Annotated in this window: 42 protein-coding genes and 2 pseudogenes; 21 read left to right on the plus strand and 23 right to left on the minus strand. The window is 67.8% G+C overall.

Annotated features, from left to right (window positions below; genetic code table 11):
* Window positions 1-204: 204 nt before the first annotated feature.
* Window positions 205-786 carry a DinB family protein gene (locus tag CG723_RS44310; RefSeq protein ID WP_100599233.1) on the plus strand — a complete coding sequence of 194 codons (582 nt, stop codon included), beginning with the start codon at window positions 205-207 and terminating at the stop codon, window positions 784-786.
* A 19-nt stretch (window positions 787-805) separates the two neighbouring features.
* Here CG723_RS44310 and CG723_RS44315 read toward each other — a convergent pair whose 3' ends face one another.
* From CG723_RS44315 to CG723_RS48495, 5 genes and pseudogenes are all read right to left on the minus strand, one after another.
* Window positions 806-1204, minus strand: coding sequence for a hypothetical protein (locus CG723_RS44315; protein ID WP_100599234.1), 399 nt, complete (start codon window positions 1202-1204; stop codon window positions 806-808).
* Window positions 1201-1485: a hypothetical protein gene (locus tag CG723_RS44320; protein ID WP_100599235.1), complete on the minus strand. Its 285-nt coding sequence runs from the start codon at window positions 1483-1485 to the stop codon at window positions 1201-1203. Before CG723_RS44320 ends, CG723_RS44315 begins: the two co-directional genes overlap by 4 nt.
* 222 nt (window positions 1486-1707) lie before the next feature.
* Window positions 1708-1839, minus strand: a pseudogene (locus CG723_RS48490) (RNA-guided endonuclease TnpB family protein); the annotation flags it as partial.
* Between the two features lie 172 nt (window positions 1840-2011).
* Entirely contained in the window at window positions 2012-3664 is a 1653-nt protein-coding gene (locus CG723_RS44330) for an MFS transporter (RefSeq protein WP_100599236.1), read from the minus strand.
* A 210-nt stretch (window positions 3665-3874) separates the two neighbouring features.
* Window positions 3875-3986 (minus strand): annotated as a pseudogene (locus tag CG723_RS48495) (NYN domain-containing protein); the annotation flags it as partial.
* 237 nt (window positions 3987-4223) lie between these two features.
* Here CG723_RS48495 and CG723_RS44340 point away from each other — a divergent pair.
* The 3 genes from CG723_RS44340 (at window position 4224) to CG723_RS44355 (ending at window position 6458) form a co-directional block, all read left to right on the plus strand.
* Entirely contained in the window at window positions 4224-4820 is a 597-nt protein-coding gene (locus CG723_RS44340; RefSeq protein WP_159032705.1) for a hypothetical protein, read from the plus strand.
* 482 nt (window positions 4821-5302) lie between these two features.
* The gene (locus CG723_RS44350) at window positions 5303-5752 is read left to right on the plus strand and encodes a helicase associated domain-containing protein (protein ID WP_267893777.1); all 450 of its coding nucleotides are present in this window, start codon (window positions 5303-5305) and stop codon (window positions 5750-5752) included.
* A 43-nt stretch (window positions 5753-5795) separates the two neighbouring features.
* Window positions 5796-6458, plus strand: a complete 663-nt coding sequence (locus tag CG723_RS44355) for an SMI1/KNR4 family protein (protein ID WP_100599239.1) — start codon at window positions 5796-5798, stop codon at window positions 6456-6458.
* A gap of 55 nt (window positions 6459-6513) precedes the next feature.
* Here CG723_RS44355 and CG723_RS44360 read toward each other — a convergent pair whose 3' ends face one another.
* The 5 genes from CG723_RS44360 to CG723_RS44390 form a co-directional block, all read right to left on the minus strand.
* Complete coding sequence (locus CG723_RS44360; protein WP_100599240.1) at window positions 6514-8316, minus strand: fibronectin type III domain-containing protein; 1803 nt, start codon at window positions 8314-8316, stop codon at window positions 6514-6516.
* A 457-nt stretch (window positions 8317-8773) separates the two neighbouring features.
* On the minus strand, window positions 8774-9031 hold the full coding sequence (locus CG723_RS44365; protein WP_100599241.1) for a hypothetical protein: 258 nt from the start codon (window positions 9029-9031) through the stop codon (window positions 8774-8776).
* Window positions 9032-9801: 770 nt separating this feature from the next.
* Window positions 9802-10842 carry a hypothetical protein gene (locus CG723_RS44380; protein WP_100599269.1) on the minus strand — a complete coding sequence of 347 codons (1041 nt, stop codon included), beginning with the start codon at window positions 10840-10842 and terminating at the stop codon, window positions 9802-9804.
* Window positions 10843-10958: 116 nt separating this feature from the next.
* Window positions 10959-11189, minus strand: coding sequence for a hypothetical protein (locus CG723_RS48500; RefSeq protein WP_234374860.1), 231 nt, complete (start codon window positions 11187-11189; stop codon window positions 10959-10961).
* A gap of 268 nt (window positions 11190-11457) precedes the next feature.
* Window positions 11458-11904: a DUF402 domain-containing protein gene (locus CG723_RS44390; protein WP_100599242.1), complete on the minus strand. Its 447-nt coding sequence runs from the start codon at window positions 11902-11904 to the stop codon at window positions 11458-11460.
* 477 nt (window positions 11905-12381) lie between these two features.
* Between CG723_RS44390 and CG723_RS44395 the strand changes: the two genes are divergently transcribed.
* Window positions 12382-12636 (plus strand): DUF6332 family protein, encoded by a 255-nt coding sequence (locus CG723_RS44395; protein ID WP_199842124.1) that lies wholly within the window; start codon window positions 12382-12384, stop codon window positions 12634-12636.
* A gap of 42 nt (window positions 12637-12678) precedes the next feature.
* A protein-coding gene (locus CG723_RS44400) for an IS5 family transposase (RefSeq protein ID WP_234374866.1) occupies window positions 12679-13478 on the plus strand; the annotation gives its coding sequence in 2 pieces (ribosomal slippage) (window positions 12679-13014 and window positions 13017-13478; 798 coding nt in all).
* A gap of 233 nt (window positions 13479-13711) precedes the next feature.
* Here CG723_RS44400 and CG723_RS44405 read toward each other — a convergent pair.
* A complete protein-coding gene (locus tag CG723_RS44405; RefSeq protein ID WP_159032706.1) occupies window positions 13712-14653 on the minus strand; it encodes a DPP IV N-terminal domain-containing protein in 942 nt (313 codons plus the stop codon).
* Between the two features lie 490 nt (window positions 14654-15143).
* On the opposite strand from CG723_RS44405, the gene CG723_RS44410 reads away from it, so the two are divergent.
* Complete coding sequence (locus tag CG723_RS44410; RefSeq protein ID WP_234374861.1) at window positions 15144-15599, plus strand: hypothetical protein; 456 nt, start codon at window positions 15144-15146, stop codon at window positions 15597-15599.
* Window positions 15600-15937: 338 nt separating this feature from the next.
* Here CG723_RS44410 and CG723_RS44415 read toward each other — a convergent pair whose 3' ends face one another.
* Window positions 15938-16126 (minus strand): hypothetical protein, encoded by a 189-nt coding sequence (locus CG723_RS44415; RefSeq protein WP_234374862.1) that lies wholly within the window; start codon window positions 16124-16126, stop codon window positions 15938-15940.
* 177 nt (window positions 16127-16303) lie between these two features.
* On the opposite strand from CG723_RS44415, the gene CG723_RS44420 reads away from it, so the two are divergent.
* A protein-coding gene (locus CG723_RS44420) for an IS5 family transposase (RefSeq protein WP_100599247.1) occupies window positions 16304-17121 on the plus strand; the annotation gives its coding sequence in 2 pieces (ribosomal slippage) (window positions 16304-16652 and window positions 16652-17121; 819 coding nt in all).
* Between the two features lie 387 nt (window positions 17122-17508).
* Here CG723_RS44420 and CG723_RS44430 read toward each other — a convergent pair.
* Window positions 17509-18735: a PP2C family protein-serine/threonine phosphatase gene (locus CG723_RS44430; protein ID WP_100599248.1), complete on the minus strand. Its 1227-nt coding sequence runs from the start codon at window positions 18733-18735 to the stop codon at window positions 17509-17511.
* 1166 nt (window positions 18736-19901) lie between these two features.
* On the opposite strand from CG723_RS44430, the gene CG723_RS44445 reads away from it, so the two are divergent.
* From CG723_RS44445 to CG723_RS44455, 4 genes are all read left to right on the plus strand, one after another.
* The gene (locus tag CG723_RS44445) at window positions 19902-20666 is read left to right on the plus strand and encodes a hypothetical protein (protein WP_159032707.1); all 765 of its coding nucleotides are present in this window, start codon (window positions 19902-19904) and stop codon (window positions 20664-20666) included.
* Between the two features lie 893 nt (window positions 20667-21559).
* Window positions 21560-22066 carry a hypothetical protein gene (locus tag CG723_RS44450; RefSeq protein ID WP_159032708.1) on the plus strand — a complete coding sequence of 169 codons (507 nt, stop codon included), beginning with the start codon at window positions 21560-21562 and terminating at the stop codon, window positions 22064-22066.
* Window positions 22066-22530, plus strand: a complete 465-nt coding sequence (locus tag CG723_RS46705; protein WP_159032709.1) for a hypothetical protein — start codon at window positions 22066-22068, stop codon at window positions 22528-22530. The genes CG723_RS44450 and CG723_RS46705 overlap by 1 nt, the downstream gene beginning before the upstream one ends.
* A 625-nt stretch (window positions 22531-23155) precedes the next feature.
* A complete protein-coding gene (locus CG723_RS44455) occupies window positions 23156-23467 on the plus strand; it encodes an ArsR/SmtB family transcription factor (RefSeq protein WP_100599252.1) in 312 nt (103 codons plus the stop codon).
* 408 nt (window positions 23468-23875) lie between these two features.
* On the opposite strand, the gene CG723_RS44460 is transcribed toward CG723_RS44455, so the two are convergent.
* Genes CG723_RS44460 through CG723_RS44470 form a run of 3 tightly spaced genes read right to left on the minus strand, consistent with a single transcriptional unit; the run spans window position 23876 to window position 25523 of the window.
* Complete coding sequence (locus CG723_RS44460; protein ID WP_100599253.1) at window positions 23876-24742, minus strand: helix-turn-helix domain-containing protein; 867 nt, start codon at window positions 24740-24742, stop codon at window positions 23876-23878.
* A gap of 24 nt (window positions 24743-24766) precedes the next feature.
* Entirely contained in the window at window positions 24767-25291 is a 525-nt protein-coding gene (locus CG723_RS44465; RefSeq protein WP_100599254.1) for a DUF6879 family protein, read from the minus strand.
* Window positions 25263-25523 carry a hypothetical protein gene (locus tag CG723_RS44470; protein ID WP_100599271.1) on the minus strand — a complete coding sequence of 87 codons (261 nt, stop codon included), beginning with the start codon at window positions 25521-25523 and terminating at the stop codon, window positions 25263-25265. The genes CG723_RS44465 and CG723_RS44470 overlap by 29 nt, the downstream gene beginning before the upstream one ends.
* Before the next feature lie 215 nt (window positions 25524-25738).
* On the opposite strand from CG723_RS44470, the gene CG723_RS44475 reads away from it, so the two are divergent.
* On the plus strand, window positions 25739-26086 hold the full coding sequence (locus tag CG723_RS44475) for a DUF6415 family natural product biosynthesis protein (protein ID WP_159032710.1): 348 nt from the start codon (window positions 25739-25741) through the stop codon (window positions 26084-26086).
* Window positions 26083-26286, plus strand: a complete 204-nt coding sequence (locus tag CG723_RS44480) for a hypothetical protein (protein WP_100599256.1) — start codon at window positions 26083-26085, stop codon at window positions 26284-26286. Before CG723_RS44475 ends, CG723_RS44480 begins: the two co-directional genes overlap by 4 nt.
* Before the next feature lie 656 nt (window positions 26287-26942).
* Here CG723_RS44480 and CG723_RS44485 read toward each other — a convergent pair.
* Entirely contained in the window at window positions 26943-27518 is a 576-nt protein-coding gene (locus CG723_RS44485) for a GNAT family N-acetyltransferase (RefSeq protein WP_100599257.1), read from the minus strand.
* Window positions 27519-28308: 790 nt separating this feature from the next.
* Between CG723_RS44485 and CG723_RS44490 the strand changes: the two genes are divergently transcribed.
* The 3 genes from CG723_RS44490 to CG723_RS46710 all read left to right on the plus strand — a co-directional run bounded on the left by CG723_RS44490 (window position 28309) and on the right by CG723_RS46710 (window position 29788).
* Window positions 28309-28674 (plus strand): hypothetical protein, encoded by a 366-nt coding sequence (locus CG723_RS44490; protein ID WP_100599258.1) that lies wholly within the window; start codon window positions 28309-28311, stop codon window positions 28672-28674.
* Between the two features lie 168 nt (window positions 28675-28842).
* Window positions 28843-29433, plus strand: a complete 591-nt coding sequence (locus CG723_RS44495; protein WP_100599259.1) for a hypothetical protein — start codon at window positions 28843-28845, stop codon at window positions 29431-29433.
* 178 nt (window positions 29434-29611) lie between these two features.
* Entirely contained in the window at window positions 29612-29788 is a 177-nt protein-coding gene (locus tag CG723_RS46710; protein WP_159032711.1) for a hypothetical protein, read from the plus strand.
* On the opposite strand, the gene CG723_RS44500 is transcribed toward CG723_RS46710, so the two are convergent.
* Window positions 29789-30079, minus strand: coding sequence for a transposase (locus CG723_RS44500; protein ID WP_159032712.1), 291 nt, complete (start codon window positions 30077-30079; stop codon window positions 29789-29791).
* 149 nt (window positions 30080-30228) lie between these two features.
* Between CG723_RS44500 and CG723_RS44505 the strand changes: the two genes are divergently transcribed.
* Window positions 30229-33204, plus strand: a complete 2976-nt coding sequence (locus CG723_RS44505) for a helix-turn-helix transcriptional regulator (protein ID WP_100599261.1) — start codon at window positions 30229-30231, stop codon at window positions 33202-33204.
* Between the two features lie 437 nt (window positions 33205-33641).
* Here the strand turns inward: CG723_RS44505 and CG723_RS44510 are convergent, their stop codons facing one another.
* The 3 genes from CG723_RS44510 to CG723_RS44525 form a co-directional block, all read right to left on the minus strand.
* Window positions 33642-34622: a hypothetical protein gene (locus CG723_RS44510; protein WP_234374863.1), complete on the minus strand. Its 981-nt coding sequence runs from the start codon at window positions 34620-34622 to the stop codon at window positions 33642-33644.
* A gap of 341 nt (window positions 34623-34963) precedes the next feature.
* The gene (locus CG723_RS44520) at window positions 34964-36151 is read right to left on the minus strand and encodes a serine hydrolase domain-containing protein (RefSeq protein ID WP_100599262.1); all 1188 of its coding nucleotides are present in this window, start codon (window positions 36149-36151) and stop codon (window positions 34964-34966) included.
* Window positions 36152-36263: 112 nt separating this feature from the next.
* Window positions 36264-36890 (minus strand): TetR/AcrR family transcriptional regulator, encoded by a 627-nt coding sequence (locus CG723_RS44525; protein WP_234374864.1) that lies wholly within the window; start codon window positions 36888-36890, stop codon window positions 36264-36266.
* Between the two features lie 112 nt (window positions 36891-37002).
* On the opposite strand from CG723_RS44525, the gene CG723_RS44530 reads away from it, so the two are divergent.
* The 3 genes from CG723_RS44530 (at window position 37003) to CG723_RS44540 (ending at window position 41298) form a co-directional block, all read left to right on the plus strand.
* The gene (locus CG723_RS44530; protein WP_100599264.1) at window positions 37003-38559 is read left to right on the plus strand and encodes an acyl-CoA synthetase; all 1557 of its coding nucleotides are present in this window, start codon (window positions 37003-37005) and stop codon (window positions 38557-38559) included.
* A 41-nt stretch (window positions 38560-38600) separates the two neighbouring features.
* Complete coding sequence (locus CG723_RS44535) at window positions 38601-39770, plus strand: acyl-CoA dehydrogenase family protein (RefSeq protein WP_100599265.1); 1170 nt, start codon at window positions 38601-38603, stop codon at window positions 39768-39770.
* A 181-nt stretch (window positions 39771-39951) separates the two neighbouring features.
* Window positions 39952-41298 (plus strand): MFS transporter, encoded by a 1347-nt coding sequence (locus CG723_RS44540; RefSeq protein ID WP_100599266.1) that lies wholly within the window; start codon window positions 39952-39954, stop codon window positions 41296-41298.
* 96 nt (window positions 41299-41394) lie between these two features.
* Here CG723_RS44540 and CG723_RS44545 read toward each other — a convergent pair whose 3' ends face one another.
* Together CG723_RS44545 and CG723_RS44550 are read right to left on the minus strand one after the other, a co-directional pair.
* Window positions 41395-41580 carry a PepSY domain-containing protein gene (locus CG723_RS44545; protein WP_100599267.1) on the minus strand — a complete coding sequence of 62 codons (186 nt, stop codon included), beginning with the start codon at window positions 41578-41580 and terminating at the stop codon, window positions 41395-41397.
* A 246-nt stretch (window positions 41581-41826) separates the two neighbouring features.
* Entirely contained in the window at window positions 41827-42432 is a 606-nt protein-coding gene (locus CG723_RS44550; RefSeq protein ID WP_100599268.1) for a dihydrofolate reductase family protein, read from the minus strand.
* Between the last annotated feature and the right edge of the window lie 141 nt (window positions 42433-42573).

Genomic DNA, 42573 nt, shown 5'->3' on the forward strand with positions numbered 1-42573 from the left:
GTCCCATTGCCCACTACCCATAGAGGGCGCCTACCCCAACTCGCCATGTAGGACACGGTCTTAGAGGTTGTCTCACGTGGCAAGGTTCGCGAGCTTCTCATAGCAGGACAGGGCGGCCATGGCCAGGCCTCGGCTCTGCCAGTCGTTTGCGGACCAGGTACGGGATCTTGAGACCACGAGCAGCCCATGGCAGGCTCATGCCGCATGATCGATGAATTCGCGAAAGACAACCTGCACGGGAGACTGCGGCGGGACCGCAAGGCGCTGCTCTGGAAACTCGACGGCTTGTCCGAATACGACGCCCGCCGACCTTTGACAGCGACCGGGACCAACCTCCTCGGCCTGGTCAAACATGTGGCCACCGTCGAGGCCAGGTACTTCGGCGAAGTTTTCGACCGCCCTTCCCCGGAACCGCTGCCCCGGTGGCAGGACTCCGACGGCAGCGATCTGTGGGCGACCGAGGACGAGACCCGCGATCAGATCATCGGGTTCTACCGACGCACGTGGGAACACTCGGACGCGACGATCAACGAGCTTCCCCTCGACGCCCCCGGCCACGTGCCGTGGTGGCCGGAGCCTTATCCCAACACGAACCTGTTCGCCATCATGGTCCATGTCCTCGGCGAGTCCATCCGGCATGCCGGGCACGCCGACATCCTGCGCGAGGGCCTCGACGGCCGGACCGGGTTGCGCGTCGAATACGAGAAGCAGATCGACGAGGAAGCCCGTGCAGCCTACTGCGCGAAGATCGAGCAGGCCGCCAGGTCGGGAATCGCCCTCCTCTAGGTGGGCGAGGATTTCAAGGTCAGTGGAAGCCGAGCATGCCGGGCGAGTTGATGTCGACAGTGACGACGCCGGGCGGATATCGGTTCTCGTCCTCGGTGAGCAGGATCGACATGCCGGTGAACTCCGCGCGGGGCAGTGCGCAGTACAGGGCGTGGCAGGTGTCAGGGCCGCCGTAGCCGTCGCGGATCATCGTTCCGACGGTGGCGGCGGCCATGGTGTCGAGCGGGTCGACGACGACGGAGGAGAACGCCAGTACGCGGCGGTGCAGGTGTTCCTCGTCGGCTTCGGCCTGCATCAGGCTCAGGGCGGGGATGCGGAGCTGGTCGCCTGCGGTGGTGGCCATGTTGCCGGCGAGCAGGTTCAGCGCCTTGTGCCCGGTTGCGAGGGCCTTGACTGCGCCGGTGTCGAGGATGATCACGCGGCGGTGTCGCGGGTGGTGCGGGCCTTCTCGGCGGCAATCTTGTAGATGTTGCCGAGGACATCGGGGGCCTGGTCGAACTCCTCGTCACTCAGGTCGATCCCGATCTGGCGCCGTACGACCTCGCGGTCCGCGGCCAGCCTCTCGGCGCGCTGCGCCGCGGTCGGCCGCTCAGCTGCGAGCGCCGCTACCAGCTGCCCCAGGCTCAGGCCCCGCTCCTGGGCGAGCTCGGCCAGATGATCACGGACTTCGCGCGGCACCTGAATCGTCGTCGTCGCCATAGGGTAACTATAGACCAGCTACGGCCGGAGCACCTCGGGGCTGGACGCCTCACAACCGGTGCCGCTTCGAGTGAGTGCTTCAAGTCAGTCGTGGAGGTCGCGCTCAGCGGGCAGGACCCGGGCCCTCCTTCAGCAGGAGGGGGAGGATGCCAACGGGCGCCGACAAGCGCGAGGCGATGCAGGGGGCCGCCCCGGGCATCCTCAAGAACGGGGGGCGGCGGCGTGCACCACCGGCACCCCCGCCTTGCGGCCGTTGTACGCGATGAACTCTCCGAGCTGGGCCAAAGCCCAGGAGGAGTGGGTGGCCCGTTGAGGCTTGCGAAGCCGTACCCGCGCGCGGATGCCTGTGAGGTCTTACGGCTGCGCGCCCGCCGGCCGGAAGGCGATCGGTTTCCCGACCGTCCGCTGGTAACGCTGCGAGCCCGGCTTACCGAGATTCCCGGCCTTCAGGTTCACCCTCAACGTAGCGATGTGGGCTCTTACCTTCCTCGGCCCACCGGAGCGTGAGAGACGGGGCGCCGGTCGCTCAGCCCGCAGTGTCGCCCACGGGGGCTGGGCCACCTCCGCTGTCGGGTCGTTGTGTTCCTCTCTTCTCCGTCTGGGAAAGGGGCCTCGCGATGTCTTCCAAGGACCGCTGCTCGGCGTTGACCGCGAGAAACGCCGCGACGAGGCCTGCTGCGCACATCAGGGCCGCCCCGATAGCGAAGGCGAGGGCCGTATCGCCGGGGACGCCCGATGCGGTGAGGTCGGCGAAGATGAGCGGGCCGCTGATCCCGCCGACCGCTGTACCGATCGCGTAGAAGAACGCGATGGCCATGGCCCTCGTCTCCATCGGGAAGACCTCGGAGACCGTCAGATAGGCGCTGCTCGCCCCGGCCGAGGCGAAGAACAGCACGACGCACCAGCACGCGGTGAGGGTGTTGGCCGTGAGCGAGCCCCGGTCGAAGAGCCAGGCCGTGATGAACAGCAGAATGCCGGGCACGATGTACGTGCCGGCGATCATGATGCGCCGCCCGACCGTGTCGAACAGCTTGCCGAGTACAAGCGGGCCGATGAAGTTGCCGGCCGCGATCACCGCGAAGTAGTAGCCGGTGTGGCCACTCTCGACGTCGAAGAACGTGGTGAGAATCGCGCCGAAGCCGAAGGTGATCGCGTTGTAGAGAAAGGCCTGCCCGATGAAGAGAGACAGCCCGAGTACCGCACGCTTCGGATAGCTGCGGAAGACGGTCTTCGCGATGAGCCCGAAACCGATGCTCTTGCGCTCGTGGATCGTGATCTCGCTCGTCGGGGGCGGCAGTTCCTCGTGCTTCTCATCCTCGATCTCCCGCTCCACGGAGTCGACGAGCTTGTCGGCGTCCTCGCGGTGCCCATGGATGAGCTGCCACCGAGGGCTCTCCGCCACGTGCCGCCGTACGAGGAGGATCACCAGGCCCAGGACGACGCCGAGAGCGAAGGTGAGTCGCCAGCCGAGGTCCTTGGGGAAGTAGTCCGTGTTCAGCATGACGATCGACAGCAGCGCCCCGCCGACCGCGCCCAGCCAGTAGCTGCCGTTGATGACGAGGTCGACCCGGCCCCGGTACTTCGAGGGGATCAGCTCGTCGATCGCCGAGTTGATGGCCGCGTACTCGCCGCCGATGCCGAAACCGGTCAGAAAGCGGAAGAGGAAGAACCACCACGCGCTGAAGGACAGACCGGTCATCGCGGTCGCGGCGAGGTAGACCGCGAGCGTCACCATGAACAGTTTCTTGCGGCCGAACCGGTCGGTGAGCCAGCCGAAGAACAGTGCACCCGAGCAGGCACCTGCCACGTACAGAGCCGCGGCAAGACCCGTGACCTGAGCGGACGTGATAGCCAGCCCCGACCCCTCCTCCGACAGCCGGCTCGCGATGTTGCCGACCGTCGTCACTTCGAGGCCGTCCAAAACCCACACGGTGCCCAGGCCGATGACGATCATCCAGTGCCAGCGCGACCACGGCAGTCGGTCCAGCCGGGCCGGTACAGCCGTGGTGATGACGCCGAGCCCGGAGCTCCCCGGCGCGGCGGCCTCGTCGAGCGGATCAGGACGCCGGCCGCGTTCCTTGCCCGGACCCCGGCTGCCATCCGGCGCGATTCCACCGCCTCCACCACACGAGCCCTGCTCCCTGCCCTCGGGATCCTTCGATGCGGCGGGGGTCATCACGGCGGCTACCTCCTCGTCCGGGCGGCCGCACCCCGCGGGCCCCAGAGAATCCAATATCCGCCAGGTGCCCAGACGCCGCCGTCGCACACATGGTGCCGCTCGCCCACACGAGGCGCACACGAGAGCCACGAGCTTGGCGGCGCCCTGGTGGTCGGCGCCTGGCGTCGGCGACGTACAGATATTGATGCCGGGTGCGCCAGCTGGGCAATGGCTGGGTGAGCCAGGCTTCGTCCAGGACGTACCGCTCGTCGGCCTCGGCGATGAGGGCTTCCGACTGGTTGAATGCTCCGTCGGCGGCCTGGACGGCCCACAGGTGGATTGAACGACAGCCCGTCCCGCTGTGATGGCGGTTGAGCGGCCCGGCCGTTGCCCTGTTCAAGTCGGGTACCCGACCTCCCCCTCGCTCCCGCCACCCGGTCTACCGGATCCCGGACCCAGGTCGCAGGAAGAGTCAGCGATCCCGGTGACGGAGGAGCAGAGCCGGGTGAAGGCGGCCATACGTACGTGCCAGCGCAGTGGGTGCAGTTGGCTCTTCGAGCCGGTCTTCTACAGTGGCGGGGTGTCAACGCGCGAGGACCATCTCTGGAACGCGGCTGCTCTGCGCCTGCTCGGCGATGTCTACGTCTTCGTCGCGACGGGTCCGCGAAGCGACGGGGACTGGGCCTCGGACGCCCTTGCGGTGATGCACCGTACGGTCCGTGACCCCCGCGGCTGGACCGCGCTGGACTGGGACCGCGACAACGAGGTCCGGCACATGCAGCCCGCCTACCCGTTCGATCCCCCGGCCGTCTCCGAGTTCGCCCGTCAACTCCATCCCCTCACGCCCGAGAGTGCGGTGGGACTGCTCGCCGTCATGACCGAGGAGTGGCAGTCGGAACATGCCCCCGTACGGTCCCGCCCTGACCGCGAGGCAGTGCTGACCGACGCCCGCACCCTGCTCGCCCGCTACGGACCTCACACCCGCTTCTGGACCAATGCCGAGGCGGCGGCCGCCGACCCGGCGGCGGAATTCGTCACTGCGGGCCTGGCGCATACCCGCAGCCACGGCTTTGCCACCTCGGAGTACTACCGCGGACTCGACATCCTGGACGACGTCGGCCTCGTCGCCGTATCGGACGACGAGGTCGGCCTGTTCTGGTCGTTCGGCGCGTACTAGCCGAGCTCTCGGCGGCGGCCGGAGTCGGGGTGGGCGCCCGAGGGGCCCTCGGCGACTCCCGCCCCGGCCTCGGAGCGCGTAAGCCTTGCCGATCAGGGTGTTCATTCAGGTGATCGCTGCGCCGTGCTTGTCGTGGGGCTGGCGGCGTTGGTGGGGGGCCGGATGCTGGGTGCGGGGCCTTGTGGTGTCGGCGAGGGTTTGGGCCGGCGCTGCGGTGCCGTAGGTGGCACCCCGTCATGCCATGCTGAATGCGGGACCGCGACCCCCGCCCGTCGCTCCTGGCGGAGCGAGCGGCGGGGAGGGGTCGCAGCTCAAGCTCGCAGAGCGCCTGCGTGCCTTGAACCCGGAACTGGATCGCGTGTCCGCCCGCTACGCCGGCCGACGCTCCGCCGCGCGTTGGCGCTTGCGGGGACCCCGGCCGAGCTCTCGGCAGCCACGCCCAGGCCGCCTCCGCGTAGGACACGCTGGGTACGGTCGGGAATGTGCACGACTTGGCGTTCGGCCCAGGCCTCGCCGCAGCCGAGGCCTGGGCCGAAGTGCACGGGCATCTCCTCGCGCCGGTCACCGCCGTGAGCGAGGGCGGCTTCCCGGTCGGGATCTGGTTGAAAAACCAGCGGGCCGCAGCCCGCCAGGCAGCGGCAGCTGCGCTCGCGCACGAACAGGGCGAGCCGGTCCCTCGCGGAGGAGGTCACCCCGCCCCGAAGAGTTACCGACGGCCCGCGCCGCCTCAGTTGGGCCGGCGGCACGGAGTCTTGAGCCCGCACGCCTGCGACGGGCGGACCGCCCTTCCCGGCCTGGGCCCAGCCTCATTTACGCAGCCGGCGCTCGCTCATCGCGTGCAGCAATTCGGGGTGCCGGTAAGAGCCCTGTCACCAGCCGCAAACGGCGCTGATCGATCTCCACAAACCCGGCCCGAAAAGAGGGCAGCTTAATGTGAGGGCACCGCGTGATGCGGGCGAGGCGAAGGAGAACCCGATGAGCACGAGCGAACAGGCCCAAGCCGAAGCTGCATGGGGACGGATCGAAGTGTGGCTTGAGGACAATGCCCCCGCATCGGCTGCACTGCTGCGCCCACCCGCGAGTGACGCGAACATCGCTGCCGTAGAGGAGACGATCGGGGTAACGTTTCCCCCCGAGTTGCGGGCGTGGTACAGGCTGCACGACGGCACAGATGACCCTGAAAGCGGGAAGAGCTGGTGGCCCGCCGGGTTTTTGCCGGGGAATCAGGGCTGGTATCCGCTGAAGACCCTGCAAGACGTCTATACCGTGCAGACCCGCGACCAGGAGCGTGAACCGGGTCGTATTCCGGTCTCCTGTGTTGTGGGCGACATGTGGCACGGCCTCTACATCGATGCCCGCCAGGATGAACCGTCTTACGGCAATCTCGGCCGGTGGGTGGCAGACCGTGAACCAGAACTCATCCCGGAGTCCACTGTTGGATGGCCGCTCCATGCGTGGCTGGCCGGGATCGCCGATGCCCTTGAGCAGGGCCGCTGCCTCATCGAGCCGGGAGGGCGGCATGATGAGGACACCTGGCCGGCGCTGACCGTCTGCGGGGGGCTGATATGGGTAGCCCCTGACGAGGAGCCCCATTCCCCGCAAGGGCGGGTCCTTCTCGGAGGTGGGCCCCTCCCGTAGGACGCACGAAGCGGCCCGGCAAGAGCGGTTCTCTTGCCGGGCCGCTTCGTGCGTCCTACGGCTTGGGGACGGTACAGGTCACTGTTGCCTTGCTGGCGTCGCAGTGCCCGAACTCGGGGAAGTCCACCCAGTAGGGATCTTTGTCCAGAAGCCGGTACTTGCCGGAAAACCCTGAGCTGAACGCGCCGCCCATCGCGGTGGAGTTGATCCACCCGGACATGGCCGAACGGCCGCAGACCTCACTCCAGGTGGGGCCCGCCAGACGCTCGTCGTCGTACAGGTGCCACTCCCCCTGGGTGGCGCGGGTGGCGTAGGTCTGCACGCACTTGTCACCCGAGGTGACCGGGTTCATGCCGCCGACGATTCCGCCGGGCATACCGCCAGAGTTGTAGCTGGAGGCGTAGGCGAACTCGTCGCACGACATCTTGTCGCTGGAGCTGATCTCCGGAACGGTCGTGGTACGCGGGTTTCCGTACTTGCCTGCCCAGCTCGTTCCATCGCTGTTCTTCGGGCAGATGACGTCCCGGTTCTTGTTCGGATCACGGCCGGGCGCGTTCTTGTCCGCCGCCGGCAAGAAGAACATGGGCTTGTTGGCGGCCTTGCTTCCGGGATGGTTGGGCAGCTTGGACTGGGTCAACCACGCGTGCGCTACAGCCGGGGGCGTCTTCTTGAAGTTCATCACCCAGGTGGGGATGTACTTGTAGAACGCGCATCCCGGCGTGGTGGAGGAGATGGTGTCGCAGCGGATCTGCGCGCCGTCGGCCTGCCAGCGGGTCGCGGCCGGGTTCGCGACCGGCGAGTAGGCGGTGATCTTCGTGGACAGGTCGAGGAGGTCGGTGTTGTCCGTCGGGGTCCAGGTGTGGTCGATCTTTCCGATCGCGGTGTGGGAGAACGGGTCTGCGCCGGTCCACTCCAGGGCGCCATCCCAGGACTGCGGGCCGTTGGAGCAGTCGTCGGCCATGAGGCAGTCGAACTCGACGTCCAGCGTCACGGAGACGAACTTCGGGTCGACTTCCACCGGCACGAGGATGAGCTGCTGCGTGAATGTCCCGGACGTTCCGGAAAGTTTCACTTCCTGGCCGACGGCCCATGAGGCGTTCAGGACCTCCCCGGTAGGCTTGCCGTCCTTCACGACGATGCCTTGGTATTCGTACGTGAAACCGGAGATGCACGCCTCATACCGCTTGATGTGCGAGTCGGCGTAGGTTTCACACCAGTCGACCAGATGAGGCAAGCCTGAACTCGCCTGCTTGATCAGGGACTGGCGTGCGTTCTTGCTGACGCCGGGCACGATCCGTGAGCACGGCTGGATATCGGTCTTCGAGTTGACCTTGCCGCAGTTCCAGCCGGACGCGGCGCGCAGACCAGTGGGCGGCACAGTCGGGGGTACCACAGCCATGGCCGGCTGGGCGATCTTCTGCGGCTCCTGGAAATCGTCCTCGTTCAGCACCAGGGCGTTCTTGTCAGGCTCGGGCAACTTGATGTCGACTGCACGGCCACGGGTCTTGAACTTCGCCCACGGGGACCACTCCGTCTCGTACAGGCTGCCGTCGTAGGCCGAGGTACGGAAGGCGTAGGTGGTACCCGGCTTCAGGTTCCCGTCCGGGACGGTGACCTTGGCCGTGCCGCCGGAGTTGACATAGCCCGAGACGAGGACACCGTACGGCTCGTCCTTGATCATGACTTGCTTGTCGGGGTTGCCGAAGGCATCCGTCGTATAGACCGCGAAGGTCAGGTCGGCTTTGTCGCCGTCCGGGTCAGTGACGGTGTTACTCAGGACAGCCATGGTGCGGTCGACCTGCCACACCCCGCCCGCCTGCGTGAACGTCGGCCCTGCCGACGGGGACTTACCCGACACCGGCCGCCCCCCTGCCGCGGCCAGACTCTTCACCTCCGGGCCATGCACCTGCGGCGGCGCGCCTAACGGGTCAGGCTCCTTCGGCGATCCGGCCGCGGAAGCCGTTCCTGCTCCGGCCAGAACAGCAAGGACGGCGCCGGCTGCCATGCAGCGCAGCGCCGTCCCTATGCGTGTGCGTCTCAACGATCCCCCTCAAAGGGTACGGGTGTTCGAATGCAATCGCATCATGTTCAACTCCCGTACAACAGAGGCAAGATGGCCATCCTGCACACGCCGCACTCGTGCGATCGCACAATGAGTACGGGCCGGGCCGACCTGGGGATGTCAACTCGGATCACCGCCGTTTGCGGCTGGTGGCAGGGTTCTTCCCGCACCCCGATTTCAGCAGGGCGTGGCAGTGCGCGCGCTGCTGAGCGCTTCGAGCACGATCCGTACCCGCTCAAGGAAACGCGACCATTCATGCGGCAGCGAACGGGTAAGAGCCCGTAGCCACACGGGCTTGTGGAGCGCCGCCCGGGAAGCAATCGAGGAAGGCGTCCGAGGCCCGCACGAAGGTCGCCGCGTAGCGGCGTGCTCTGGCGAGGCGCGTGTCCCTGCCGTGAGTGATGGCCGCCAGGGTGTTCACGCAGTCGAGGAGCGCGTCGGGGCCCGTCTGCGCCGCCGTCACGATGGCCTCGGGGGCTCGCAGTTGAAGGGCGGCGAAGGCGAGACGCACCGGCTCCAGGTTCGTAGACAGGCCGATTTCAGTCGCGTCGCTCCATCGCTCCTCGTCGACCGCGGTACGAGCGGCGCAGCCTTCGGCCGGCTTCGCCGGGCCCCAAGTCGTGCACGACAAACGCCTGCGGGACGCGGGGTCTATCGAGGGTTTCGTTGGGCTTCTGACCTGCACTCAGAAGGCGCTGGCGTCGCACCTGGCCAGGGATGGGTGCAGGAACGTTGGCCGTTGCGTCCCTCCGCCTCCTGACTGAGCGGCGAGCTTCGCCGACTGCCCCGCTGCTGGGGCTGCGCTGTCAGTCAGCTGCCGGCCAGCCCAAAAACCGCTGGGTCAGATGCAGTTGGGTACGTGTACGGTCTCGATGAGTCCGAACGTCGCCCGACTGGTCCCTCTGCTGGGGCGCCGTACGCGTTCCATGCAGACATCCTGCGAGATCAAGCGGCCCAAGGTGTCCCGCCCTGGGCAAGGCTGTGGGCTGAAGGCCACGGTGACACCTGGCGAACCGACGCCGAATACATCGAGCAACGCGAAGACCAGTGGGTGCACGCCCTGCTCGCCGACTGAGCTTGTTCTTCACGGTCTGACCTGGTCACGCTCGGCGATGGTGCCGGGGCGTCTGGTCGCCTTGCCCACGTCGTTTGCCCTGCCACCGCAGACTCCCCCAATGAAATGACTTCGAAGCACCGGTGCCAGCTGATGTCGCGGTCCGGTCCCTCGATGTAACCGTCGGGGGAAACCGACATACCCAGAATGATGTCTCGCATCTCAACTCACTCATTTCTCGCAGTGATCAGCGCTGTACGGGTTCGGGGTCCGTGGTGCACACTCTCGCGGCCGCGCACCACGGCCGCCGCCCCCACCAGAAGAACGATCGCGCCCATGCCGAGGACGACATTGCCGAGCAGAGACGTCGCGTACGGGACGCCCATGTCGCGCGCGTGCCCGAACCCCACCCACACGTAGGTGAGCAGCGAGCCGCCTGCAAGGGCGAGGCGGTGCCGCGCGCCCCAGCCCCGGCCGCGCGACCAGTACGCGCACAGTGCCACGACCGCGGCGACGAGGACGCACCAGGCGCCGACCGTGCCCCAGGCCGGCACCCCGTCCGGCAGGAACTCGCGGCCCCAGTAGAGGCTGGACGCGGCGAACGCCGTGGCGCCCACCACCCACGACGTCGGAGCGGTGCGCCCGGTCGCAGAGGCCGAGTGGGGGCGCAATGCGAACGCCGCCGCCACCAGCGCGCCGATGACGACCGCCGCGCCGCCGAACTGGGCCGGTGACGCCATGAAGCGCTCGGACTCGGCCTGGGCGAAGGCCAGAAACAGCGACCCGGCGGCGAACACGACGCCCGTGACCCCGAGTCCGGCCGGGCCGAGCCAGGGACGCGTACGGTCGCGGCTGAACGTCTCGACGATCGCGATCGGCACGCAGATGCTCCAGACCGTGTGCATCGACAGCACGTCCTGGACCATTTCCACGCTGACGCCGAGCACCGGGACATGGGTTCCGGCGTAGGCGAGCCCCATGTCGAAGCCGCCGTAGTGCGGGTTCCACAGCATCTGGTCGATCGGGCCCTCCTCGAGCAAGGCGTACGCCGCGCCGAACAGGATCATCGTCGGCCAGCCGCGCCCCGCGCGTCGGGTCGCCTCGCGGATCAGCAGGGCCCCGCCGCCGTACATCGGGGCCAGGAGGACGAGTGAGGGAAGCGCGGTAACCGGCTGGTTGCCGAGGAGGAACTCGCCCACCAGTGGGGCGAGCAGGAACAGGGCGGCCGCGAGAAGGAGGCGATGGCGTGGTCCGAGTTCGTGGGGCATGACGTCGACGCTAGAGACGCCGGGCGGCGCGGGCATCGGCCGAAAGTCCACGCCTGCCGGCCACCTGGCCAGAGTCGGACCAGCCGGACGGCCGGACGGACGGGGGCCGGCGGATGTCAGCGGGCGCCCGCGTCATGGACGAGGAGGGCGAGCTGGATGTGGCTGTCGAGGCCGGGCTTGGCCAGGGCGCTGGAGAGATGCGCCTTGACCGTGCCGACGGAGAGGCGGAGCCGGGCGCCGATCTCGCCCGAACGAGCTGTTGTCGAGGGCCAGGGCGGATACGGCGAGCAGCCCACCACTACGAGGCAGCATGGCCAGGACGCCTGGCCCGCTTCACCGCCGCCCACGGGAGCTCCCCCTCGTCTGGGTCTCCCGGCCGGCCAAAGTGCCGGATGTCCCAGGCCAGCGTCCGCTCCTCCAGCCTCCACAGTTCGGACGCCAGGTCCGATAGCTCGGCTGTTTCAGCTGACGCGTACTGGACCTGCCCACGACACGGCCACCACCCCGAAGTGCTGGCAGCCCAACAGCGCGAGCGCACCCAAACCCGCAGCGAGAAGAAGCATCCGCTGGAGCGGACGACCGCTCGCCACGCCCCTGACCACGACCAAGGACAGCTCAACTGACCTGGGCAAGCCACACACGGAAGCGCGCGTTGAAGGGCTCAACGCTTTCGCGGAGTGCGGCTGACAGCGACTCGGCCGCACTCCGTGCGTGGCTGATGACGTGTGACGGATAACCGTAGGCCTCCTGATGGCTGGCGAACTCATCCTCATCCACGATGGAGACGGATCGGTCTCCGCGCGTCCGACAGACGTCCAGATCCAGGTCGACCATGGTCACTTCACCCGGGTGTGGCCACTCAGACGGCGTGGTGTCGTCGCAGTACACATCCAGCCGGGCGGGTGCCTCCTGGAACAGAGCGGTCCACCAGCCATCACGGGGAAAGAGCGTGACTCGTCGCTCTTGAGTGGCGTACACCTCGCATTCCTCCCCCTTGCCGTAGATCGTCCCGATCGGCGAACCGAGCCAAACTCCGTACTCGTCCTCACCCAGCCACACCATGGTGTGGTGCCAGTGCAGACTGCCGTCGACTTACGGACAACGACCCGAACCTCTCCTCCGCCCATGGGTGGGAGGCTACGATCTCCAAACTGGCCCGGTGAACCTTCCCAGTCAGAACACCAGCGGCCCGGTGTGGCCATTGCCTCCGGGAGCCCTGGGGCGCGTTCGGGCATGCGGCTGGGGTGGGCGAGTCGGCTGGTCGCCGCATAGGCGACCGTGCACTCTCACTCAGACACCGGCGGCGCGGCCTCCTCAGACCCTGCACCGGGGCGAACAACCCCACGATCCCTGCGTCTTCGGCGATCTGCCGGAGCGTTCGAGGGCGTGCCTGCCCGTGTCACGGCATGCAGGCCCGTGACGGCTTGCTGCCCGCGGCCGGCTTAGAAGTCATCTCAATTGGTGGGTGCACCTCCGCACGTGAGAGTCAGGCTGTCCGGTCCAAGCGCCATGGCTTGACCGTGATGTGAGACTTGCAGCATGGACATGGGGCGAGAGTCGCGGTGGGAAAAGGACGCAATGACGGTGGAGATCGTTTTCGCCCTGGTGACTGCCGTCGCGCTGGCTGCGGCGGTCTTCACCGTCGCTCTGACTCTCGCACTAGCCTTTGGCATCTCTGGTTCAGCGAAGAAGAGCGTGTTGGTGGGGGGTGCACTGCTCGGAGCGACAGCCGGAATGTGGCGTCTGGTACGGGTGCTGCTTCGGTTCGACGAGCAGCGCCGAATGGGCCGCTGACTGCAGGCTTCTCCTTGATGTCGGTAGCCTGCCGGCGTGGGGATCGTTGAGCGGCTGGTGCCGGACGAGTTGTGGCAGTTGTTCCAGCGGGTGGTGCCGGAGGCGCCGTCGCGACCCCAGGGCGGTGGCCGGCGTCGGCACGGCGACCGCGAAGTGCTGGCCGCAATCGTCTTCGTGGCGACCTCAGGCTGCACGTGGCAGCAGTTGCCGACCGCCTCGTTCGGACCCTCCGGCGCGACTGCTCACCGACGCTTCACCGAGTGGACGAAGGCCCGCGTGTGGGCCAAGCTCCACCGCTTGGTCCTCGACGAACTCGGATCCCGCGGCGAACTGGACTGGTCCCGGTGCGCGATTGACTCGGTCAACATGCGGGCCCTTAAAAGGGGGAGCTGACAGGCCCGAATCCTGTAGATCGGGGCAAGTACGGGTCGAAGATCCACTTGATCACGGAACAGACCGGTCTGCCCCTGTCCATCGGCATCTCGGGCGCCAACACCCACGACAGCCAGGCACTGATCCCACTGGTGAAGGGCATACCACCGATCCGCTCCCGCCGGGGACGCCGACGGCGCAGGCCCCACAAACTTCACGCCGACAAGGGTTACGACTACAACCACCTGCGGCGATGGTTATCCGACCGAGGTATCCGGCACCGTATCGCCCGCAAGGGCATCGAGACCTCGCAACGACTCGGCCGCCACCGCTGGACCATCGAACGCACCATGGCCTGGCTCGCCGGATGCAGACGTCTGCACCGCCGCTACGAACGGAAAGCCGACCACTTCCTCGCATTCACCAGCATTGCCTGCACCCTGATCTGCTACCGCAGACTCACCAAATGAGATGACGTCTTAGGTGATGTCCCAGCAGCCAGTTCCAGATTGCCTGCTCCTGGGGGACCTTGAACGCGCGCAGAGGGCCTCCCGCCCATGTCACGTCATGCAGAAGGGCCCCTCCGACCTGGACGAGGCCTACTGCTGGACAAGTCTTGCAAGCCCACTTCGACACGCATTCGACTCGTAGTCCTCGGAGAGCCTGCCGCGGGCACCACCTGGGCCCGCGGCCGGTGTTCCTGCTACCTGCTCAACCAGTCGGTGGGGGTCACAGCCTGGTCCGTTAGGACCTGGAGGTTCTTTCCGTCGGCGGCGTCGACGACGTAGGTGCTCTGGGCGGAGTCGAAGTCGTCCGTGGCGGAGAAGGCGATTTGGGTGCCATCGGGCGAGAAGACGGGGCCCTGGACGCTGCTGAGGGGGGTCGTCCAGCTGCTCTTCAGCTCGGTGGCGGCGCCGGTCGCCACGTCGACGGCGTTGAGGCCGTTCTCGGTGACGTAGACGATGCGCTGCCCGTCGGGGGACCAGTCGACAGGCGTGGACCGCGCGTTGCGAGCGGTGCTGATCTGGCGTACCTGCCGGGTGGCGATGTCCATGACCCAGACGTCCCTGCCGTACTCCCAGCCGTCGTCCGTCTCGTACGTGGTGGTCCTCACGAAGGCGATGCTCTGGCCGTCGGGCGAGAAGGTGCCTGCGCCGCCGGTTGTCGTGAGCACCTCCTGTCCTGTGCCGTCGCTCTTGATCCACTCCATACCGCGCGGGCTGTCGTAGACGATCCGCTTGCCGTCCGGGGACCAGTCGGGGTGGCCGACGTACGGGGCCTCATTGGTTTCGGGCGCGATACCCCGGACCAGAACGTGCTGGTAACTGCCATCGCCGTCAGCGACCACCAGGTTCCGGGCGTACATGCAGCCTTCGGTCTGGGGAATGCAGGTGTCGTCGCGCTGGATGTACGCCACGGTGGAGCCCTTCGGAGAGAGGACGCCTTCCTCGGCGTTCTGCGCGAAGGTCCGGATGACATCGCCGCTCACTGGGTCGAGCGAGACCAGAGCAGGAGAGCCGGAGGAATAGCCAGTGGCGGTGATCTGGCCGGCCGCAGTCACCTGCTCCGCCGTGGCGGTCCCTGCTGTCGGCAGACCAGCAGCCACGACGATCCCCACGGCCACCACGACTCGTTTGAAAAGCACTTGAGCCCTTCTAGGACAACCGGAGTTTCCGGCCCCCCGGTACAAGAGCGCAACCGGATCAAGAAGCGTCACAGGGGCGGCGTCAGGCACGTCAGTCCCTGGACTACCACCTCCACTTGGGAAGCTGCAGTGATCAAAGGCCAATGCTACGGCTGAACTGGGCGAGCGGCCGGTTCGCGGCCTCGGAGCGTGCCGCCGACGGCACCGTAATTCCAGTCTGCCCCCAGCTCGTTCTGGCGCGAAAGTGGTGCTCGGACCTCTTCGTCCCGAATAACGTGCGGAGAGGCGGCTGACCGGGGGCGTTAAATATCCATGCAGGTCAGAGTCTTGGTGTGAGTTGGTACGCGTAGGCGCCGTGCGGCATGGTTTTCTTGATCCACTCCCCGCTCACTCCCCGGGGCGTGAGCCTTGAGCACAGTTCGACACCGGCGAGCTGCGGCGTCCTCAGTGCGGTCTCGGGGCCGATGACGGTCGACAACGGCCGTTTCTCGTGCGGGTCCAGTTCATTGCCGAGGATCCTGCGCGGGTCATCGCGAATGCCCGTGCTGTGCTGGCGTGTGTGGTCCAACGGACGGGTGACTGGCCAGCGTTCGGGCGATGGTCGGAGCTGCTGCCGGCGGAGTTCATGCAACGGTGCGCGCCGGAGCCGGAGCCCGACCCGTCATTCGATGTTCAGGCCTGGCTGCAGACGTGGCAGGCGATGACGCCCGAGCCGAAATCGGCGTTCAGCCAAGAGCCTTGGACGCTGTCCGACTGGCTCTACTACTTCGACCCGACCGAGGACGGCATGGGCGACGATCGCAGCTGGTGGTGGTGGGACGCGGGGTCCGATGAGCCAGGCAACGGCTGGGTTGAGGTGGCCACCACCGGCTGGCCGTTCGGCAGCGGTTCGCTGTCCTGGCTGATCAAGGCCAGCGGTGGCAGGGATCTCGATTACCGAGCCTGATCTACAACTGGAGCATTCGGTGACATCCGCCTTGTAAGGGCGGACGCGATCCGAAGCGGATGCGCCCACTCCGGCTGTAGCGGCAGCCCAGGTGAACGGCGCATCTCGACTGAGCCGAGCCGCCATTGACCGTGGTTGACCGCACGATGTGGCACGGCTGTGGCACGGGGGCTTCTTCGTCCCGAAGCAACTCGGGGCGCTCGCTGTCCTTGAGCTGCTGTGTCTGCCACCTGGGCTGACGGTCCGCTGACGTCCACGGTTGTTCGCGGTTGTGCGTCGTGGTTGTCACGCAGTTAGACACTCAGTGCACCTCGCACGCGGAGCCGTGGCGCAAGTTCCTAGAGGCCGCGTAGCGCCTCGTACAGGTCGCCGTAGGCGGTCCAACAGTCGATGCTGCCGTTGTCGTACAGGCTGCCCATGTACCAGTCGTCGTCATCCACAGGCTTCACGAGACACAGGCCGTGGAACCCGAGAACGATCTCTGGGCGTGGCATCTCGTGGGCCTCGCCGACGCTGACCCACTTCACTGGCCGATCGGGGTCCAGGGCGACAGCCTCTCGGTCCCCCGATACATCGCGGATCCACTGAAGAGTCCATCCCCGGGGAAGTCGCGCGTCGGCCATCTACGGATGATCTCACTCGCCCGGTGTAGATCACCGCTTTAGACGGTGTCCTATGTGGTGAGTCGGGGTAGGCACCTCAACATGGGTCAGGGGACGTGGAGTTGGATTGTTCCGGACGGACTGTGGGAGATCGCGAAGCCGTTGCTGCCGCCGTCCAAGGTGCGGTTACAGGGCGGTGGAACACAGGACACGCCTGATGAGACGCTGTTCGCCGCGATCATCTACGTGCTGGTGAGCGGGTGTGCCTGGCGGGCACTGCCGCCGTGTTTCGGGATATCGAAGTCGACGGCACACCGACGGTTCGTGATCTGGTCGAGGGCCGGTGTGTGGGGCCGGCTGCACGAGGAGATCCTGCACCGCCTGGACGACGCCGACTTCCTCGACCTGTCACGCGCCGTCCTCGACTCCGCCCACGTGCGCGCTAAAAAAGGGGCGAACTCACAGGTCCGAGCCCCGTGGACCGGGGAAAACCGGGTTCGAAGATGCACGTCCTGTCGGACGCGAACGGACTGCCCCTCCTCGTCGGCATCTCAGCCGCCAACACACACGACAGCCTCGCGTTGAAGCCGATGGTGACGGGTCACCAAACGAGACGCGATCCCCACCGCGGGCGGTACTTCAAGCCCCAACGCCTCCACGCGGACAAAGCATACGACGTCCCCCACCTGCGAAAATGGTTATGGGGCAAGCACATCGGCGTGCGTATCGCCCGCAAGGGAGTCGAGTCCAGCGAACGACTGGGCCGCCGCAGGTGGGTCATCGAGCGAACCATGTTCTGGCTGACTGGCTACCGCCGACTCAACCACCGATACGAACGCCAACCCCGCAACTACCTGGCCTTCCTCGGACTCGCCGCATCCCTCTGCTGCTACAAACGACTCGCCCGACTCACCACATAGGACACCGTCTTAGGAGCGAGGTTGGGCGACTTGGTGGCTGACCTGCGGAACGGGCACTCCGGCGGACGTGGGGGACACGCCCCGCCGGCGCCTTCCGTTCCCCGGTGTTCCCCGCTGCATCGGGCACGGCTGGGGCACGGCAGCGTGCTGCGTGGGGCAACTCCCCCTGGAGTGTCTTGCCTCCATTGCATAGGTCTGGCGAGGCGCCAAAGGGGAACTTGGAAGCGCTCTGACCTGTGGTGCTTCGCACGCCTAGGCGCAGCGGACGTACTAGGCCCCTCAGGTGATCACTGAGGGGCCCTAGCGTTGTTCGGGGTGATGAGACCTGGGTCCTGAGCCCCGACCACCCCGCCACCCTCACCGCCCGCAATGCCTGACGCGGGGCGCTCAGTCAAGGACCGCGAGGTGGTCGGCGGCGCCTCCGCGCCACTCGATCATGAAGAGGGTAGCGTCGTCGGTGGTGCGCCCGTGCCGTTCCCTCTTCAGCGCGCGGGCGAGCCGGCGCAGATCCGCCCGCAGCCCCTGCGACGGCTCATACCCCAGGCTGTTCACGCAGCGGATGAGGCGTTCCTCGCCGAACTGCTCCCCGTCGTTGACGTGTTCCTCGATGATGCCGTCGGTGTAGCACAGCACCCGGTCGCCCTGCTGGAGTGTGTGCTCTCTGATCCGGGGCTCCTCACCGCCGAAGCCGACGGGCAGCGTCGTCGCGCTCTCCAGCTGCTTCACGACCCGGCCGTCGCGGATCAGCAGCGGTGCGGGGTGGCCCGCGTTGACCAGTTCCATCTCACCGGTGGCGATGTTCACATGCATCAGCTGCGCCGTGACGAAGTGGTCGGGCCCGAACTGCCGCGAGATGGCATCGTCCATGACCGTGTACTTCTCGGCCAGGCTGATGCCCACGCGCCGGGCATGCCGGTAGGCGCCGATGGCCACGGTCGCCATCGTGGCGGCGTCCAGGCCGTGGCCCATCGCGTCGATCACGGCCGCGTGCAGGATGTTGTCGTTGAGGGCGTAGTCGAAGCTGTCGCCGGCGGCGCGGTAGGCGGGCTCCAGGATGCCGGACACGTCGATCTGCGGCACGGTCATCGACGTCGGCGGCAGCAGGCTCCACTGGATCTCCGCGGACACGCTCATCGGCTCACGGCGCCGGGCCTTGAAGAACTGGTCGGTGTAGGCGCCCTTGGTGACCAGCATGTCGGCGACCAGGCCGGAGAGCCGACGCAGCAGCCGCCGGTCGTCGTGGCCGATGGCGTCCAGGGTGAGGGCCATCACGCCCACCGTGTCGCTGCCGTCCAGCAGCGGCAGGTACATCCGGACGCCCGAGGGGGTCTGCGGCACCTCGACGGCGTCCCCGCGCAGGAAGGCCAGGCCGGCGGGGGAATCGATGATCGGCTCGGGCTGGCTGACGTGCAGTTTCTTGCCCGGCAGCGGTACCAGCACCTCCTGCGCGTAGTCCTGAAGCAGGATGGAGACGTCACGACCTCCGATCCTGGCCACCTCCTCCGCGACCAGCGGGGCGATCAGCTGCGGCGGCAGCACCCGTGCCCTGTCCAGCAGCACACCGAGCAGCCGCTCGCCAAAACCCTCCGACCGATCCACGCTCGCCTCGCCCATGGCCGGTATGCCACCTCCTTCCTGCCACCGCCTTCGCACAACGTGACCTGGAACGCCCGCCGATCGGCTCATTACGCCAAGCGCGGCATGTCGGCCCACGTCGTCGGCAGTCCGCGGTTCACGCCACCACTCACCCAGCTCCCATCCCGTCCGCCGTCGACCCACACACCGTGGAGCGGGCGTGGTTCATGGCGTCCAGGTGGAGCGCCCAATTGGACGAACGACCTGGACGCCATGGGCCGCGTCTGCTCGGCTCTGCCCGGGTCGATGGCGGAGGGATGGGAGCCCACCACGCTCGCCACGACGGGCCTGCAGTCGCGTACGGCGCCCCCGCCATCCCAGAGTCTGAGCGCCCCCGCCGGAGGCATACGCCTTGGCCTAGGCCCGCTTCATGCGGTGATCGCCGATTGGCCTTCGGCCCTATCCATGAGTGGGCGGGCGTCGGCGCAGCCGGGGCGGAGCGGGCCGAAGGCAGGAGCGGCGCCCCGAGCGGAGCCGGGAAGCCCGCCCGGCGGAGCGGAGCGCAGCCGGGTGCTTGATGAGGTAGAGAAAGTTCCACCGCGCCACCGGTTCGCAGACCGCCGTCAGGCATCTCGCAGGCCTCGCAGTCGATCTAGGGCTGCCGGTGCCGCCCGCCTCCCGAACCTGGTGGGCGCGGACGGTTTCGAACCGCCGACATCTGCCTTGTAAGGGCAGCCGTGACCCGAAACGGAAGAGCCCAGGTCACTCCGGCTATAGCGGCAGCCCAGGTGAACGGCGCATCTCGACTGCGCCGAGCCGTCATTGACCGTGGTTGACCGCACGATGTGGCACGGCTGTGGCACGGGGACCTCTTCGCCCCGAAGCAACTCGGGGCGCTCGCTGTCCTTGGGCTGCTGTGCCTGTCACCGGCGCTGATGGTCCGCTGACGTCCACGGTTGTTCGTGGTTGTGCGTCGCGGTTGTCACGCAGTTAGACACTCACCACTACTACTGTCCGTGTGAGGCCCGAAAGGTTCTCGTAAATGATCTTCGACCGGTGTCGACCGCCTAGTGCGAGGCGAAGATCGCCTGATGCCCGATCGTGATCCAATGGGTGTAGTGTACAATCCCGTGCGGATCCCAACTGTCTGAAGGGCGCCGGAGGATGAGCCTCCGGCGCTCTTCCGTACGGAGATCGGGGATCAGGTGGGGAAGAAGATCTGGAGAGCTGTCGCGGCCGGTGGCGCGGCGGCGGTGTTCACGGCCATGGCCGCGGGACCGGCCGGGGCGGCCGAGGGCGGGGTCTCGTTCACCCGTGTCCAGGTGAACGGCGGCAAGGCGATCGTGATTGGGGTGTCGAACGAGGTCGCGGTGCCCACATCCTTCCGGATGGCGACCACACACCAGTGGAAGTGGCCGGCGGTGCTCCTGTACCGCGGCAAGACGAGTGAGCGGCTGTGGCACGCGATCGAGACGAGCGACTGCATCAAGGTGAGCTCGGGCGTCTGTGACTTCAACGAGACGATGTACTTCGACCCGAGCGAGTGGGAGATGCGCAACAGCGAGGCCGGGGCGTGGAAGGTCGCGGCCGAGGTCTACTTCCAGGGCGGCGGCGGCGACACCGATGACGAGGGCCTCACGGCCTACGTCAAGCGCAACTCCCGCCTGACCGTGAACGCCTCGCCCGAACCGGTGGCCAAGGACGAGACCATCACCGTGACCGGCAAGGTCACGCGGGCCAACTGGGAGACCAGGAAGTACGTCTCCTACGAAGGCCGCCTGGTGACCCTGCAGTTCAAGCCCACCGGAACCACCTCCTACACCACGGTGAAGAAGGTGTACGCGAACGGCTCGGGCAACCTCAAGACGACCGTGAAGGCATCCAAGACGGGCACATGGCGCTGGGTGTACTACGGCAACACCACTACCGGGCCGTCGACTTCGGCCGGCGACAATGTCGTAGTGAAGTGAGTTCCCTGGACTGTCTCTCGACCTACTCGGCACAGCTACAGGACAACCTTTAGGGTCGGCTTCGCGCGGTCGGCGGCGAGGTATCCAGCTCTGAAGTGCAGCTGCATCCCTGAATCTGTCTAGGGGTGGTCCGGTATCCAATCCGTGGCCCAACCGACCTCCAGGCCTAGTTGATAGCTAAGAGGGGGACCTGTCAGCGCCGACCCCGCACAAGCCCTGAACGGTCTTGAAGACCGTCGTGGCGCAAGTCACCTTGGGTTCAAATCCCACACCCACCGCCAGGAGAAACGGCCCCTGACCAGGCATTTTCAGTCAAGGGTCGTTCTGCTGTCCGCTCCCCGCCAGTGACTGCCATTCCCCGGGTGATCGGGCACGAGAGGGGCACGGCTACCTTCTGATCCGTAGCTCTATGCGGAACGGTCGGCGGTGGTCATACCGGTCGCGAGATGGCCACACGAGGACGCTAACGGACGTGATCGGTTGCTGAGGTTGCTGTACTTCGCTGCTGTACCGCAGTGAAGTCAGCCTGCACTACACGTGACTCGTGGTCGCCCTGCTCAGGGGCCACGACTGCCGGCCGGAACGGCAGGCTGCGCAGAACCCGACCAACATGCTTTCCAAGTCTGTTGGTCGGGATCTGGCGGTGGCCCGCTGTGGTTCACGCCCGTTCGCAACGACGCCAACGACACGATGCACGACGACGACACCGGGTTCCGCTGTGTGGCGACGACTGAGCAGATGGCCCCCCGCAAGCGGTGACGATTAGGGTGACCTGAACCTCATGTTTCACTCAACTGCCGCGACAGGAAAGCGAGTCGCTCCCTAGGGTCAGTTCCTGACGGTCGACGGGGGCCGCTTTCAGCGAGAGAAAAACGGGGAAACGCGTGCGTCCAATGCCCAAGATCGTCGCAGTCGGCTGCGCCGTCGCTGCACTTGCCGCTGCGGGTGCTGTACCCGCCAGTGCCGGGACAGTCCATCCGATGATCTGCCCGCCCGACCGGGGCTACGACTTCTCGGGCAGCCACACGTATTACAGGGACATGGAACCCCGTTCCGGCGGGGACAGCGGCACGACGATCAGCATCACCTTCCACAAGGGCAAGACGACGACGTCGACGGTCGGCGGGGCGGTCTCCGGCGAAGCCAAGGTGGTGTTCGTCAAGGCGTCGGCTGAGTTCGACTACCATTTTGCCTGGCAGTGGACGAACAGCTCCACCTACACGTGGTCGTGGAAGGTGCCGAACACGATGAGGCACGGTTACCTGCACGCCGGGGTGAAGGCCAGGTACACGAAGTGGAACTACAACCAAACTGAGCCCAACTGCGAGATCAAGGTGCTGCGCAAGGGATCGGCGCGGCTGGTCTACAACGGCCGCGAGACGTGGCACGGGAAAAGCTGATGCGCAGCGCAGGGATTGTTCTGCTGGTGGTGTCCGCCGGTGTGGTGTCCGGGTGCAGCGGCGGGAAGAGTACGCCGCCTTCGCCGCCTTCGCCGAGTGCCTCGAAGGCAGCAGCGCTGGTGTCCGATCCGGAAAGTCCTGAGAAGGGCGCTAAGACACCGGGCCGGCTGGGTCCGGGGACGGTGAAGCTGCCCGTGGCTGCGGACCAGATTGCCGCATTGTCCGTGCGGTATGACTGTCTCGGTCCCTCAGGTGGTCTGAACGTCAGTAATGGGACAGCGCTGCGCGCCGGGATCGAAGTGTGTGACGACAGCGCCACCTACGGTGCCTCGATGAAGACGAAAGACCTGGATGGCCGGAAGTTCGGCGGTACGGTCAAGATCGAGGCCGACAAGCGGACGCGGTGGCGCGTTTCCGTCAGCATCACCGACAAGGATGGCGTCAAACAGACAGTCCATAGCTGAACTTGACTCTGCCGGGGATCTTGGAGTTGCCCGGTGCGTCGGCGCGACTGGTGGGCATGCTCGGGGTGTTGGCCGAATCGTCACACCGGTAACGCCCAACCAGCACTCTTCAACAAGATCGTGCTACGAGCTCTAAGGCCCCTTTCCCGGGGCCGGTGGGCCATGCGTGGGCCAAGGTGCCCTCCGTGGGAGCCTAAACAGGCTCTGACCAGGGCATATGCCCTGCAAGCGTGACGCTCTTGAAAACCGTCGTGGCGCGAGTCACCGTGGGTTCAAATCCCACACCCACCGCCCAGGTTGAAGGCCCCTGACCAGGAACATCGGCCGGGGGCCTTCGTCATGCGCGCCGCCCCTTGGCGACCGCGATTCCCCGTGAGTTCCCTGTCTATCGGGCACGGATGGGGCACGGTCGCTCCGGGAACTGCTCGGGCTGGGCAGACTCAGAGAGTCATGAATGGCGAGTGCTCGGCGAGAAGAAGCTTGCGCAGCATCGAGCGGACGCGGGACAGGAAGTGGCGGCGTGGCGATGAAGATGCAGGCATGGCTCCCCCGGGAGTAAGGTACGCATAGTCGCGTACCTCCAGGAAGGTACGCGCGCATGCGTACCTTGTCGAGAGGTGGAGTGATGGACGCTGGTGAGTTGGTGCACCCTGGCGTCGAGGAGCTAGAGGTGGGTCCCATCCTTCTGGCGCTTGCGGACGAGAACAGGCGCCGGGTCATAGCTGAACTGTTTGCGCGCCCCGACGATGAGCGGCTGTGCGCCTCATTCGACCTGCCGCTGAGCAAGTCCAGCCGCACGCGGCATTGGCGAGTGCTGCGTGAGGCGGGCCTGGTCTACCAGCGCAGCGCTGGAAACGGGTTGTACATGCGCCTCCGCAAAGACGACTTGGAGGGCAGATTTCCGGGCCTGATCCAGGCTGTTGTGGCTGCTGGCTAGGCCTTTTCGGCCAGCGTTCCCACTCTCCTCAACTCACCACTCACCCCGGCACCCATCCCGTCCGCCGTCGACCCACACGTCTGTGGAGCGGGCGTGGTTCATGGCGTCCAGGTGGAGCGCGCCACTGTACGAACGATCTGGGCGCCATGGGCCGCGTCTGCTCAGCTCTGTCCGGATCGACTTGGGGAGGTTGTCGAAGCAATTGGCTGCCGGGCGGTCTTTCCACCGACAGCTGAAGAGCCGGCCGTCGCGCTGGGCGCGCCGCTGAAGCCGCGAGCGGCAGCAAACGGATACATACATATATTCCACTTGGCTAAAAGCGGCTCCCCCGTCGGAGCCTCGCGTGCTCAGACCGCAACTGCCGAAACCCCTCGCACCCACTCATCCTCGGGCGGGTGGGGGCTCTCGCTATGCCTCGGCTCTGTCCAGTGTGTCGATGGCCTTCACGATCAGGGCCCGCGCGTCGGCCCCGTACACGGCCATGCTCCGCAGCTGCTCGAACGCCCGCAGGTACAGGGCGATCTCGGATGGCTGCGTGATGTTGACCTCGGCTGATGACAGTTCCACTGACACCAGCTTGTCGTCGTACACGTGGAACGTCTCGATGGGCCAGTGGCACCGGTCCTGCGTGGCGGCCGGGATGATCCCGAGCGCGACCTGGGGCACCGCACCCGCAGTCAGCAGGTAGCCGAGCTGCCCGGCCATGGCCTGCTCGTCACCGATCTGCGCCCACAGGACGCTCTCCTCGATGAGCATCAGGAACCGGTGGCCCGGCGTGTGGATGATGCGCGACCGTTCCACGCGCGCAGTGCCGGCGGCGGCGCCGTCGTTGACGGGGATCTCGCGGAAGTCGGCGATCCTGCTGAGCAGCGCCGAGGCGTAGCCCTCCGTCTGCAGGAGCCCGGGCACGAGCGTCGACGAGTAGACGCGGAACAGCTCGGTCTGCTGGAAGAACCCGGTGACGCTCTCCTGCAGCTGCTTCATGCCCGAGCGCACCTGAAGGCGCCACTCCCGGTACATGGTTTCCGCGTTGACGGACTGGGCGACGAGCCCGGCGGCCTGGTCGTCGGCGCCGCACGCGGTAGCCCATGCCCGTATGTCCCTGGCGGACGGTGCGGTGCGGGCGTTCTCGATCCGCACCGTCTTGGCGTGGTGCCATCCGCACTGGCGGGCAAGCTCCGTGACCGTGAGGCCGGCCGACTTCCGCAGGTCCCGCAGCCGTAGAGCTACGGCCTGGCGGGCGGCCTGCGCGGAAGACGACGGGGAGTACGGCATGAGGTGGCCTACCAGTGGGCTCGTTCAGCGGATGTGGAACTGGTCGTGCGGTACTGCCTTTGCCCACACCGTCTCGAACGCCTCAGTGCACAGCTTCGCGGCCGCCGGGTTATCGGTGATCTCCTCGCCGAGCGAGGAACCGTCGCCAGCGAAGTGGTTCCAGTGCACCCACTGGTCGTCGAACAGCCAGAAGTCGTTCCCCGGCAGAGGGATCGTAGAGGCCTGCCGTCGTGGCAGCCACCGCACCTGCTCGCCCGCGGCGACGTTCGTGAACGTGCCGTCGTACAGGAACTGCGTGTACTCGCTGACCGGTTCGGACACGATCCGTGCTCGGCGCACGACTGCCCCTCGGCTCACGGTCTCGTGGATGAGGTCGAGCCAGGGCCGCCACCAGGACGCACGGTCTGCCGGGTCGTGCCGGAACCCGGACCGCCAATCGGCGAATGGGCCCTCCTCGTAGTCGACGGCGTAGCTGTCGCGCATCTCGAGGTGCACGGCCGTCCGGCAGCCCGCCATCAGCTCATCGAACGTTGGCACGCTCGAGGGCATCACACGCCTCCCTGATCATGTCGACCATGTGGGCCGGAATGCGGACCACAGCTTCCCCGTCCGGGATCCCCTTGGCGTGGCCCGGCACCTCGAACTCTGCGCACTCCGATTCGAGTTCGGCGCTCGGCTGCCACCCCTGGAACACGAACTCCTGCTTGTCCTGGTCGACCCACACGGTCGGGCTCTGCTTATCTCCCGTGTTGGGGTCGATCCCGATGAACAGTAACGACATGGCGGCCTCCGAGTTCGGCAGGTGCATTTGTGTGCACCACCGTCATCCCTGCGATCGACGCGGTCAAGATACCGAAGTGGCCAACGTCCCTGCTTTGATGGCTGGTCTGCACACATCTGCACATCGCTGGAGGTACCGCACACGACGGGCCTAGCGTCGAGGTCACGCAGCAACGACCACGGCCCGCGGCGCGGGCACAGCCCGGCGGAGGCGCAATGTCCACCACTGAAGACGCCCCAGTCGCACCAGCAGCCGGCCGGATCCCCGAGCTGATCCAGGAAGCCATGTCGGTCACGCGTTCCATGCCGGGCCTGGCTCGCCTGCAGGAGCTGAACCTTGAGATCCGGGCCGAGCTCCGCCGCTTGATCCCTCTCGTGCAAAGGCAGGTCGACCAGATCAACCCGCGCACGACCGCCTGGTACTCCCGCGAGCGCGCCATCGCCAATACGCAGGGCGAGCTCACCGAGGGCCTCAGCCCCAGCCCCCTCGCTGCGGCGCTCGCCGTGGCCGAACTCGGACGCTGCCTGCGCACTCTCGACCAGTTCGCGGGAGGCGACCGATGAACCGCGCGGTCGAGGTGAGAGAGCACCACGTGGAGATCCCCGGCATCTGCTTCATCCGACAGCCCGAGGGCGCGCTGCGCTGCACCCTGTCGGCAGGCCACGGCGGTGAAAACAAGCACTCCTACAGCGGCCCCCTCCGCAACGGCTTCCGCGTCGGCACGACGTGGCCGCGCAGAAGCGGCGAGGCGCAAGCCGACTGAGCCCCCGCCGCCGTTGACTTGGAGGTGGCCGGTAGCGGGACAGGGCGGGCCGCCGACGGCGAGCAGTGGGGGCGGGGCCGCCCAACATGAACCGCCCGCCCCGAATCCCGTAGCCTGCGGGTGGGGCCCCGACCGGAGCGATCCGGCCGGGACTACTTCTGTAGGCGACAGTGCAGGTCCTGGTTCACGGACTTCGAGACCTCAGCTGTCTGCTCAAGGATGACTTCGTCTTTGTCTCGCCCCTTGAGTGCGATCTCTGTGGTCAGGGTGGACATACCTCTTCGAGGCGCTGGTGAAAGCTGTCTTCCCCGCGCCGCCGGATCGGCTGGCACCGCCCACAGCGTCCCGGCTCCCGCTACCCACAGCTTCTCGCCCGGATCCCAGGCCTCTGGATCAAGTGATGGCGCGTACGCGGCGGAAGCCGCGCCGCGAGATCAAGCGCGTGCCCCGCACTGACGCAACCCTGCCAAGTGGAGTTCACGCACATTCCTCTGTGTTCCTGAAGCAGGGAAGAGTGCAAGTAAGGAGGTGAGAGGCTTCTCGTTGCCTGTCACATGTGCGCGTCAGTTCTCCAAGTTAGCACCGGATTATACGAGTTCGGCCAGTAACGTGCGAGGCCATACGGGATTCGGGAAGTCGCCGCCGTCTCACGTTGCTCACCGGGTAGCCGGAGAACGGCGGTGGGCAGTGTCGGGCCACACCTGAAGGCGCCATCTCACATGGACGCCCGTCTCACCGGGGGCTTCCGGCCCACCCGGCACCCGCACGCGCTCAACCTCAGTGAAGCCCAAACGGCGGGCGATGGCGCCACTCGCGGAATTGGCCTCGTCATGGTGGATTTCGATGCGATCGATGCCCGGCAGCTCCCTTCCCGCCTGCACGAGGGCAGCCGCGGCCATAGTGGCCAGCCCCTTCCCCGTCCACGCATGATGGAGCCAATACCCGATGTCCAGACCGCCAGGTCCGATCCGGCGATGCAATCCACAGCTGCCGACCACCAGTCCACCCGAGGTGATCGCGTAGTTGTATGCCTCCCCCGAGGCCCACTGCTCCTCGGAGTGGGCCAGAAACCCTTCCCCCTGCTTCCGGTCGTGGGTGGCCGCAAAGGGCATCCACGACAGCAGGTGATCACGCGATTCAGTGATCACTCGATCCAGGCTCTCGATGTCGTCGACGCGCCACCGGCGCAGTTCGACCTGGTCAAAGCGAAGCGCATCAGCAGGCTGTCCCATGACCGGATGCTGCCTCAGCCTCACTAGATCGACAACGCAATTACCAACACTGAACCCACGGCCATCCCGAGGCTGGACACCAACCCCGCCAGTAGGTTCCCGCCGCTGCAACCGCCCAGCGAACCCGCTGGTTTCCGAGCACGACCACAAGACTTGTCCCCCGGTCTGCATACCCGGCGGCAGTTACGGGAGAAGGCGCTGAACCCTGGCGGACACGACCCAGAGACGGCCCGAGAACGAGCGAATCACTCATCACGTGGGCCGTGATTACGTTCATGCATGACCCGGCGCCTCGCCCGTGGCAGGAACCGTCCGACCGAACGCCGCGACGCCGCGACGCCGCCCACGGCTACGTGATGGCACAGGCCGCGTGACTGCGGGTCCACCGCAGCCAGCGATCTGGCGCGGTCAGAGTTCTGAGCCGGGCCCTTGCCGGACGGCTTCCCCCACCGAGACCGCGGCTGCCAGTGCTGTTGCGTCGGCCGGCGTGGCGTGGAGGTCGACGACGGTTTGGAAGTGGTTTCCCATGAGGAGGGAGAGTACGAGGCGCCACCGACAGTCAGCAGTTGAAAGCCTGATCGGGGATCTGAGGACCTGAGCTTGGGAAGCTGAGGTGATCTGGAGGCGGGATCTCCGACTGACCTGCGGCGGAGTGGGGTCGACGCATGGTGGGCAGGTCACTGTTGCCGGGTGTTGGCTTCCGGATCCAACGGCGGGGCGCGCCTAGGATTCCCGTTAAAGATCAGCTCACGACAAACACGGTGATGCCGGTCCAACGGGAGGGCGACAAATGGGCGTTTTCGTCTCCATCAGGGGGTGGCTGGAGTGCGACGAGCAGCAACTCGCCGCCGCCCGTCAGGTGATCGCGCACCATTCTGACGGGCACTACAGCGGCGGCTGGGGCTTTCCGGACCACCACTTCAATTGGACCTACTACGTCTTCTACGGCGGCGATGTTCGCGAGTCGGCCGTGAACTGGTTCCTGGATCAACTGCGGTGCATAGCCGCCCTCCCTGCCTCCGACGAGGACGGGGACCGGGTTCTCGGACTCTTCGTGGTGAGTAGCGAGGTGGCTCCGCAAGTTGAGTGGCAGGTGCGGGGTGGATCTGTGATACCCCGGCCGACGGATGACCGACTTGCCTACCTGGCCGAATAGCGCGGGCTGCGCTGCGGGCGACATTGCCGTGGGCGTTGGGACGACACCCGCTTTGGGAGCGAGGTGGGGCGGTCACCGGACCGAGCTGCGGGTTCCCTGATTTGGCGCAGTGCGGCCGTACTACCCGCCCTGTGCCCCGATCGGCCACACCGCACAATGGACGGCACCATGAACCTCCCCACCGAAGGCACGCTCGACGTCTTCCGCGTCATGCCGGAATTCGGCGACCGCTACAAGGGACTCCTCGTCGACGCGCTCCCCCTCATGCGATGGGAGATCGACAGCAGCGCCCACCCGCTGCCCGGCGCGCTCCTCGCCGAGTGGCACGGATATCCCGGCGGCACGGTGTCCGACTACCCCAGCGGGCACATCGCCGCGCCCGTACTCAGCCGGAAACTGGCCGACGAGACCCGCGCCGCGTTCCAGTCGTTCGGTACGTACATCCCCGTGCACGTGCCGGGCGGCGTGTCGGACGACTTCTGTGCCTACATCCCCGATGTCGTGGCCGACTGCCTCGACCACGAGGCGTCGTCGGCGCCGGATGAGACCGGTGAGATCGAGCGCGCCGTGTTCGCCCCGGACCGGATCCCCTCCGATGCCCCGTGCTTCCGTCTGACAGGCAACGAGACGTACGTCTACTGGAACGGCTGGGCGGCACGCCTGATCCAGTCCCTCGCCGGCCCGGAGAACGTCGAACTCCGCCTCGTGTGGTCGGCCGACCCCACCGCCGAGCGCCACCCCCGCCCGATGGGATTCTGACCGGCGGCCGAGCCGAGGCCCGACACACCACGACGCCCGCCCTGTTCGTCCGGTCGGGGGCAGTCAGGGCGAGCGTAGCGATCAGTCCGTACGCCGTTACGCAGGACGTCTTTTGAAGGGCTCGTCAGACTCTCAGAGTCGTCAGACCCCCAGACGTCAGACGGCCGGGGAAGGGCCCGTGAGGTGGATCGGGGCCGGTAGTTCACCGGCACTGCTCAGGAAGCGGTCGGCCCCGCAGGCTGTCGAGCCGGACACCGAGGGCAGCCGACTGATCTGCTGGGCGACCACCGACAACGGCCAGTACCTGTACTGGGTTGTCAGCCGGGAGACGACCCCGACAAGCGTCCTCTCCTGATCAACGACGAATCCGGGCGAACGGTGGGAGCGTTACGACCTGACCGTGACCGGCTTCCTGCGCGCGGCCCTCAGCGGCGAAGTACGCTCCTCGATCCTGTGGGACAACTTCCCCCCGCCCGTCCACCAGATTCCGCGCTTCGCCCGAGCTGGCAGATTCCCAGCTCGCCAGCGTCGTCTCGTTGATCCCCAGGTCCTCCGCGACCTCGGGGACCGGCTTCCCGGCCTCCGTCACGATGCGTACCGCCCCCTCACGAAACTCCGCCGTGAACACTCGACGCTTCTCCGCCATGACAACCAACATCCCCTGCTGTCACGGACTCCACGCTACGAGGGGAACCTCGGCTGGACGTCTCCCCTCGCGGTACCCGAACCGCGTCCTCGCACGCCAGGGAGCGGGGACACACGAGCGGTACCGACCGGGCGTGCTTGGATGGACCCGTGGCCCAGACAATCGATACACCGTTCGTCGGCCGGGCGGACGAACTCACCCGGCTCACCGGCGTGCTGGAGCGGGCCGCGGCCGGCGACCCGCGCGCCGTCCTCGTGGCCGGGGACGCCGGCGTCGGTAAGACCCGCACGCTGGCGGTGGCTGCGGCGCACGCCGTAACCACCGGCATGACCGTCTTGACCGGCCGCTGCGTGGACCTCGGGGACGTCGGCCTGCCATACCTCCCGTTCACGGAGATCCTCGGCGCTGCGGCCGCCGACGAACGGTTTTCCCCGGCCTTCGCCGCGTACCCGGCGGTGGAGCGCCTGATCGGCACAGATGCGACTGCCGGCCCCGCGGCCGACGCAGGCAGCCGCCTCCAGCTCTTTGAGGGCATCGCTGGACTCCTCGCCGACCTGACGGCCCTGACCCCGCTTCTCCTGGTCATTGAGGACCTCCACTGGGCGGACCAGTCCTCTCGCGACCTGCTCCGCTTTCTGCTCAGCCGGGGTGTCCTGCAGCGGCCCACGCCTGGCGGCCCGCCCCACCGGCTTGCGGTCTTCGCCTCGTACCGCGCGGACGATCTGCACCGCCGTCACCCGCTGCGGCCTCTGCTCGCCGAGTTGGTCAGGTTGCCCGCCGTCGACCGGCTGGAACTGCACCCGCTGGCTGACGCGGACGTGGCCCGGCTCGTGTACGCGCAACGCACCGGCCCTGTCTCCGACAGCACGGTTCGCCGCATCGTCGACCGCGCCGAGGGAAACGCCTTCTACGCCGAGGAGTTGCTCGCGGCGCTGCCCGAGGACGAGGAGGGCGCGGACTCAGCCGCGCTGCCCAGCGGCCTGGCCGACGTCCTGCTCATCCGGATCGAGCAGCTGACCGAGACTGCCCAGCAGGTCCTGCGCACGGCGGCTGTGGCGGGGCGCCGCGTCGGGCACGACCTGCTGCGTGGCGCCGTGCAACTGCCGCAGGAGGAGCTGGAGTCGGCGCTGCGCGAGGCGGCCGGGCACCAGCTGCTGGTGACCGACGACGACGCGACGTACTCTTTCCGGCACGCCCTCACCCGCGAGGCCGTGTACGCGGATCTGTTGCCCGGCGAACGGGTCAGGCTGCACGGGGTGTTCGCGGCGCTCCTCGCTGGCGAGGGCCGTTCGACGAACAGCGCGGCGGAGCGGGCCCATCACTCACGCGCGAGCCACGACCTGGCCGACGCGCTGGCAGCCTCCCTCGAAGCCGCCGACCATGCCCAGCGCCTCCGCGCACCCGCCGAAGAACTGCGGCACCTGGAGACCGCGCTCGAACTGTGGGCCGTGGTGGACGCCTCCGCGCACCCCGAGCACAGCGACCCGGTCACTCTCACCCTGCGTGCCTCGGCCGCCGCCGCACACGCCGGCGAACCCCATCGCGCGGTCCAGCTCACCCGCTCCGCGCTCGCGCGGGCGGGTTCGGAGGCCGACTCCGAACTTGCCGCCCGGGTGCGCTACACCCTCGCGGGCAACCTGATGCGGATCGACAATCTTCAGGCTGCGTTCGCGTACAGCAGCGAGGCGCTCGGGCTGATCCCGGCCGAGCCGCCCTCGCGCACCTGGGTGTGGGCGGCCGCGACGCACGTCATGGCGGCACGTTACGTGGGCCGTGACGAGGACGCCGAACGTGTCGCCCGCCAGGCCCTGGACATCGCCGAGGGGCTCCGACTTGCTGACGCCCAGGCCGATTTGGTGATATCGCTGGTCGGTCTCGAGGCGCACAACCGGCGTACTCCGCAGGGTCGGGAGCGGCTCCTCAGAGCCCGTGAGCTGGCCCGCACCGCCGGCAATCTCCAGGTGGAGATGCGGGCGCTGTACAACCTGGCGATCGGTTGCTACGAGTGCGGCGAAATGGACCCGTGCCTGACCTGGATCAGCGACGGACTCGACCGCGCCCGCCGTGCCGGCCTCCTCTCCTCGCCGTACGCCGTGGAGTTGCGCTATCTGCAATCCCTGCTGCTCTACACGCTGGGCCGCTGGGACGAGTGCACGCGAACGGCCGCCGACGACGTCACCCTCCTCACGGCCACGTCCGGGTTCGCGACCGCACCCGCGCTGTACGTCGCCCTGGCGCGCGGCGAGTTCGACGTGGCGGTCGGTGGCTCCCGTGCACTGCTCGACGGCCCCCCGGACTGGATGGCCTCGCTCGTCGCGAGCATCGTGCTGACCGACGCCGCGGCGCTGCGCGGTGACGCCGAGGACTGTGTACGGCAGATGGGCACCGCGGTCGACGCACTCACGGAGGGCTCGGGCTCCGACAGGCCCGACGCCGTGGTCCGGCTGGCCGCGCTCACCTTGTCGGCCGTCGCGGACGCGGCGGAGGAGTCCCGACTGGCTGGCGACGCGCCGCGCACCAGTCGCTGGACGGACACCGCGGCCGAGCTCGTCGAGCTGGCCCGGACCACGGCGGCCCACGGCGAGGACGGCACTGAGCAGGGACCCGAGGGCCTGGCCTGGCTGGCCCGCGCCCAAGCCGAGGGAGTACGCGCCGCCACCGGCCCGGACGTCGCCGCCTGGGAGCGGGCCGTGACCGCGTTCGGCTACGGCGAACCATACGAACTCGCCCGGTGCCGACGGCGGCTCGCGGAGGCCCTGCTCACCGCCGGCCGCCGCGAAGAGGCGGCCGAGCAGGCACATGCGGCCCGGGACACGGCCGTGCGGCTCGGCGCCGTCCCGCTGCGCGAGGCGCTCGACACCTTGGTACGACGCGGCCGTCTCGCCAAAGCACCGGCCGCCGGGGAGATCGCCGACCTGACCGCCCGGGAGAGCGAGGTGCTGCGGCTGCTCGGCCGGGGGCGCACCAACCGCCAGATCGGCGAAGAGTTGTACATCAGCGGCAAGACGGCAAGCGTCCACGTCTCCAACATCCTCGCCAAGCTGGGTGCCGCGAGCCGTACGGAGGCCGTCGGCATCGCATACCGCGAGGGCCTGATCGAGCCGGAGACCAGCGCGTCGGGCTGAGTAGCCACAGCGCGATGCCCGGTCCGGCCCCACGCACGTCCGGGCCGCCTGGGCGGGACCGGGAACGTCGAGGCACGAGATTCAACGTCGGCGCCGCAGACCAGGTGGACTCCACTGAATGGAGGGACTCTGACCTGGGCTCATAACACTGCCCTGGACCGGCTGGACGGACTGAGACGGTTTCGCCTACCTGCGCCAGGTCGTACCGAGCGAGGGACCGAGGATGAGGACCGGGGCGTCTTCCGGTCCGCCGACGCGGTACTGGAGGGCAGGGGTCTTCGTCTCGTTCACCGCTCCACGCCAACCGCCCATTCCGGCCTTCCGGATGCGGGGCCCCACGTCCTTGCACCTGACTCCCGCGGATCACCGGCGAACCCTCATACCCCCGTCGCCGAAGGTCCGCGCCTTACCTGGGAGCGGGGCCCGCCGAAGCCGGATCAGCCGCGCAGGGTGACGCCGAAACGGGATCTCATCCGCCGCAGTTCCCACAGCGAGACGGCGGTCACCGACAGTGGCCCGCCCAGCATGGAGCCGAACTGGACGATGGGGGGGCCTCCCGGCATGCCGTCGCCGGTCAGGTTCAAGACCGCGAACACCCACACCAGCGCCAGGGTGAGGACGGGCGGCAGCATCGGGTGGACCTGGGCGCTGTTGAAGGCACTGCGGGCCGAGTACAGCGACGCCATGAAGAAGAAGGGAAAACCCCACACGATCACGACGAGCGAGGCGACGGCCAGTACGTACTCCCACCAGCTCTTCCCGTCGTCGGCGTTGACGGTCAGGGCCGTCGGGACGAGGATTCCGCCGATGACGACCAACGTCAGCACGTACCAGCCGACCGCCTTGAGCGGAGCGCGCAGCCGGGAGCGCAGATGCGGCCGCAGGTGCGGGGGCGCGTAGTAGATGAATCCGATGATGACCAGGGGCGCGGCGATGATCAGCACGAACGGGGCGATGATGAGTTGGGCGGCGCCGCCGTACGCCGCGTCCTTCCAGCGGTTCGGATCCACGTTGTAGGCGAGGATCAGGGAGATGGTGGCGGCGGCACCGAGCACCGTGCGGGCCAGCTGGACGCGGTCCACGGCGCGGTCCACGATCCGGCCTTCACCCTCCTGCGCGAAGAGCCTGGTGGCGACGCGGTGGGCGGAGCGCAGGATCGCGCCGACGAGCCCGAAGGGAGAGGCGTACGACAGGCAGCCGCGGGAACGCCGGACGGCGGGCCTCGTGGGCTGGGGGCCGTAGGGGTACGGGTTCGGGTACGGAGGCTGGTTCGGATACGGGCCCGGATTCGGTGGTGGCGGACCGTACGGGCCGCCCTGCGGTGGTCCGTAGGGAGCGCCCCAGCCGCCCTGGCCTCCCGGTCCGTTGCCGCCCGGCTGCCCCGGGCCGTTTCCTGGCCCCCATCCCCCCGTAGCCATGCCGCTCCCCGTTCACTTTCGGCCAGTTACTGTGTGCGCCCTGTGGCGCCACGTCGCAGTGTAGTGACACATCGGGTGACCGAGGCCCCGCTCGTGGCCGGTCGCGCCGCCTTGCCCGTCGCGCCACATACGTGCATACCCGTCAGCGCTCCGGCGAAGCGCCGGGGCCGGCCAGGGCGCCGGCCGGATCGAGGTCGGGGGTGCCGCGGGGCACCAGCCGTCGTGGCCCGGTTCCGACTCAGTGGTGGTCGACAGACTGAGGTTCGAGTGCCTGTCGACCGGCGGACGATTTCCAGATGACCACTGAGGGACAGCAACGTCCGTCCTGCCGCTGCTGCTCCTCAGGCGCAGAGGTGGGTGCCGATCCCGAGGAATGCATGGACGAGCGGGACTTGGGGGACTGCTGGGGAGACGATCTGGGAGGCGTAGTGGACGACGACCAGGTCGAGGGCGGGAGAGATGAAGAGGCGCTGGCCGTGGATGCCGCTGGCCATGAAGGAGCCGTAGGGGTCGTTCGGGATCCACCACAGGTCGTGGTACGAGAGGGTGGCGGGAGCCTCGGGGCGCGCGGCGGGGAAGCGGACGCGGCGGGCGTAGCCGTCAGGGACACCGGAGGCGATCGTGGTGGCGACGGCCTCGGGGACGATCTGACGGTCCCCGATCGCACCGCCGCAGCGGATCATCTCGCCGAACCGGGCCAGGTCGCGGGCGGTGGCGCTGAACCCCCCGCACGCGGCCTCGGTGCCGTCCGCGTCGAGGAGGTAGTAGGCGTCCTCCTCGGCGCCGATGCGGGACCAGATCATCTCGGACAGCAGCGCGGAGGTGGTCGTCCCGGTGATGCGGCGCAGGACCTCGGCGAGGGCTTCGACGTTGCCGTTCTCGTAGCGGAACTCGGTGCCGGGGTCGCCGGTGGCGCGGGCGGTGGCGAGGTGTTCGCGGATGGTGGCGGGACCGGTGTAGCCGTAGGGGCGCAGTTTGGGGGCGAGGACGGCGAAGTAGCGCTGGGCTTCGAGTGCCTTGTCGTAGGGGCGGCCCGCGTAGCTCATACGGGTGCCCATGTGGAGCAGGTGGTCGACCTGTGCGTCGCCGAAGGCGGTGCCGGCGAGTTCGGGGACGTACTTCGCCACCTGCGCGCCGCGGTCGAGTTGCCCGTCGTGGGCGAGGACGGCGGCGACGAGGCCGAGGTAGGACTTGGCGGCCGAGGCGTTGAAGTGCGGGACGTGGGGCTCGTATCCGTGCAGGTACTGCTCGTGGACGAGTGTCCCTCGGTGCATGACGAGCAGGGCGTCGGTCTCGGCGGCGGCCAGCAGTTCGGGGAGGGGGAGCGGCCGCCCATGCGGTCCGGTGAAGGTGAGGCCGTCCAGAGCGCCGGGCGGCGCGGTGGGCAGGGCCGAAGCCGTGCCGGAGCCGCGCCAGACACTGCGGCTCGGAACGAGCTCCCGGCCTGACGTTGTGTGCCGACGAGCCCAGGCCGGATCGGTGTATCCCCGTGCCCAGACGAGGTCGGCCAGTGTGGGCATGCCTGTCATGCGTCCGCTCCGCTCTTTCCACCATGCGCTGTAGTACGTCACTGAGCTCGATACCGTACATGGTGTCTTGTAACTCGGACAGGGGCGCCAGGGAGGGAGCGGATATCGCGCCTCAGGGGGCGAGGTCGAGCGCCCCGGGGGCGTCGGAGGGAGTCAGGCCGGTGGCCCATACGCGGCCGTAGACGGACAGGTCGCGCAGGTGGGCGGTGATCTCGGCGGCGCTGTAGCCGGTGTCGTTCTCGACCCACCAGGTCAACAGGCCGATGAGTTCGCCGGTCCAGGCCCTGGCGACGACCTCGAGGGGAATCCTGGGCGTGACCGCGAGCTGCTGTGTCCGCGTGCGGAAGGCGGCTTCGGCGTGCGCGCAGATGAGGTCGGTGAACTCGCGCAGGGCCCGCCCGTCGCCCTCGCCCCGCAGGATGACGCGGTAGACGGGCTTCTCCTGTTCGGCGTGTTCGAAAATGTACTTCACCGGCAGGCCGGTGAAGCCCTCGGCGTGCGCCTGTTGGACCGCCGGCAGGAGGCGCTCGCGGTCTTGCGCGAGGTCCCGGACGATCCCGACCAGCAGGTCTTCCTTGTCGCGGTAGTGCGCGTAGAAGGTGGCGCGCCCGACGTCGGCCCGCTCGGTGATCTGCTCGACGGTGATCGCCTGGAACCCCCTGTCCAGGACCAGTTCGACCAGGGCCTGGCGCAGCGCGGCCCTGGTCCTGCGGACGCGGCGGTCTCCCGCGGGGTTCATGTCCACTTCGCTTCCCTCTCTCCGGACCGTTGACCTGACCCTAACGCTGCCTTTACGTTTCCGGACACCAAGATTGTTACAAGACACATTGTTCGGGAACTCTGGAGACGTGATGAACCTCGGGCGGTACATACGCCGGACCGCCGGCCACCAACCCGACGCCGACGCCGTGGTCTGCGGGCCCGTCCGGCTGTCGTACGCGGAACTCGACGACCACAGCGACCGCCTCGCCACCGCGCTGCGCGGGCTCGATCTCGGCCCGGGCGAGCGCGTGGCGACCCTTGCCGCCAACCGCGCCGAACTCGTCGTCACCGAAGTCGCCCTGTACAAGGCCGGTCTGACCCGGGCACCGATCAACGCCCGGCTCGGCACCGCGGAAGTCGCCCACCTGCTCACGGAGTCGGACGCCCGCGTCCTGCTCACCGACGCGGCCCACTGGGAGACGGCACGCGAGGCGCTCCCCGGCACCGGGGTGCGGACGGTCGTGGGCTACGACGGCCCGAGCGAGCTGGGCCCCGGCTACGCCGAGATCCTCACCGCCACCGTGGCCGAACCCGTCGACGTGGAGTGCGCCGAGAGCGACATCGCCGTGCTGCACTTCACGTCCGGTTCCACCGGCAAGCTCAAGGCGGCGGTCCAGACGTACGGCAATCGTCTTGCGCTGCTGCGCAAGTCGGTGATGAGTGAGGGCACCCGGGTCGGCCCCGGTGACCGGCAGATCCTGGCCGGTCCCGTCACCCACGCCTCGGGCATGCCGCTGCTGGGCATCTTCTTCGCCGGTGGATGCGCGATCGTGCTGCCGCGCTGGGACGCCGAGGAGTTCCTCGCCACCGTCCAGCGCGAACACGCCACGCACGCCTTCGTCGTCCCCACGATGGTCAACACGGTCCTCGCGCTGCCGGGTGCCCGCGACTACGACGTCTCCAGCCTGCGCCAGCTCATCTACGGCGCGGCCCCCATGTCAGCGGCTCGGATCCGGGCGGCCTGGGATCTCTTCGGCCCGGTGCTCTCGCAGGGGTTCGGCTGCGGCGAGACCACATCCGGGGTGCTGTTCCTGTCCACCGAGGACCATCGGCGGGCGATCGAGGGCGAGGACGAGGAACTGCTGCTGTCGTGCGGGCGGCCGCTCGCCGAGGCCGAGGTGCGGATCGTCGACGACAGCGGCTGCCCCGTCGCCGACGGGGAGATCGGCGAGATCGCCGTCCGCGGACCCGACGTCGTACCCGGCTACTACAACGAACCCGCCCTCACGGCACAGTCGTTCCGCGACGGCTGGTTCCACACCGGCGATCTCGCCCGCCGCAGGTCCGACGGGTACGTCTTCATCGTCGACCGCAAGAAGGACATGATCATCTCCGGCGGGTTCAACATCTACGCCGTCGAGGTCGAGTCCGTCCTCCACCAGCACCCCGACATCTACGAGGCCGCTGTCGTCGGGGTTCCGGACGAGCAGTGGGGCGAGGCGGTCCACGCCGTCGTCGTGCCGCGCGAGGGGACCGTCCTCGACGAGACCGAGCTGATCGCCTTCTGCGCCGAGCGCCTGGCCCGGATGAAGAAGCCCCGATCCGTCGACGTCGTCGACGCCCTGCCCCACAACCCCAACGGCAAGATCGACCGCCGCGCGATCCGCGAGCGGTACTGGGCGGGCGCCGAGCGCCGCGTCCACTGACACCGGCAAGCCCTCTGCAACCGAGAACGGGAAACCGCACCATGCCCTACACCCTCGAACCCTCCTACGACGACAACCCGCGCCTGAAGGAACTCGTCGAGCGGCTGCGCACATATCTGACCGACGAACTCATCCCGTACGAGCGGGACCGCGGCATCACCGCCGAGAGCAAACTCGACCGTGCCACGCTGGAACACGTCTGGAAGCGCAGCGCCGAACTCGGCTTCTACGGCATCAGCCTGCCGCCCGAACTCGGCGGCCAGGGCCTGCACTTCACCGAGCTGTGCGCGTTGAAGGAGGAACTGACGGCCTCCGGGGCCGCGTTGTCCCACTCGGTCCTCGGCGACATGGGAGGACCGCTGCGCGTCGGCGCGATCGTGAAGTACGCGACCGAGCAGCAAATGCGGCACTATCTGATGCCCGTCATCCGCGGTGAGCGGGCCTGCTGCTTCTCCATCACCGAGCAGGACGCGGGCTCCGACGTACGACGGATGAGCACGACCGCGACACCGGACGGCGACACCTACGTCCTCAACGGGCACAAGGTCTTCTCCTCCGCCGCCCCCTTCGCGGACTTCGCCATCGTCGTCGTCCGCATGGCAGGAAATCAGGAGGCGTACAGCGCGTTCCTCGTCGACCTCGACTCCCCCGGCTGCCGGGTCCTGGAGGGTGACGTCCCCATGTCCGGGCAGCAGATGGAGGGCGATCTCGTCTTCGAGGACTGCCGGATCCCGGCCGCCAACCTGCTCGGCGAGATCGGCCAGGGCCTGCGGATCGGCATCGGCCGCATCACCCTGAACCGGCTGCTGCACTGCCCCTCCTTGATCGGCGCCGCCCGCCGGGCCTGGGACCTGTCCGTCGCGCACTCCAAGAGCCGGGTCGCCTTCGGGCAGCCACTGCTCGCGCTCCAAGCCGTCCAGCACAAGCTCGCCGACATGGCCACCGACCTCTACGCCGCCCGCTCCATGGTGCTAGCGACCGCGACACGCGCCGACCGCGGCGAAAACATCGCGGTCGAGGCCAACATGTGCAAGCTGTTCACCTCCGAGGCGTGCTTCCGCGTCGCCGACCAGGCCGTACAGATCCACGGCAAGACGGGCCTGACGCGCGGCCACGAGGTCGAGCAGATCTTCCGCACACTGCGCATGTTCCGGATCGTCACCGGCACCACCGAGATCCACAAGAACGCCATCGCCAAGGCGCTCGTCTGACCAAGCCCCGTACCGCTCAGGGCACTTGACGCCCTCAATGCGGACCGCCGGCCGTGGCTCCACGAACCGGCGCGACCGGACGGTCGGGTCAGGACCACGCCAGACGACCGTCCGGTCAGCACACGACCTCGCCTTCCCCTCGCCCGTACCCCTGCTTCACCCACGCCCGCAGGAGTCACCCATGGCACCCCGACCACCCGCGCCACCCGGCACACTTCGCAGTGCCGAGGCGGCCGACGCTCCCCCGTACGACCGGCGTCGAGCCTGGCTGATCACCGCCGTGATCGTCGCCTTCATGGTCATCAACTTCGCCGACAAGGCCGTTCTCGGGCTCGCCGCCGTCCCGATCATGGATGAACTGGACATCAGCCACAGCACGTACGGACTGATCTCCAGCTCCTTCTCCCTGCTGTTCAGCCTCTCCGGACTCGTCGTCGGACTGCTCTCCTCCCGCATTTCCAGCCGGACCCTCCTGCTCGTCATGACGCTGACGTGGACCGTCGCCCAACTGCCCGTCCTCGTCCTGGCCTCCGTCCCCGCACTCGTCGCCGGACGCCTCCTCCTCGGCGCCGCCGAAGGACCAGCCGCCTCGATGTCCATGCACGCCCTCTACAAATGGTTTCCCGCGCATCGACGCGGCCTGCCCTCCGCCCTGCAGATCGGCGGCGCTGCCCTGGGAACCCTCGTCTCCGCGCCAGCTCTGACCTGGCTCATCAGCCAACACGGCTGGCGCTCCGCGTACGCCGCGCTCGCCGTCGCCAGCTCGACCTGGGCCCTGGTCTGGTGGCGCGTCGGTCACGACGGCCCCTTCGACGACGCACGCCCCAGGGCCTCGGGGACAACGGCATCGCCCGGCATCACACGCCTCCCCTACCGCAGACTTCTACTGACCGGCACGGTCCTCGGCAGCATCTCCAGCGCCTTCGGCGCCGCCTGGGCCCTGTCCCTCAGCCAGGCCTGGCTGCCCTCTTACCTCCGCACCGAACTCGACATGAGCCCCGGCACGGCCGCCACCACCATCAGCGCCGTCTCCGCCCTCAGCCTCGTCCTACTGCTGACCGTCTCCCCGCTCATGGACGCGCTCAAGACCCGTGGCGTCAGCAGCCGTTGGTCCAGCGGCGCGACACAGGGCATCGCGGTCTGCGTAGCCGGCGCCGCCATGGCCGCCTTCCCGCTCATCAACTCAACCCTGCCTCGCCTGCTGCTCATCGCGCTCGCCTTCGGCACCGTCGCCGTAGCCATCCCTCTGCACTACATGACCACGGCCGAAGTCGTCCCCACCGCTCAACGCGGCGCCGTCTTCGGCATCGTCGCCGCCACCGGCACCCTCCCCGGTCTCGTCGCGCCCTCACTCACCGGCCACCTCATCGACGCTGCGGACACCACGGCATCCGGATATACGACCGCCTTCCTCGTCGCCGCCCTCGTCATGGTCCTCGCCGGCCTGCTCTCTGTTGCGAGCATCCGCCCGGAGCGCGACGCACTACGGCTGGGGCTGGACCACACCACGGCGCAGGCCACGCGCTGACAAGGACGACGGCGGTGCGGCTCCCCGAGGTGGCTCCGGCCGCCGGAGCTGTGCTCGTGGGCGGCCGGCTCGCCTGCTTCCCACGGCGGCGGCGCGTCAGTCGTGGTCGACCTCCTCGCGGGTGATGGTGCCCTTCACCGCGTCGATCTCGAAGTCGGTCTTGTTCCAGTCCTTGGTGACGACGTCGACGGACCAGATGACAGTTTTGTGGTCGTCGTCATCCAGGTTGATGGAGGTGACCGTGCCCTTCTGCTCTTCAGGATCAAGCCCCAGCTGCCTCAAGGAGGTTGACGATCACGATGCAGCGAGGCTGCCCGGGCTCCGGCCGGGAACCCGGTTTTGCTGACCGGGTCCGCGCCTCGTCATACCCGCCGGGGACAAGACGTCCCGCGCTCTCCCATCCACTTGGCGATCTCGGTGAAGATCGGTTCCAGCCCGGGACAGGGAACCGTTTCGCTGCCGTCTCGCGGTCCGCCGATGACGGGCGTCGTCCTCGTGGTGTGATCAGTGTGATCCAAACGAAACCGCCTAGTAGCTGTCGTAGCTGGGCTTGCCGTTCGGCCGGTAGACGCCGACGATGGTGCCGCCCTTCGTCGTCGAGACGCTGACCGGCTCCAGCGCAGTGGGGATCGCTCCGTCGGCGAACAGCCGCTTGCCGGTACCGATGATCACCGGATGGATGGTCAGCCGGTACTCGTCGACGAGGCCGTGCTGCATGAGGGTCTGGGCGAGGTCGCCGCTGCCGACGACGTTGATGTTGCCGCCGTCGGACGCCTTCAGCTTGCGTACGGCATCGACGATGTCGCCCTCCAGCAGCGTGGAGTTCTGCCACTCGACGGACGTCAGGGTCCGAGACGCCACGTACTTGTGCATGCTGTTCATCCGATTGGTGAACGGGTTGTCGGGATCGGCGGTCGGCCAGTACGACGCGAAGATCTCGTACGTCTTGCGGCCGAGCAGCATCGCGTCGGAGTGCTCGTACCAACCGGCGATGGCCGTGCCGACCTCGTCGTCGTCCACCGGCTTCTGCCAGCCGCCGTGCTCGAAGCCGCTCTCAGCGTCCTCGTCCGGACCGCCCGGCGCCTGCATGACGCCGTCCAGCGTCAGGAACGTGCAAACAATGATCTTGCGCATGGTGCGCTCCCTTCGTCGACGGGTAGACGGCGCAACCGACGGAAACTCATCGGCGGAATTGCCGCGGCGCAGCACTTAGACCCAATGCCGTTGCGTTACGGGCTTGCGGGTTGGGGTCTTGTGATGAGGACGGCTTGAGGT

The sequence above is a fragment of the Streptomyces sp. CB01635 genome (genome assembly GCF_002803065.1).
Classification (GTDB): Bacteria; Actinomycetota; Actinomycetes; order Streptomycetales; family Streptomycetaceae; genus Streptomyces.

What these genes read in the sequence shown, in the direction of transcription:
- CG723_RS44310 (WP_100599233.1), top strand. Translation starts at nt 205, where the DNA reads ATGATCGATGAATTCGCGAAAGACAACCTGCACGGGAGACTGCGGCGG.
- CG723_RS44320 (WP_100599235.1), bottom strand. Translation starts at nt 1,485, where the DNA reads ATGGCGACGACGACGATTCAGGTGCCGCGCGAAGTCCGTGATCATCTG.
- CG723_RS44355 (WP_100599239.1), top strand. Translation starts at nt 5,796, where the DNA reads ATGAGCACGAGCGAACAGGCCCAAGCCGAAGCTGCATGGGGACGGATC.
- CG723_RS44380 (WP_100599269.1), bottom strand. Translation starts at nt 10,842, where the DNA reads ATGCCCCACGAACTCGGACCACGCCATCGCCTCCTTCTCGCGGCCGCC.
- CG723_RS44390 (WP_100599242.1), bottom strand. Translation starts at nt 11,904, where the DNA reads ATGGTGTGGCTGGGTGAGGACGAGTACGGAGTTTGGCTCGGTTCGCCG.
- CG723_RS44395 (WP_199842124.1), top strand. Translation starts at nt 12,382, where the DNA reads ATGGACATGGGGCGAGAGTCGCGGTGGGAAAAGGACGCAATGACGGTG.
- CG723_RS44430 (WP_100599248.1), bottom strand. Translation starts at nt 18,735, where the DNA reads ATGGGCGAGGCGAGCGTGGATCGGTCGGAGGGTTTTGGCGAGCGGCTG.
- CG723_RS44450 (WP_159032708.1), top strand. Translation starts at nt 21,560, where the DNA reads ATGCCCAAGATCGTCGCAGTCGGCTGCGCCGTCGCTGCACTTGCCGCT.
- CG723_RS46705 (WP_159032709.1), top strand. Translation starts at nt 22,066, where the DNA reads ATGCGCAGCGCAGGGATTGTTCTGCTGGTGGTGTCCGCCGGTGTGGTG.
- CG723_RS44455 (WP_100599252.1), top strand. Translation starts at nt 23,156, where the DNA reads ATGGACGCTGGTGAGTTGGTGCACCCTGGCGTCGAGGAGCTAGAGGTG.
- CG723_RS44460 (WP_100599253.1), bottom strand. Translation starts at nt 24,742, where the DNA reads ATGCCGTACTCCCCGTCGTCTTCCGCGCAGGCCGCCCGCCAGGCCGTA.
- CG723_RS44465 (WP_100599254.1), bottom strand. Translation starts at nt 25,291, where the DNA reads ATGCCCTCGAGCGTGCCAACGTTCGATGAGCTGATGGCGGGCTGCCGG.
- CG723_RS44470 (WP_100599271.1), bottom strand. Translation starts at nt 25,523, where the DNA reads ATGTCGTTACTGTTCATCGGGATCGACCCCAACACGGGAGATAAGCAG.
- CG723_RS44475 (WP_159032710.1), top strand. Translation starts at nt 25,739, where the DNA reads ATGTCCACCACTGAAGACGCCCCAGTCGCACCAGCAGCCGGCCGGATC.
- CG723_RS44480 (WP_100599256.1), top strand. Translation starts at nt 26,083, where the DNA reads ATGAACCGCGCGGTCGAGGTGAGAGAGCACCACGTGGAGATCCCCGGC.
- CG723_RS44485 (WP_100599257.1), bottom strand. Translation starts at nt 27,518, where the DNA reads ATGGGACAGCCTGCTGATGCGCTTCGCTTTGACCAGGTCGAACTGCGC.
- CG723_RS44490 (WP_100599258.1), top strand. Translation starts at nt 28,309, where the DNA reads ATGGGCGTTTTCGTCTCCATCAGGGGGTGGCTGGAGTGCGACGAGCAG.
- CG723_RS44495 (WP_100599259.1), top strand. Translation starts at nt 28,843, where the DNA reads ATGAACCTCCCCACCGAAGGCACGCTCGACGTCTTCCGCGTCATGCCG.
- CG723_RS44500 (WP_159032712.1), bottom strand. Translation starts at nt 30,079, where the DNA reads ATGGCGGAGAAGCGTCGAGTGTTCACGGCGGAGTTTCGTGAGGGGGCG.
- CG723_RS44510 (WP_234374863.1), bottom strand. Translation starts at nt 34,622, where the DNA reads ATGGCTACGGGGGGATGGGGGCCAGGAAACGGCCCGGGGCAGCCGGGC.
- CG723_RS44520 (WP_100599262.1), bottom strand. Translation starts at nt 36,151, where the DNA reads ATGACAGGCATGCCCACACTGGCCGACCTCGTCTGGGCACGGGGATAC.
- CG723_RS44525 (WP_234374864.1), bottom strand. Translation starts at nt 36,890, where the DNA reads ATGAACCCCGCGGGAGACCGCCGCGTCCGCAGGACCAGGGCCGCGCTG.
- CG723_RS44530 (WP_100599264.1), top strand. Translation starts at nt 37,003, where the DNA reads ATGAACCTCGGGCGGTACATACGCCGGACCGCCGGCCACCAACCCGAC.
- CG723_RS44535 (WP_100599265.1), top strand. Translation starts at nt 38,601, where the DNA reads ATGCCCTACACCCTCGAACCCTCCTACGACGACAACCCGCGCCTGAAG.
- CG723_RS44540 (WP_100599266.1), top strand. Translation starts at nt 39,952, where the DNA reads ATGGCACCCCGACCACCCGCGCCACCCGGCACACTTCGCAGTGCCGAG.
- CG723_RS44550 (WP_100599268.1), bottom strand. Translation starts at nt 42,432, where the DNA reads ATGCGCAAGATCATTGTTTGCACGTTCCTGACGCTGGACGGCGTCATG.